This is a genomic window from Bacillus sp. RC51 (assembly GCF_044908115.1).
In the GTDB taxonomy this organism is placed as follows: Bacteria; Bacillota; Bacilli; order Bacillales; family Bacillaceae_G; genus Bacillus_A; species Bacillus_A mycoides.
The window spans coordinates 1-57,671 of sequence record NZ_JBIYCW010000018.1 but is presented as its reverse complement, the minus strand read 5'-3'; the positions used below and the strand labels follow the sequence as shown (position 1 = coordinate 57,671).

45 protein-coding genes and 6 pseudogenes (1 of these 51 running past the window's edge) are annotated in these 57,671 nt (G+C 31.8%); 31 read left to right on the top strand and 20 right to left on the bottom strand.

Annotation, left to right across the window (positions count from 1 at the left end; genetic code table 11):
- The 4 genes and pseudogenes from ABH959_RS25790 to ABH959_RS25775 all read left to right on the top strand — a co-directional run.
- Positions 1-191, top strand: partial view of a nucleotide pyrophosphohydrolase gene (locus ABH959_RS25790; protein ID WP_078205664.1) — the 3' portion only. 139 nt of this gene lie to the left of the window's left edge; 191 of the gene's 330 nt are visible here — the last part of the coding sequence; the start codon falls outside the window, past its left edge; the stop codon is at positions 189-191.
- 147 nt (positions 192-338) lie between these two features.
- Complete coding sequence (locus ABH959_RS25785) at positions 339-2,021, top strand: DUF2075 domain-containing protein (protein ID WP_404446460.1); 1,683 nt, start codon at positions 339-341, stop codon at positions 2,019-2,021.
- Between the two features lie 296 nt (positions 2,022-2,317).
- A complete protein-coding gene (locus ABH959_RS25780) occupies positions 2,318-2,596 on the top strand; it encodes a hypothetical protein (protein WP_235661800.1) in 279 nt (92 codons plus the stop codon).
- Between the two features lie 211 nt (positions 2,597-2,807).
- A pseudogene (locus tag ABH959_RS25775) lies at positions 2,808-3,202 on the top strand (IS3 family transposase); the annotation flags it as partial.
- A gap of 83 nt (positions 3,203-3,285) precedes the next feature.
- Here ABH959_RS25775 and ABH959_RS25770 read toward each other — a convergent pair.
- The gene (locus ABH959_RS25770; RefSeq protein WP_113937353.1) at positions 3,286-3,690 is read right to left on the bottom strand and encodes a DUF3221 domain-containing protein; all 405 of its coding nucleotides are present in this window, start codon (positions 3,688-3,690) and stop codon (positions 3,286-3,288) included.
- Positions 3,691-4,890: 1,200 nt separating this feature from the next.
- On the opposite strand from ABH959_RS25770, the gene ABH959_RS25765 reads away from it, so the two are divergent.
- From ABH959_RS25765 to ABH959_RS25750, 4 genes are all read left to right on the top strand, one after another.
- The gene (locus ABH959_RS25765) at positions 4,891-5,511 is read left to right on the top strand and encodes a DsbA family protein (RefSeq protein ID WP_113937352.1); all 621 of its coding nucleotides are present in this window, start codon (positions 4,891-4,893) and stop codon (positions 5,509-5,511) included.
- A gap of 285 nt (positions 5,512-5,796) precedes the next feature.
- Positions 5,797-6,618, top strand: coding sequence for an MBL fold metallo-hydrolase (locus ABH959_RS25760; protein WP_113937351.1), 822 nt, complete (start codon positions 5,797-5,799; stop codon positions 6,616-6,618).
- A 4-nt stretch (positions 6,619-6,622) separates the two neighbouring features.
- Entirely contained in the window at positions 6,623-7,015 is a 393-nt protein-coding gene (locus tag ABH959_RS25755; RefSeq protein WP_085313303.1) for a nuclear transport factor 2 family protein, read from the top strand.
- A 154-nt stretch (positions 7,016-7,169) separates the two neighbouring features.
- On the top strand, positions 7,170-7,697 hold the full coding sequence (locus ABH959_RS25750; protein WP_113937350.1) for a nuclear transport factor 2 family protein: 528 nt from the start codon (positions 7,170-7,172) through the stop codon (positions 7,695-7,697).
- A gap of 538 nt (positions 7,698-8,235) precedes the next feature.
- On the opposite strand, the pseudogene ABH959_RS25745 reads toward ABH959_RS25750, so the two are convergent.
- Together ABH959_RS25745 and ABH959_RS25740 are read right to left on the bottom strand one after the other, a co-directional pair.
- Positions 8,236-8,463, bottom strand: a pseudogene (locus tag ABH959_RS25745) (IS4 family transposase); the annotation flags it as partial.
- 55 nt (positions 8,464-8,518) lie between these two features.
- Positions 8,519-9,088 carry a TetR/AcrR family transcriptional regulator gene (locus ABH959_RS25740; protein ID WP_113937349.1) on the bottom strand — a complete coding sequence of 190 codons (570 nt, stop codon included), beginning with the start codon at positions 9,086-9,088 and terminating at the stop codon, positions 8,519-8,521.
- Positions 9,089-9,488: 400 nt separating this feature from the next.
- On the opposite strand from ABH959_RS25740, the gene asnB reads away from it, so the two are divergent.
- Positions 9,489-11,315, top strand: a complete 1,827-nt coding sequence (asnB, locus tag ABH959_RS25735; protein WP_113937348.1) for an asparagine synthase (glutamine-hydrolyzing) — start codon at positions 9,489-9,491, stop codon at positions 11,313-11,315.
- A gap of 167 nt (positions 11,316-11,482) precedes the next feature.
- On the opposite strand, the gene ABH959_RS25730 is transcribed toward asnB, so the two are convergent.
- Complete coding sequence (locus tag ABH959_RS25730) at positions 11,483-11,932, bottom strand: MarR family winged helix-turn-helix transcriptional regulator (RefSeq protein ID WP_000798525.1); 450 nt, start codon at positions 11,930-11,932, stop codon at positions 11,483-11,485.
- Between the two features lie 258 nt (positions 11,933-12,190).
- Between ABH959_RS25730 and ABH959_RS25725 the strand changes: the two genes are divergently transcribed.
- Positions 12,191-13,465, top strand: coding sequence for an alpha/beta hydrolase (locus ABH959_RS25725; RefSeq protein ID WP_404493359.1), 1,275 nt, complete (start codon positions 12,191-12,193; stop codon positions 13,463-13,465).
- A 385-nt stretch (positions 13,466-13,850) separates the two neighbouring features.
- The gene (aiiA, locus tag ABH959_RS25720) at positions 13,851-14,603 is read left to right on the top strand and encodes a quorum-quenching N-acyl homoserine lactonase AiiA (protein WP_113937346.1); all 753 of its coding nucleotides are present in this window, start codon (positions 13,851-13,853) and stop codon (positions 14,601-14,603) included.
- A gap of 886 nt (positions 14,604-15,489) precedes the next feature.
- On the opposite strand, the gene ABH959_RS25715 is transcribed toward aiiA, so the two are convergent.
- A complete protein-coding gene (locus tag ABH959_RS25715) occupies positions 15,490-15,978 on the bottom strand; it encodes a hypothetical protein (RefSeq protein ID WP_113937345.1) in 489 nt (162 codons plus the stop codon).
- 836 nt (positions 15,979-16,814) lie between these two features.
- On the opposite strand from ABH959_RS25715, the gene ABH959_RS25710 reads away from it, so the two are divergent.
- Positions 16,815-17,996, top strand: coding sequence for a DUF7018 domain-containing (lipo)protein (locus ABH959_RS25710; RefSeq protein WP_404446472.1), 1,182 nt, complete (start codon positions 16,815-16,817; stop codon positions 17,994-17,996).
- A 274-nt stretch (positions 17,997-18,270) separates the two neighbouring features.
- The gene (locus tag ABH959_RS25705; RefSeq protein ID WP_113937343.1) at positions 18,271-18,585 is read left to right on the top strand and encodes a fucose 4-O-acetylase; all 315 of its coding nucleotides are present in this window, start codon (positions 18,271-18,273) and stop codon (positions 18,583-18,585) included.
- A gap of 88 nt (positions 18,586-18,673) precedes the next feature.
- On the opposite strand, the gene ABH959_RS25700 is transcribed toward ABH959_RS25705, so the two are convergent.
- Positions 18,674-18,784, bottom strand: coding sequence for a YjcZ family sporulation protein (locus ABH959_RS25700; protein ID WP_000540371.1), 111 nt, complete (start codon positions 18,782-18,784; stop codon positions 18,674-18,676).
- Between the two features lie 247 nt (positions 18,785-19,031).
- Between ABH959_RS25700 and ABH959_RS25695 the strand changes: the two genes are divergently transcribed.
- Together ABH959_RS25695 and ABH959_RS25690 are read left to right on the top strand one after the other, a co-directional pair.
- Positions 19,032-19,166 carry a hypothetical protein gene (locus tag ABH959_RS25695; RefSeq protein WP_258550636.1) on the top strand — a complete coding sequence of 45 codons (135 nt, stop codon included), beginning with the start codon at positions 19,032-19,034 and terminating at the stop codon, positions 19,164-19,166.
- A gap of 1,144 nt (positions 19,167-20,310) precedes the next feature.
- Complete coding sequence (locus ABH959_RS25690) at positions 20,311-21,837, top strand: FAD-dependent oxidoreductase (RefSeq protein WP_002016781.1); 1,527 nt, start codon at positions 20,311-20,313, stop codon at positions 21,835-21,837.
- 297 nt (positions 21,838-22,134) lie between these two features.
- On the opposite strand, the gene ABH959_RS25685 is transcribed toward ABH959_RS25690, so the two are convergent.
- The 3 genes from ABH959_RS25685 to ABH959_RS25675 all read right to left on the bottom strand — a co-directional run bounded on the left by ABH959_RS25685 (position 22,135) and on the right by ABH959_RS25675 (position 24,911).
- On the bottom strand, positions 22,135-22,407 hold the full coding sequence (locus ABH959_RS25685; RefSeq protein ID WP_001043941.1) for an HU family DNA-binding protein: 273 nt from the start codon (positions 22,405-22,407) through the stop codon (positions 22,135-22,137).
- A 138-nt stretch (positions 22,408-22,545) separates the two neighbouring features.
- The gene (locus tag ABH959_RS25680) at positions 22,546-22,911 is read right to left on the bottom strand and encodes a hypothetical protein (RefSeq protein WP_404468006.1); all 366 of its coding nucleotides are present in this window, start codon (positions 22,909-22,911) and stop codon (positions 22,546-22,548) included.
- Positions 22,912-23,492: 581 nt separating this feature from the next.
- Positions 23,493-24,911, bottom strand: a complete 1,419-nt coding sequence (locus ABH959_RS25675; protein WP_404493358.1) for a right-handed parallel beta-helix repeat-containing protein — start codon at positions 24,909-24,911, stop codon at positions 23,493-23,495.
- A 1,076-nt stretch (positions 24,912-25,987) separates the two neighbouring features.
- Here ABH959_RS25675 and ABH959_RS25670 point away from each other — a divergent pair.
- From ABH959_RS25670 to ABH959_RS25655, 4 genes are read left to right on the top strand one after another with little or no spacing between them, the layout of a single operon-like run.
- On the top strand, positions 25,988-27,043 hold the full coding sequence (locus ABH959_RS25670; RefSeq protein ID WP_404493357.1) for a Wadjet anti-phage system protein JetD domain-containing protein: 1,056 nt from the start codon (positions 25,988-25,990) through the stop codon (positions 27,041-27,043).
- A gap of 1 nt (position 27,044) precedes the next feature.
- Entirely contained in the window at positions 27,045-28,610 is a 1,566-nt protein-coding gene (locus ABH959_RS25665; RefSeq protein WP_404493356.1) for a hypothetical protein, read from the top strand.
- The gene (locus tag ABH959_RS25660) at positions 28,591-29,331 is read left to right on the top strand and encodes a DUF6063 family protein (RefSeq protein ID WP_404493355.1); all 741 of its coding nucleotides are present in this window, start codon (positions 28,591-28,593) and stop codon (positions 29,329-29,331) included. The genes ABH959_RS25665 and ABH959_RS25660 overlap by 20 nt, the downstream gene beginning before the upstream one ends.
- Position 29,332: 1 nt before the next feature.
- Positions 29,333-33,697, top strand: a complete 4,365-nt coding sequence (locus ABH959_RS25655; protein ID WP_404493354.1) for a coiled-coil domain-containing protein — start codon at positions 29,333-29,335, stop codon at positions 33,695-33,697.
- A gap of 222 nt (positions 33,698-33,919) precedes the next feature.
- On the opposite strand, the gene ABH959_RS25650 is transcribed toward ABH959_RS25655, so the two are convergent.
- Positions 33,920-34,105 carry a hypothetical protein gene (locus ABH959_RS25650; protein ID WP_086406773.1) on the bottom strand — a complete coding sequence of 62 codons (186 nt, stop codon included), beginning with the start codon at positions 34,103-34,105 and terminating at the stop codon, positions 33,920-33,922.
- Between the two features lie 59 nt (positions 34,106-34,164).
- The gene (locus ABH959_RS25645; RefSeq protein ID WP_086406772.1) at positions 34,165-35,367 is read right to left on the bottom strand and encodes a DNA-methyltransferase; all 1,203 of its coding nucleotides are present in this window, start codon (positions 35,365-35,367) and stop codon (positions 34,165-34,167) included.
- Between the two features lie 95 nt (positions 35,368-35,462).
- On the opposite strand from ABH959_RS25645, the gene ABH959_RS25640 reads away from it, so the two are divergent.
- The 4 genes from ABH959_RS25640 to ABH959_RS25625 all read left to right on the top strand — a co-directional run bounded on the left by ABH959_RS25640 (position 35,463) and on the right by ABH959_RS25625 (position 39,755).
- Positions 35,463-35,702, top strand: a complete 240-nt coding sequence (locus ABH959_RS25640) for a helix-turn-helix domain-containing protein (RefSeq protein ID WP_086406771.1) — start codon at positions 35,463-35,465, stop codon at positions 35,700-35,702.
- A gap of 870 nt (positions 35,703-36,572) precedes the next feature.
- The gene (locus ABH959_RS25635; RefSeq protein WP_254905534.1) at positions 36,573-37,028 is read left to right on the top strand and encodes an SLATT domain-containing protein; all 456 of its coding nucleotides are present in this window, start codon (positions 36,573-36,575) and stop codon (positions 37,026-37,028) included.
- 824 nt (positions 37,029-37,852) lie between these two features.
- A complete protein-coding gene (locus ABH959_RS25630) occupies positions 37,853-38,896 on the top strand; it encodes a ParA family protein (protein WP_404493353.1) in 1,044 nt (347 codons plus the stop codon).
- Positions 38,886-39,755, top strand: a complete 870-nt coding sequence (locus tag ABH959_RS25625; RefSeq protein ID WP_046955367.1) for an SIR2 family NAD-dependent protein deacylase — start codon at positions 38,886-38,888, stop codon at positions 39,753-39,755. Before ABH959_RS25630 ends, ABH959_RS25625 begins: the two co-directional genes overlap by 11 nt.
- 1,004 nt (positions 39,756-40,759) lie before the next feature.
- Here ABH959_RS25625 and ABH959_RS25620 read toward each other — a convergent pair.
- Positions 40,760-41,992, bottom strand: coding sequence for a hypothetical protein (locus ABH959_RS25620; RefSeq protein WP_404493351.1), 1,233 nt, complete (start codon positions 41,990-41,992; stop codon positions 40,760-40,762).
- 272 nt (positions 41,993-42,264) lie between these two features.
- Positions 42,265-43,386, bottom strand: a complete 1,122-nt coding sequence (locus tag ABH959_RS25615; protein WP_109140568.1) for an SIR2 family protein — start codon at positions 43,384-43,386, stop codon at positions 42,265-42,267.
- A gap of 480 nt (positions 43,387-43,866) precedes the next feature.
- On the opposite strand from ABH959_RS25615, the gene ABH959_RS25610 reads away from it, so the two are divergent.
- Complete coding sequence (locus ABH959_RS25610; protein ID WP_404493350.1) at positions 43,867-44,865, top strand: hypothetical protein; 999 nt, start codon at positions 43,867-43,869, stop codon at positions 44,863-44,865.
- A 262-nt stretch (positions 44,866-45,127) separates the two neighbouring features.
- Here ABH959_RS25610 and ABH959_RS25605 read toward each other — a convergent pair.
- Positions 45,128-45,522, bottom strand: a pseudogene (locus ABH959_RS25605) (transposase); the annotation flags it as partial.
- 562 nt (positions 45,523-46,084) lie between these two features.
- On the opposite strand from ABH959_RS25605, the gene ABH959_RS25600 reads away from it, so the two are divergent.
- The 5 genes and pseudogenes from ABH959_RS25600 to ABH959_RS25580 all read left to right on the top strand — a co-directional run.
- A complete protein-coding gene (locus tag ABH959_RS25600; protein WP_404493349.1) occupies positions 46,085-46,927 on the top strand; it encodes an RES family NAD+ phosphorylase in 843 nt (280 codons plus the stop codon).
- Between the two features lie 253 nt (positions 46,928-47,180).
- Positions 47,181-47,969, top strand: a complete 789-nt coding sequence (locus ABH959_RS25595) for a hypothetical protein (protein ID WP_404493348.1) — start codon at positions 47,181-47,183, stop codon at positions 47,967-47,969.
- 420 nt (positions 47,970-48,389) lie between these two features.
- Entirely contained in the window at positions 48,390-48,530 is a 141-nt protein-coding gene (locus ABH959_RS25590) for a hypothetical protein (protein ID WP_404493347.1), read from the top strand.
- 112 nt (positions 48,531-48,642) lie between these two features.
- The gene (locus ABH959_RS25585) at positions 48,643-48,927 is read left to right on the top strand and encodes a hypothetical protein (protein WP_404493346.1); all 285 of its coding nucleotides are present in this window, start codon (positions 48,643-48,645) and stop codon (positions 48,925-48,927) included.
- 300 nt (positions 48,928-49,227) lie between these two features.
- A pseudogene (locus ABH959_RS25580) lies at positions 49,228-49,653 on the top strand (tyrosine-type recombinase/integrase); the annotation flags it as partial.
- 157 nt (positions 49,654-49,810) lie between these two features.
- Here ABH959_RS25580 and ABH959_RS25575 read toward each other — a convergent pair.
- A complete protein-coding gene (locus tag ABH959_RS25575) occupies positions 49,811-50,137 on the bottom strand; it encodes a helix-turn-helix domain-containing protein (protein WP_046955356.1) in 327 nt (108 codons plus the stop codon).
- A gap of 144 nt (positions 50,138-50,281) precedes the next feature.
- Between ABH959_RS25575 and ABH959_RS25570 the strand changes: the two genes are divergently transcribed.
- Positions 50,282-50,500: a helix-turn-helix transcriptional regulator gene (locus ABH959_RS25570; RefSeq protein ID WP_001105582.1), complete on the top strand. Its 219-nt coding sequence runs from the start codon at positions 50,282-50,284 to the stop codon at positions 50,498-50,500.
- A gap of 408 nt (positions 50,501-50,908) precedes the next feature.
- Here ABH959_RS25570 and ABH959_RS25565 read toward each other — a convergent pair whose 3' ends face one another.
- The 4 genes and pseudogenes from ABH959_RS25565 to ABH959_RS25550 all read right to left on the bottom strand — a co-directional run.
- Positions 50,909-51,175, bottom strand: a complete 267-nt coding sequence (locus ABH959_RS25565; protein WP_215553188.1) for a hypothetical protein — start codon at positions 51,173-51,175, stop codon at positions 50,909-50,911.
- A 701-nt stretch (positions 51,176-51,876) separates the two neighbouring features.
- A complete protein-coding gene (locus ABH959_RS25560) occupies positions 51,877-52,521 on the bottom strand; it encodes a hypothetical protein (RefSeq protein WP_404493345.1) in 645 nt (214 codons plus the stop codon).
- A 103-nt stretch (positions 52,522-52,624) separates the two neighbouring features.
- Positions 52,625-54,277, bottom strand: coding sequence for a pyridoxal phosphate-dependent decarboxylase family protein (locus ABH959_RS25555; RefSeq protein ID WP_404493344.1), 1,653 nt, complete (start codon positions 54,275-54,277; stop codon positions 52,625-52,627).
- Positions 54,278-54,763: 486 nt separating this feature from the next.
- A pseudogene (locus ABH959_RS25550) lies at positions 54,764-55,138 on the bottom strand (aldo/keto reductase); the annotation flags it as partial.
- Positions 55,139-55,560: 422 nt separating this feature from the next.
- Between ABH959_RS25550 and ABH959_RS25545 the strand changes: the two are divergent.
- A complete protein-coding gene (locus ABH959_RS25545; protein ID WP_404446540.1) occupies positions 55,561-56,793 on the top strand; it encodes a glycoside hydrolase family 5 protein in 1,233 nt (410 codons plus the stop codon).
- Between the two features lie 119 nt (positions 56,794-56,912).
- Here ABH959_RS25545 and ABH959_RS25540 read toward each other — a convergent pair.
- Positions 56,913-57,241, bottom strand: a pseudogene (locus tag ABH959_RS25540) (stress protein); the annotation flags it as partial.
- Positions 57,242-57,671 lie beyond the last annotated feature (430 nt).

Here is a 57,671-nt window from a genome sequence, read left to right as displayed (position 1 = left end):
AAGAAGCAACAGAAACTAAAATGCAGGAAATGAAAGAAGAAATGGCTGATGTAATGATTTATTTGCTTATGTTAAGTGATAAATTGAATATTGATTTAGAAGAGGCAGTATATGCTAAATTACTCAAGAATGCAGAGAAATATCCAGTAGAAAAGGCATTTGGAAGTAATAAAAAATATGACGAACTGTAAAGCGATTATCGCTTTACAGTTTTTTGAAATAAATGTGTAAAAGAAGAGGGATGGGATTTTGAGTTGTATGTGTGTATTGGATTCAAACTGTATACAATATTCACTACTCTCAAATATTCTTTAACCAAAAAAGTGGGGGTTATTTAAATGATATCATTTGCAGCAAAATTATCTTTATTTGAAATAATTAAGAAGAAGCGAAAAGCGTTTGAGCAAGGCAGTACGAGAGACTTTGAAATTGATAAAGTACCAGTAGTCTATATTCAACGAGATAAGAAGAATTTATATGTAGGTAAGTCCACAGATATATATGAGCGTTTCGTTGCACATTTAAGTGATGAAAGTAAAACATTCAATGAAGTTATTGTAATAAAAAGCGAATTATTTAATGAAAGTTCGATTAAGCATATTGAAACATTGTTAATTGAATATTTATCTGCAGATGATAAATTTAACTTACTAAATAAAGTAAGGGGCCAAAAGATTCATTCTTATAACGGGATTGAAAATGTTCAGAGTATGTTTAAAGAAATTTGGAATCAGTTAATTGAAGAAGGGGTAGCTAGTGAGAATTTAGGTGAGATACATAATAAATTTATTTATAAATATTCACCATTTAAAGAGCTATCGGCTAATCAAATTGAGGTTTGTAAAGACATTTTTAATACGATGCTTACCACATCAAATAGTCGACATTTGATTACAGGGGACCCGGGTACCGGTAAAACAATTGTATTAACAAATATCTTATATGCGCTTGCTTACGACAATAAAACTGGTAAAGCACGAGAGGGCTTGAATTATGAAGATATAGCACTTGTAGTTCCGCAAACTCACTCATTAAATTTATATAAGAGTTTAATGAACAAACTAGGTCTACAAAGTATTACAGTACTGTCACCTTCACAATTTATTAAGCAGGCAAAAAGTAGGGGTACAAAATATAAATATGTTTTTGTGGACGAAGCGCATCGTCTGAAACAATATTTTGGTAAACAAGCACGTGATTTAAAACATTTAGTCACTGATAATGGTTATACAACTGAGTTGGAGTTAATAGAAACATATGCATATCACTTAACTGTGGTTTATGATCCATACCAAACAATTCGACCTGCAGATATAGATACAGATGTATTTCAACGGTTGACAGTGAATTATAAGAGGCATCCCTTACATAAACAATTTCGTTTGAAATCTGGAGACCAATATCTAGCATGGCTGCGTAAATATCTACAAATAGCAAATAATGTTGGTGTTTATGAGGAAGGATTATTGCAGGGCTATGACTTTAAAGTAATGGACTCTATTACAGAATTAAATGATTCCATGAAATCTTTAAATAAAGACCATGAATTATGTCGCGTAGTCGCGGGTTATTCTTGGAAATGGGCTACACAAAAGGATAAGAATCTATATGATATAAAAGATCCTGTTACAGGTAATACATTTGTATGGAACTCAAAGGTAAAGGACTGGATTAATTTTAAGAATAGTGTAGAGGAAATAGGATGTATTCATACTACCCAAGGTGCTGATTTAAATTATATTGGTGCGATCTTAGGAGCTGAAATTGATTGTAATTATACAGGTGAAGAAAATGGAGACTATGATTTGAATAAAGCAAAGATCATCGTCAACCCAAAAGAGTATAAGGATCGAAACGGACTTCCGATTAAGGGAACGGATTTAAATAATGAAGAGTTAACATCCTATATTAAACGTATTTATTACGTATTATTATCTCGCGGGATAAATGGATGTTACGTCTATGCAGTAAATCAAAATATGCAGAGATATCTAAAGGAAATAGTAAAAGTAAGTCAATAAATAAAAAAGAGCTTTGATAGTAAAAAAGAGCTGGAAATTTAGATAAGTTATGTATAAGATGAGTAAAAATAAGGGGATGTCCTAGGGCGTCCCTTTTTGCTTAAATTTTATTATTGCAAATGTAAATTGTAAACGAAATCTTTATAAATGAGGGGCTAGGTGGTGATTTAGGCCTAGTGAGCTTGGATCTAATGCCGAACCATGTAAATCCTTTTCTTCTGACAAACACCTCCAAAGTTATTAATCATACCTATTGGACGATACGTGGAACAACAAAAGACAAGGGGCTGAGAAAGGTGCAAATTAAATGTAGTAATTGCGGATTTGAACAATATATGAAAGATCATAGATTCAATAGAGATTATAAAGATGATTATAATAAAGCTTTATTTGTTATGTGTGGAAGAAATGCTTGCGATACTTCCAAAATTAAAATCCCGAATGGTTATATCAGAGAAACAATGTGGCTTGGTTCGTGGTCAATTGTTAGAGATATAACTTTAGACGAATACAAAGGTCTTAAAAGAGCTAAATTTCTTAGGGACTTAGCTGAAGAACAATCTACCAAATTGTAATAGTAAAAATCAATCTACATTCTACAATGAACAAGCTTCCATTTGCTATATAAAAATGATGATATAACTCCCTTAGCTTTTCAAAGTCTTTTATACTATGCGCAAGTTTTTTATCATACATAATTCTCTAATACGATAGTCTTATGAAAATTAACTTAGAAATGATGATTTTCATAAAACTATTTTTGGAGGGTAAATAAAATTTAAGCGGTTGGCTTACCATGTTTTAGAACAGATGACATTAGGCCTCGTAACGACAATCCTTCATAAACTAAAAAGGAATCAGAGGATTCGATTGACTGAAGGTGCATATATTCATTCAGATCAAGGATCCCACTACACAAGTCCTACCAATCAAAAGCTAGTCAAAAAGCTAAATCTTGGACAATCCATGTCAAGAAGAGGAAACTGTGGGGATAACGTCCCACAAGAATCATTTTTTGGTCATCTGAAAGATGAAGCACATAAAAAATCTTTCGTGTTCTTTGTTGAGTGGAATCAAGAGATAAGAAATATATAATGTACTATAATCACTATAGATATCAATGGAATTTGAAAAAGATGACTCCTGTTGGATACAGAAATCATCTTTTTGATGTTGCCTAACTTTTTTTCAAAATGCCCTTTACAAAGGATACAGGTTAAATGACTCCTTTTATATGGGGTAGCTTTATTATCGGAAACTTTACCTACTGAAATACTTTTTCAATGGTAGGCATAACAGCAATTGGTGGTAATGATGCAGTCCAACCAACTGCATATACGTTTAATTTTTCACCTAACTTGTAGTCTTCTCCATTGGAAACTGGAACTCTTAAAATCTTATTTTGAGAAACTAGATCCCACCAATCATGTTGATAAGCGAGCGCTTCATCTTTTGTAGAAGTAGCAGCAACGACTAAATAATTGTTATCTACTGAAATGACATATCCAGTAAAAGGTTCTTGTTCTTGTTTTTGAATAGAATGAATAGGTGTAGTGCCTACGGACACCTTACTAGAATCAGCAAAGGCTGGTGTTAATCCGAAAGTAAATCCACATCCTAATGTTAAAGCTGTTACGGTTGTTACTAATGTCTGTTTTTTTGTAAACATAATATATAGCCTCCTTATATTTTATCACTACACTATCAACTTTCAAGATATATACCTATAAAGCCTTTTAATATTAAGATGCTTAACAATTTTGTAACAAAAAAACCATAAATGTTAATATTATCTATTAATAGGAATGATTATGTGTTATAATTCACTAGGTGAACTATTTTTGTTCTTTTCATCTCTTGATGAATGGATGCCCGTCCTTAATTGTAAATATGTTTGATTTTATTGGTGAAGAGGGGAGAGATCCCTCTTTTTTTTACTTTATTAATATAGGATTCTATGTAATGAACAGAAAAAGAACCCTATAGGTTCTTTTTCCAGGCATATTAACAGTAAGGAGAGTAATGAAATGCTAATTTCAAATCTTTAGTAGGGATAAAATTTGAAAAAGCTTATCATGTTATTATTTTTACATATATGTAATATAAAGTGAATTGATAATATTTAGACTTATTATTACTAATATTCAAACAAGATAGTTAATACTATATTTATGGTGTTAACTATCTTGTTTGTTATGGAATACTTTAAGAATACAATAATAAATTTAAAATTGTTTTTTCTTTTTTGAATTTATTATTAGTTGCACACGATCAAAAAATAAAAATAATGAATAAAGACCCTGAAGAAAATACAGGGCTAGGGGAACGTATAGCTTTTTATCAACATAATAGTATATATATTTTGAGGGGATTACTAAGGGTTTTAACAAACTTAAGAACAGAAAGCCACCTGTTAATACTAGAATTATAAAAGCGTTAGGGTAGAGATTTAATATTTTTGTTAAAAAAGAATTGACTTCCATCTATGTTGTAACTAAAATAGTTACATGAAGTTGTAATTAATCTAGTTACAACTTAAACCTATTTAAAGTGAAAATTAGTTGTATATATTTAATTAAGAATGGTCGTCTGCATGTTGTCGCCCAATGTAGAAAGTTACTAACGTATAAAGGCTAATGTATATACCGAACTTTCGTATCTTCTATTTTGAAGCAATAATGTGCAGCACTATCTTTTGTTAAAGATCTTATCTGATCTTTTTTGGAAGGGTTAGTTTTGAAAAATATAGTAAGGTGGCTCAAAAAAGAACAAGATACTAAAAAAGAGGTACTTTTACAAACCAAAAAGTTGGCTGAGCATTTTAAGTGATAGCTGGACTGGTTAATAAAAATAAAGGTAGGAGATTTAAATGGAAACGAAACAAGAAAACCTTATATATGTATGGGACGCATATTGTGGATGGTGCTATGGCTTTTCAGAAAGTATTAAAGGATTTTACAAAAAACACACTGAAGTGCCGTTAACGGTTTTATGTGGAGGGTTATTTTTAGATAATTTACCAATGAAAAATTTCTCATATATAGAAGAGGGAAATAAAAGAATTAATCAACTTACAGGTGCAGAATTTGGCCCTTCATACCAAAAGTTGGTGGCAGAAGGTACTTTTAAAATGAATTCGGAAGATGCTGCAATGGGCTTTTCAGCTTTACGCTCATTAGCGCCAGACCGTTTGTTAGAATTCACTTCGGCTATGCAAAAAGCGTTTTATTATGAGGGACAAAGTCTAAGTGATCCTGAAACATACCGTAAGATTGCGATTGAGCTTGGTTTGAATCCTGAACAAGTATTAGAACGTTTAAACGCTCAAGAAACAATAATAGATGTCCAAAACGACTTCAATAAAGTTCGACAGCTTGGTATTAATAGTTATCCTTCTTTGCTTTTACAAAAGGATAATCAAATTATCCCTATTGGTGGCGGGGTAATGACCCCAGATAAAATTGAAGCGCGTTTTAAAAATTTATATTAAAAAATTTTAAGTTAAAGTATATAACATTTAACGTTTTAAAGAAGAATAGAAGTAGATGGACTTAAATCTTTCTGATATCAGTTATATTTTCAATTTGTTTTTGACGAGGGTCCAATTTTAATTTTACTAAAACTTATTAGCTTACGCCAACCCGACATTCATCTCCCACTTATTTGCTGGTGCAATCAAACCTTCACGGAAATTGAGGAGGGAGGAATTCTGGTGGGAAAAGATAAAAATGTGTTTTCTATTCAATAACTTTAACAAAAAGGAGAATAACATACTATGTTTAAAACAATCGATACAAATCAAAAAGATGTGAAATTAACGGTGTTTAGTTCGGATGAAAAAAGTTTTATGGTAACTGCAACCTTGGTTGAGAAAGCAGGACATGCATTCTTAATAAATTCAAAATTCACCCAATCTGATTCGAAAGAAATTGTTGATTACCTCAAGAAAAATAACTTATCTTTAGAGAAAATCTTTATTATCCATGGAGATCCTGACTACTATTTTGGTTTAGAGGGCATTAAAGCAGTATACCCAGAGGCCATTGCTTATGCTACAGAATCTACTGTTGAACATATTGTTCATTCTGTCTTAGGTAAATTAAAAGTTTGGAAAGACGCTCTTGGAGAAAATGCACCAAGCAATGTGGTATTACCTCAAGTGTTTAGGGGTAAATCTATTGACTTTCAAGGCTTAACATTTGAACTTGTAGGCTTAGATAATTACAGAACTAGCTTATTTAATAAAGAGTTAAAACTATTAATTGGTGGTATTGATGTATTTAACGAAATCCATGTGTTCTTAGCAGATACTAGTTCAAAAGCAGCAATGGAGGCATGGATTGAGAACTTGCAAGTATTACAAGCGTTAAATGCTGACATTATTGTACCAAGCCATGGATCAATCGAAAAATCCTTAGATAATCAAGCGATTATTGCAACTATGGATTATCTAAGCACTGCAATTCAAGCTTCTGAAGAAAGTAACACTTCAAAAGATTTTGTGGCAAAGCTTGAAACAGCATATCCAGGCTATGCTAATAAAGGTGTATTAGAATTAAGTGCAAAAGTTGTAACAAAAGAAATGCCATGGGGTTAATGCTATGAATAAATATCAAAAACTATTACATGAAACGTATGTATTGACTGGTGAAGGGAAAATGGATGCTTTCAAAGCGTATTTAAATGAGAATGTATCTTGGACAGAAGCCGCTGGATTTCCATATGCAGGGACTTATATAGGTCCAGATGAAGTAGTGAAAAACGTACATGAACGTCTTGGGACAGAATGGAATGACTATAGTGCAAAGGATGAAATCTATGCATTTAATGATAAAACTGTAATCGTTTATGGAAAGTATAGTGGGACATATAAAGCAACAGGAAAATCATTTGTAGCAGATTTTTGTCATCTTTACGAATTTGATGAGAATGATAAGGTTAAAAAGTTTATTCAAATTGTGGACAGTGCAACTGTTAATGAGGTATTGAGTTAGAGTTAATCGTTTCTAACATACCTTGTATAAGGAGTAGTGTTAGGATAAACGGATTTTGCTAACATTACCCCTTATATCACATTTTGGGGAAGGTTTCTCCTTCTTCAAGTATGTTATGGAATATAACTTATATGATTAGAAGAGGTAGATGTATATGAAATTAGATAAAAATTTAATAATAATAATTATTTCTGTGTTTATTTTAGGAATTGTGTCGACTTTGATATTTCAAGCTTCCACAGGTAAAAACAAAGGTAACGCAATAAAGAGCGGGAATGTTGCATCAGTATCGAAAGATAATGTGACAGAAAAAGAAAAGAATAAAAAGATGGTAGTTGATTTCTATAATGAAGTTTTTAACAAACATAATATCGATATTATACCTAAATATGTAAGTGAAGATTATAAGCAACATAATCCTTTTGTGGCTGATGGACGAAAAGCTTTCATGGATTTCTTTAAGGAGGATTTTGTTAAAAACTCTAACTCTTCTGCAGAGATTAAACGTGTAGTAGCTGAAGGAGATACAGTTGCTCTTCATGTACATTCTCGTACTAATTCTCAAGATAAGGGAGTTGCTATAGTGGATATATTTCGTATAAAGGATGGTAAGATTGTCGAACACTGGGATGTAATTCAAGAGATTCCAAATGAAACAGCTAATAATAATACTATGTTTTAGATAGGAGATATATCTAATTATTATTTAATTGATAGAGATGTATAGAATTTAGAAATTTAGAGAAGTTATGTATATATGATTAAAATGAAGGGGTGTCCTAGTAGATATGGTACTAGGACATCTTTTTTTGCTTGAACTAGATTTGTTTAAATTAAAGGTTTGTTATTAGATTAGTGAACTACTCGCCACTTAGCAAAGCTTGAAGTGGGAGCTTCTCAGTTCCACGACGAAAGTACCCTTTCGTCTCCCTGAGCGTTACTTCGGGGTGTTCCACCCCTAGATGTCCAACGCTTGGACGCTCTTTTGGTACGGTTGATATTTTACGCAGGAACCGAATGGCTTGGTTTTCGCACTCTATTTTCTTCCTGCAACCTCATATATCAAGTTATCAAAGAACTTCATATAGCTAGTTTATCAAAAGTTTTTGGCTATGCCAAACCGAAATTCATCTCCCACCTACCGTTGGGCTACGCCCTTCACACGCTTGAGGAAGGAGAATTCTTTCGGGGAATTCGTTAAATTAAAATCATATTGGCTAACGTAAAGAATACCAATCATTTACTTCTCCTATCAGCACAAGTAAATGATTGGTATTTCTCATTAATATTGCTAAAACTGAACTACGAGCAGAATACTTTATTTCATTCTTTTTTCCCTTACAGTTTGATCTTGTAATCGCTGTTGTTCTTTTATCAGTCATTCCTACATAAGCGTTGGATATTTTGCAGGTTTGTCCAGACTGAAAAGAGCTTATTAAACCATCCATTATTCACGTTCTTCTTCATATATTTGTACCGCAATTTTTTTGTAAGTGGTTAAAACTAGTTTTTAAGAAGCATATGTTTTAGCAACTGCAGAAATTCTTTATCACTTTTATCATCTTTTATGTAATCCTGTTCGTAGTTAAAAATCATTCGTACTAACATAAAAGCTGTAAGTGGTAATGGTACCTTATGCAAAGCTCCTTGCTGATAACCTCTTTCGAGCAAATTACTTATCATTTTAATTGCTTCTTCTTCAGACTTTTTAAAACAAGCTGTAATTTCAGGTGAATGGTACTCTTTATATTCTTGAAAGAGTGTAGAAACAAACGGATCTTGATGATATTCTAGGCTGATATAATGAAGGATTTTTTGTATTCGAAGTAAAACATCTTTTTCCTCTTTATATAAATCAAATAATTGTGAACGTATAAGCTGAATATGACGCATATAGCAGTCACATAATATTTCAGTTTTATCTGTATAGTAATAATAAATAGTACCTTTACCAACTTTAGCTTTCTTTGCAATTTCATCGACCGTTGTGTTACGGACACCACCCGTAGAGAACAGTATTGTGGCAGATTGAATGATTTTCATTTTTTTATTTTCTTTTTCTAATTTGATCATTGTCTACACCCTATCCTTGAAATATTTAGCGAAGTTTTCTTTCATTACATTCTGTATCAGTCCATTTGTAATTTTTTAACTCCTAATAGAAAGTCCTCTATTTGCTTCTTATAGAATAACATACACCATTCTCATTTCTAGTATATAACTATAATAGAATGCAACTTTATAACTTAGGATAAAAATGAAAGTTTAAGGTAATAACTTTTTAATCGGACGATGAGAATTCAAGTGAAAGGGGACAGTGATTTCTTTCTTGATTGAATTATTTGATTTTTTATTCAATTCGTTTTATTATATAAACATGACTAAAAGATGTTTTTAGTCGGATTTTTTACGGAAAACCGACTGATATTTAATTTTAGTCGGTTTCTATACTATTTGAGAGAAGGTAGACACTATGTGTGGAATTGCAGGGTGGATAGACTGGTCTAAAGACCTGTCTCATGAACAAGAAACGTTAAAAAAAATGACAGATGCTATCACTCACCGAGGGCCTGATGCAGAGGGGCATTGGCTTTCAAAACGAGCAGCATTAGGTCATCGACGTCTCATCGTCATTGATCCTGAAGGTGGCCTTCAACCTATGCTGTATAAAGATGGAAATGATACGATTGGCCTTACGTTCAATGGAGAAATTTATAACTATCAAGAATTACGTAAAGAACTTGAGGGGAAAGGTCATGAATTTCAGACAAAGTCTGATACAGAGGTATTACTACATGCTTATTTAGAATGGCAAGAAGATTGTGTTCAACACTTAAATGGGATTTTTGCTTTTGGTATTTGGGATGAAAGATTTGGGAAATTGATGCTTGGTCGTGATCATCTAGGTGTGAAGCCTTTATTTTTCGCTCAAAGAGGAAGCGCAATTCTCTTTGGTTCAGAGTTAAAAGTTTTGCTTTCGCATCCGCTTGTAAATGCAGAAGTAGATAAAGAAGGACTTTCTGAGGTATTTTGTCTTGGACCAACACGTACTCCTGGTCATGCGATTTTTAAGGATATACATGAAGTACGTGCGGGTCATTATATGACGTTTACCTCTAATGGTTCAAATACGACACAGTATTGGAAACTTGAAAGTAAAAAACATATAGATGATATTGATATGACAGTGGAGACAATCCGCTCCATTTTACAAGATACGGTTAAACGTCAGTTAATTGCTGATAGGCCAGTGGTATCTATGCTTTCCGGAGGTTTAGATTCAAGTGGTCTAACAGGTTTAGCAGGAAACGAATTTGGGAATAAAGGGGAACACCTTCATACATATTCCCTGAATTTCATCAATGATGAAAAAGACTTTGAGCAAGACTTCCTTCGTTTTGATCGTGATGAACCTTGGGTGAAACGTGTGGCTGAATATGTAGGAACAAAGCATCACTCTATAGAGTTGGGATCAGATAGTTTAATAGAGCATTTATTAATTCCAATGCGAGCGCGTGATCTACCGGGAGTTGGGGAACTAGAAACGTCTCTTTATTTGCTATTTAAGGAAATGAAAAAAGACGCAACAGTTGCACTTTCAGGCGAATCCGCAGATGAAGTGTTCTCAGGATATCCATGGTTCCATCAAGAGAAGTTTTTAGATGCAGAGATATTCCCTTGGAGTGTTAATTTATGGTATAGTACAGAAATTTTATCAGAGGATTTTAAAGAAAAGATTAGCCCTGAAAAATATCAAAAACAAAAATTTGAAGATGCGGTTGCTGAGGTTCCTTTTTTAGAAGGTGAAAGTGATCTGCAAATGAAGCAACGTCAAATGTCTTACATGTTTATTACACGTTTCTTGCCATTTATGCTAGAACGAAAAGATCGTACAAGTATGATGAATGGCTTTGAAGTACGAGTTCCATTTTGCGATTACCGGCTTGTAGAATACTTATGGAATGTTCCATTCGAAATGAAAAGCATAGACAATATTGAAAAAGGTATTTTACGTCGAGCTTTTGAAAATGTACTTCCAGAGGATGTACTTTATCGCAAAAAAAGTGCATATCCAAGCACAAAGGATGCTTCTTATCTACAAGGTATTAGTGATTGGATGTTACATGTGTTGAACAATCCTCAATCACCTATTTTACCATTAATAAATGTAGAAAGAGTTCGTGCTATTGCAGAAGGAAAAGACGAAGTAATTTCAGGTAATGATGCACGAGGTATAATAGATTATTTACTTCAAGTTAATAGTTGGCTTCAGGAATATAATATTAAATTAGTATGGTAGATGTAATTTTCAAATAAAGAGAATAGCTGAAACATCAATGACCTAAGTGAACCGCACCTCCAAGTATTAGATAGTTATCTAATACTTGGAGGTGCGGTTTTATTATTTTGGGGTAACTAGTTCTTTTAGCATAATAGCGATGTGTTAGTTCTAAAAACTCAATACTATTATAGTTGGTCAAGAACATGAACTAGACATCTAATTATTTCAGAGGATTTCTCGATTTGCTCTGGATCAAAATCTGAAAGGTTCGCATTAAGAATATGTTTTAGTTTTTTCTCTCTTTCTAAGTGACAGTTTAAACCACTAGGCGTAAGTTGGACATTGACAACTCTCCGGTCGTTATTTGAACGAACACGCTCAACGTAACCAGCCTGTTGTAATCCATTGATTAATTGAGTAATACCAGCGGCGGTAGTTTCTGCTCGATCAGCTAATTCTTTGACTGACAATTCGCCTTCTTCAGCTAATACTTTAAGGGTTCGAGCATGGACCATTGAAACTGCCCCTAATGTACGAGTAGCTCGCCCTCTTAAACGTCCATCGGCTGCAGTCAGACTATATATAGCCTGACTAAGTTCGTCTATCGCAGTTAACTTATTTGAAGAATTTTTCATAACATCACCATTTTCCTGTTAACTAAGTACTTAATTATATGGTGTTAACATTAACATATGAAAAAGAGTAGAGTCAAATTAAGTAGAGACTGGCTATTCATTTTCCAAGCAATATTATATATGCTCACCTTAAATCATCAATAAAATAATAAGACGACTTGGTTTGTAGTCTTGACAAAAGTACATATTATACTTCATTATTTTAATTAAGTACTTAATTGTTAAGTACTTAATTAAAAAACGTAAAGGATGATTATTATGACTCAACGTTCACAATCTCAAGGATGGGCTTTAGATATAGCCCTTGCACTTGGTGGGTTTGATGCTTTGCATCCTGAAGCAAAGGCAACTATGGAACAGTTAGGACACGACCACACTGATTTTGATAAAGTTTTTTCTCAAGTAAAGAGTGGAGCAATGATACCAAAAGCATGGGCGACGGTTGCTTCTCAGGCTCAAGAACGTGCAAAACATTATGAACAAAAGGGATTCACTGTTACTGCTCGTGATCTATATCAGCGAGCTGCTGTTATGTGGGGACGTGCACAATACTCATATTTTAATGATGATCCACGAAAATTGGCATTTCGAGAGCGTTGTAATGAATGTGTGGCAGCTATTTCATCACTTGGAGGGGGAACAGTACAACGTATAGTACTAGAATTTGAAGGCAAACAGATATATGCACTACTTCATTTGCCCTCAGGTGAAGTTCACAATGCACCAGCAGTAATATTAGGTCCAGGTATGGATATGATTAAGGAAGACTATATACAGATTGCGCAACGTTATTATACGTCGCGTGGTATCATAGCTCTATCAATTGAAGGACCGGGTCAAGGTGAATCTGTATCTGAAGGTCTAAAAGTCGATTTGACTAATTACGAACGCGCCGTTAGTTGTTATATCGATTTTCTATTAAAACGGCCTGAGGTTGATCCAAAGCGGATTGGATTTTTTGGTATCAGTATGAGTGGGTATTGGGGGATGCGAGCTGCTGCGAGTGAAAATCGTATAAACGCTATAGCCACTTTTGAAGGTGTATATGGTGAATTTGATACCATCTTTAACAGAGCTCAGCCGAGTTTCAAAGCCAATTTTATGTACATGTCTGGTTACACTGATGAAGTTGCTTTTGAAAACGAGTTGAGTAGACAGATGAACCTGTGGAAATTGGCGCCAAAGATTACTTGTCCAGTCTTCATGGGAATAGGAGAATTTGATGAACTTACCCGTTTGGAAGAAGCATTAAGTCTTTATGAGTTTGTAGAAGCACCAAAGGAGATACGCGTCTATGAGAATGAATTTCACCCGCTTGGTGGAGTAGCTGCAGAAATTTTTCGTTTTGGTGCAGAGTGGGTGGAACTTGCACTTGAAGGAAACTTTAAAGCTAACCATGATGAGCGTTATTACATGCATCGTGATGGGGGTGTTACTGAAGGGACAGCTTTTCCAACTTATTGGCTTGGTACTCAACCGGAGGAAATTAAAGCACGCAAAAAGTGTAATAAATTAAACGCTTGTAATAATTAACAAATTTATACTGATTAAAAAAGAAAACAACAAAAATAGTATGTAGCTTTTTTACACTATTTTTGTTGTTTTCTTCAAATTTTTAGACTCCTCATAATTATGGACATTGATGAGGATATTCAAAGTGCGGAAGACTTCGAATTGCTGAAAAATACGGAGGAAAGTTACAGGAAATGTTAAGGGATTTATAATTTTATCCTATTCCTAAAGGCGGATTGAATTCCTGCATAGGCTTTCCAGTATCACTGAATTTGTAATGAAAAGTTGTGAACAATTGAAAAAATAATGGTTGAAATAATGAAAGGTGAGAAGGAGTTTATTTCTAATAAGCGAAATATTATATTGTAATGTTTTATCCTAAATTATTTGTAAAGGTGGATACATAATGACAGTAAAGAAGCTTTATTTCCTCCCAGCAGGTCGTTGTATGTTGGATCATTCTTCAGTTAATAGTACACTTACACCGGGTAAACTACTAAACTTACCTGTTTGGTGTTATCTTTTGGACACAGAAGAGGGACTTATTTTAGTAGATACAGGTATGCCAGAAAGTGCTCTTAATAATGAGAATCTTTTTAAAGGTACATTTGTTGAAGGACAAGTTTTACCTAAAATGAATGAGAACGATAGGATCATAAATATTTTAAAGCGTGCCGGATATGAGCCAGAAGATCTTCTTTATATCATTAGTTCTCACTTGCATTTTGATCATGCAGGAGGAAATGGCGTTTTTACAAATACACCAATTATTGTGCAGCGTGCTGAATATGAGGTAGCACTCCACAGAGAGGAATATTTGAAAGAATGTATATTGCCGAATTTAAACTATAAAATCATTGAAGGGGATTATGAAGTAGTGCCAGGTGTGCAATTAATATATACACCGGGACATACGCCAGGGCATCAGTCATTATTAATTGAGACGGAAAAATCAGGTCCAGTGTTGCTAACTATTGATGCATCATATACGAAAGAAAACTTTGAAGATGAAGTACCGTTTGCTGGATTTGATTCGGATTTAGCTTTATCTTCAATAAAACGTTTAAAAGATGTTGTTAAGAAAGAAAATCCGATTATTTTCTTTGGACATGATATGGAGCAAGAAAAGGGCTGTAAAGTGTTCCCAGATTATTTGTGATATAGCATATAAAAAGTCATAGGCTCGTTTGAGGTGACCCCCGAAAGTTAGCTCATGACTTTTTGTTTTGAGGTGTTATAAAATTCGTAAGTTGATGGGCATGGGGTAATAATATGAATTGGAGGTTCCTTTCTAAGAGTAGGGAGTCTCTTTGATCTTGCTACCGATAATCAAATGATATGTTAATTAGATTTGATTATTGTATGCATCGTTTTTTCTTCAATAAATATTAAGTGATAAACTTCATATGTAGTATATAAGGAGATTATCTCATGGGTTATTTGCAAATATTAGATGGAGAGTATAGGAATATTAAATAATTGTTCAGCTTTTGAGATGCTTTGAGGGAATTTAGCACCTTACGCTAGCTTTGCTGCTTTTCTAGCCTCTTTAGCCTCCAGTAGACCTAATCCAGTTATGTATTGGGGAAACGGTGAAGAAATAGAAACTTTAGTTGATAGTGAATTTTTATCTTAATGTGGAAGAAAAACAGTTTTGGAAGGTGCTCAATTATATACCATATTCATTGGCAAGAGGGAGAAAAAAAGTAAAGAATCATGAATGAAAAGGGGGGAATATACTATATTACGACAAATGAAGCCTTTGTATATGTGAAGTAGAAAAAGTAAAAGATCACCTGTAAAGGGTGGTTGAAAATTGGTCTTACTATTTATTTTTTTAAGCTCTTTTTAAGAGTTCAACTATTTGTACTAGCTATTCTATAGGAGTGAGGTTTAAAGCAGGAAAATAAATTTCGGTATTATATGTAATGAATTCTTCTTTTTCATGAACAGATAAACCACTTTGTAGGATAGCTGTAATAATAAAACTACTATTTTATAGGAATACATTTCCGAATAATCTATTACCATCAATTTAATATTTTTCAAGTTTCCCAAAAACTGAAGTAATTACTAAAGTCTTTATAAGGAAATAGAAAGCTTTTTAATTCTTGACTAATATCCTCTAGATTCCCATATATATTATCTGCGGCTAAATTAATTTCCTCATTAAAATTATATAGCTGTTCATCTACATAACTGAATCCCTCACAGCAATTATTATGTATCAAATTAGATATAAATGGTTTTATTTTCAATACATTTTCTTCATTTAGGATAAATTTATCCCATAACAGCCCCAGTATTATTTTTACTGGTAATTTTTTATCATACGTTCCTTTTACGTTTTTTAATTTCGGTACGATGTCAACCAACTTATCATTACTAGATAGAGAAACTTCTATAATTTCAATAGAAGGGCTATCTAATGCTTCAATTGTCTGATCAGCCCAATCAATTATTTCAGTTTTTGAAAATAAACCAATTTGTAACCCTATACTCAGAACCTCAGCTATTATTTTTATATTAGCCATATATATAACTCCTTAGATTTTTTGATAATTATACATCGGAGTAACCTGAATTTCAAAAGGTTGTTGCTAGTATGTAGTAACTAAAGGGATTTTTAAACCTAGGATATCTCCACATTGTTATCAAGCTAAAAAACAAAATCTCTCCTAAAACGAAAAAAATGAACAAAATAATAAAAAAGGCTCATTTCTATTTCTTTTTTAGATTCCATTTCTTAGTAAGAAAACTTAGTAGATGAAAAGGTTAGAATGCACAATTAATTGGGAGATAAGTACGAGTAACTTTGAATCTCTTGAACAAATAGTTCTAATTTATTTTAGGGTGTATTTTGTTTTGTTAGGTTGATAGCGATGTGGCGGTAACCCATGCACATCAATTTAAGAATTCAGAATTTCCCCGAAACGAAAAAATGAGGTTTTTTGTCACAAGTTAGCACAAAATTATGTTTGGTTATTTGCTTTCTTAGGTTGATGAAGACATGTTGCTACTCCTGTAAAGATAGTAGAGGGTACTACAATGAGAAATTCTCTAGTATCTTATTGTGGTACCAAGCATAACTTGACAAGTAACTAATAAATTATGCCTGTTTTGTATAATTTTCGCAAAATCACTTTGACTCATTAATTATTATCATTATAAAATAATATAAGGATATATCTTACTAGCAGTTATATGTTTAGGTATATCCTTTTTGTAATTATAAGGAAGAAATTCAAGTTAAGACTGAAACAATAAGTTAGGAAAGCTAAACTGACGCAGCAGACAATGTAAAAACTCATGAAGGCCTGTCTATTGTTGAAGAAAAGAATTACTAAAAGAAAAAGGGGATAAGTTTAAAATGAGTATTAATAAATCATTTAAGGGTATCGCAATAGCAGGGTTAAGTGTTAGTTTCATGCTAGTAGGTTGTACATTAAATACATATGGACTTACACAGTCAGAGTATAGAAAAGTAGATAAGTATTATGATGCAGATAAAATGGTATCTGACCTAAAGAAATTGCACTATAGTGATGAGCACATTGAAAACCAACTAAGAAACGCATTGTCTAGAATTGAGTATGAAAAGGGAAGTAAGGAAGAGGAATCAAGTAGTAAAGAAAGTAAATCAAATGTATTAGACACGGAAGGTGAAAAGAAGGTAAAGGTATCTGAAAATGATTACCCTTATCGTTTGACTGAACTGCACTTAGAATTCCAGTATCATTTGAAAAAACTAGAAAAGAAAACTGATGAATTATTTACAGAAAAGAGTGTCTACATAGGTGAGATAGATTCTTTAATTAGTCACATTAGTTTGGATATAAACCGTTTTGAAAAAATCAAGCCACCTACAAAGTATGAAGACTACCAATTCTTAATACAAGAAGGGGTAGAAGAGATTAGAAAACACCTAATAAAAGTAGAAGATGCAGTTAGACAGTATGATGACCGTAAGTATGATAGTGAATATAATAAGGATAAAGCAAAAGAAATCATACAAACCGGTATGTTTGGGATAGATGATGGTGTTTCTAAATGGGAGACAGTATTTAAGGGGATAAACGAGAAATACCCTGATATAGAGCAAGAGGTAAAGGAAGAGAACCAGAAACATGCGAAAGAGGGTCATCGTGAGGATGATTTAAATGAAAAAGTTAGTGGTTCAGAAGTTGATAAATACAAAGCAGCCATCATAGGAAATACAAATAAGATGGATGAAGTTATCAGACTGATACAAGATATAGGACATTCAGATGTAAAGGATTATGAGTCAAAGAAAAGTGAAATCCAACTGAGTTTGGATATGGCAAAAACACACGTAAGAGACATGAAATACCTTGAGGCACCTAAAGAGTTAGAAGTTGAACAAGAAAAGATAAAACAGGCAATGGATAATTACTGGGATGCTCTGCGATTACTTTCAGAAGCATTAGAAGAACAAAATGATAGTAAGTTGGAACAGGCAAATAATAAAGCAGAACAGGCAATGAAACTATTTAAAAAAGCAACTGAGAGTATTAAAAGTAAAACGAACTAATCATGAGAATGGGTGTATGGCGGTAGCCCTATTGCAAATTAACAAATAAAAAAAGGTAAGATCGGAGCTAGGATCTTATCTTTTCACAAAAAAGAAAAAAACTTAAGGGGTCTTCGGGCGACTTGAATTATTTTATAGTAAAGTATATTAATTAATAAAATAAACTATACAAATAATTTATTATACTTCTGTGTACTCTTGCTGATATAATGTTTAAGGTAATTATTGGCTAATTAGTAATACATATATGTTATATTAGGGGGATACATAAGTAATGTTAGATGCTATTTTTGCAGTTGTAGAAATACTCTTAGGTTTTTTCGCATTTATAATAGCTTTATTTGCTTATCTCTTTTCAACAGGAGAAGAAAAGCGACAAGCAAAAGAGGATTTAAAGGAGCTTTCTAAAACTGCTCTCATCCCATTTGTTGTGTTTGTAATCGTAATATTATTTTTTGTTATTAAGGTGATTGATCATGATAATAAAGTTGAACAAGAACAACAAAGGCTACATGAAGAGAACTACCAACGCTACCATAATGATAGTAATTCTAATCTTGATAAAAATCTGGAACAAGATATTAAATAATATAGGTAAGAACCTCGTCATTTCCATAAGATGGCGAGGTTCTTACGCATAAAGAAAAGACACCCTAAGGTGCTTTTCTAATAGTTTTTTAGCAGAAGCAACTGCATCCAATAATGATTAAAAGTATAAAGAGTACAACGAGTAAAGCAAAGCCTCCAGCAAAACCGCAGCCTTCGCCGCAACTACCACCATATCCCATAATAATAGTTCCTCCTTTAGATAAGAGAAAAAGACTAGGGGTCATTCCATGTGTTTTAATGGGTTCACTTTACCTTATGTTTTTACGTATGAATTGAGCAGGTCCTTTTGAAAATAAGGGAGAGATCATTTAATGTGCTTCCCCGGAATATTGATTACCCATTTTCTAAAAAACAAAAAATTTAATTATATTAATAATAAGATTATTTAATATAATGTATTAATCCTAACAGAAGGGAGGATTAGCCATGCAATTAGTTTGTTTTAAATTAGTAAATGGTCAATACTTTTTAGTTGTAGAAGGTATCGAGATTCCTGCGCCAATTCCAGCGTTTGCTGCAGCTTTATTAATTGGTTTAAGAGTAATCCCGCTTTGTTCTTAATTTAAGGAATTCCAAACGGCACTAACTTTCAATCGATAAACCCTTAAGCATATGAATGCTTAAGGGTTTTCTATTAATAAAAAAAGACGCCATAAGGCGTCCCCACAATTAGGTAGATAAAACTTTAGTTTTCCAATTTAAAGAAATTTTGTATCAGCTCTTTGAAAGTATATCATAATATCTGATTGGCTTATTATGCATTATTACATACTTTTATCAAATCCTCTATTTTCTATTTGATAAAATAGAATTCTAATATTACTAAAAATCAAATAAATATTTCTAAAAACCCAAAATATTTAAAAGGATAACAAAAGTGATACATTTAAGGTGCAAATTATAAAAAATATTAAAGGGGGAAAAAGCAGTATTAAAAAAGCAATTATAAGCGGTGGGCAGTTATACAAGTTATATGAACCTGAATTTTGTTGAAAAAGGATACTCATTTAAGTGTACTTTTTCTGACTTGGACCAACTTAATTTTAATAATATGAATGTTGGATACAGATCTAATATGGGTATATTGAAAGGAATTACCAAGATTGCTTTAGGTATCCTAGCATACAGTATAATCTTATTATTTAAATGAATTGTATTACCTAAGCCAAAGGGTTGAAAAACGTATTTAAAATTGTAATACCTTTGCAGAGATAAAAAAGTTATTTAATTGAAGCACCTGTTAGTTAAAGTAAGTTTTTTGAAAGCTTACTATTTTATGATGAATTCTGTAATGTAATGATATGGCGGCATTTGTCTATTGAGTTTTCAGAAGGATTTAAAATCGTATATCTAAAAAAATGTAAACATATATATTTAAGAGAGAATTGAACTTCAAAGTATAACTATAAAATGTGCTGGGTGTACTGACACATTTATTACTGGAAAAACAAACTATTTAAGAACAGTGCTATCAGATACTACAATTGTACTGGTCACGTTAATTATTTCTCACTTGTAATAGCTTATAATAACAGGGGGAATTTTAGTGCTTTGATATGTATCTGTTTCACTATATTAACTATTATTTCATCGGGCTCCTTACTGAAATAATGAAGAATCATCATTTGTTTATTCTGATTTCTGGAAAAGTTTTAATAGATTCATGCTGAACAAATATACTTTTTAGGAAGAGGAGAGATTATTGATGGATAATCAATTACTATATCAACAGCAAAAAAGAGAAAAGGCACTCGTGATTGGAGCTGGTATTGCAGGTTTGCTTACTGCACGCGTGCTTTCCAGTTATTTTGAGACAGTGATAGTTGTTGAAAAAGATGAGTTACCTCAAAAACCATCTGAACGTCCAGGTACACCCCAAGACTTTCATCCTCATCGTGTATTACCACGCGGAGAAATAATTATGAACCGTTTCTTTCCTGGATATGTTGATGATTTATTAAATCTAGGGGCCCATAATGTCAAGAATGATAAAATGATTCGATTTTCTCCTTATGGGGCACTTGAACTAGTTATAGAACGAAAAGGTGCAGCGAGCAGTCGAGCGTTGTTAGAATGGACAATCCGCCAACGTGTACAAGAAATTCCTAATGTACATTTTCATTCAAAGCAAGCGGTGACAGGTCTTCTAACTTCGTCTGATCACAAGCGCGTTATTGGGATCAATATTCAAGAACGAGATGAATTAAAAACAAAGCGAACTGTGTTAACTGATTTGGTAATTGACACATGTGGTCGTCAATCTAAACTCAATAAATGGCTTACATCTATGGGATATGATGTTCCAGAACCAGAACGTTTAAAGGTGAATTTTGGATATAGCACGAGATATTATAAAGTACCTCCACATATCAAAGAGAAATTGAGTGCAATTTCTGAAGGAGATCCTGCTAAAAACGTTGGAGCTGTAGGGCTATTATATATTGAAGATAACATAGCTCAAGCGCTACTATTTGTTGCTGGAGGTACGCACTATCCGCCAACCAATTCAAAAGAATATGAAAAAGAACTGGATTCATTAGTTACCCCTATGATGAGGGAGTTAATCAAAGAGTTAGATCCAATTAGTGTCCCAAGAGGATTTAGAGCGCAGGAGTCAACTCGTCAACATTTTGAACAAATGGAAAATTGGCCATCTGGATTATTAGTGTTAGGTGATGCTTTTTGTAACTTTGATCCCATTTATGGACAGGGGATGACCGTAGCCGCCATTGAAGCTGAAATGTTAGATACTTGTTTAAAAGAACATTCTACTCATAAACCTGGATTCGAACGTAAGGTGCTGCAACGTATGCAACAAGCTATTGAGCCGGCATGGTGGCTGAGTTCAATTGCGGATTTACGTTGGAAAGGTGTTGAACATGTAGGAGCTGTTCCACTAAAAGGTGTGAAATTTACACAGAAATATTTTGATTTATATCTTAAACAAGCTTTAAAGCAAGCAAGGGATGGTAATTCTATCATGCTCCAAAAATATATAATGATGAATGGGCTAGTTTATTCGCCTCATGAAATCATTAACTCAGATATGTTAAGCATGTTAATCACTGAGGATGAGACTTCGGAAGGGAATGAACTTTTGAACGAACTTGGAGAAGTAAATAAGAGATCACTGCAAGAAAGAATACATGAACTAATCCCTTCCTTTACATTAGCTTTTGAGAATAGCATTCCAAATCTATTCTCTTCCATTTCAATTTCTAATGCCAAATGAGGAAAAGGTAGTACAAATCAATGAATATTTGTATTAGATATACTCTAATTTTGTATATCTTACACACTATATCAAAAAAGAAACATAACCTCTTATTTTCTGCAGGTATATGTTTCTTTTTATCATTTTTGCCAAGAAGACTCCTTCCTCAAGGAGCGTGAAGGGTCACAGCCCAGTGAGTAGGTGGGAAAGGAGGTATCATCTAATATATGTCGGATGATACTTTTTTGATTTATGAACAAAAAGGATATTGAAAGGGTCTTGATATGAATATCAAACCCTTTTCAATATGTATAATTATTTCACTGCCTCTTTTAATTCTTTTCCAGCCTTAAAAGCAGGTGCTTTTGAAGCCGCGATTTGCATTTCTTCACCTGTTTGTGGGTTACGTCCTGTACGTGCAGATCTTTCACGTACTTCAAATGTACCAAAACCAAGAATCTGTACTTTCTCTCCATTTGCTAACGCATTTGTTATTGTATCTAATAACGCTTGTGTTGCTGCAGCAGCATCTTTTTGTGTAAGTTCAGCTTTTTCTGCTACTACTTTTGTTAATTCTGTTTTATTCATTTTCTGCACCTCTTCATATGTAATTAGGTGACTATTATAACGTGTGATTACTCATGATGCAATTATACTGTACATAGGAAAAGCCATAGCAAGAGATAGAGGACAATTTCTGTGTAAAAGGCATAAGAAGGATATTAATTATCGTGCTAAACTCTGTTCATATTTCTTTACATCTTCCATGGTTTTAAATATTAATACATCAAAAACTCCTTTTTCATTCCCACATACAACAACAAAACCATCCGTTGCTTCCAAAACTCTACCGACGCCACCATCTGTAAGTGTAATACTGGTGAGATGTTTTACGCTCAGTTTTTCTTCTTTTCGAATGTAAGTAGTTATGGGTGTTCCTACAGGAAATGTGTCTGTGAGCTCTTTTGTTGTATATGTGCCATCATCTACTGATTGAGTTTTAGTTGTAATGGAATCAGTTTGAGTGGCACATCCTGTTGAACATATTAAAAGAATGCCAGTAATCATACTTACACATGCTGTTTTTACCATTCACAAAATCCTCCTATAACTGTTCGTATTGTCAACCCATTTAGGGTAACAAATTATATATACGAAGTTTGTTGGTTTATGTGAGTCGTAAATCAACAAAGATACAGGAATTTTGCCAGAATGTGTTTCAAACAAAAGAAAAGACACCCAAAGGTGCCTTACTGGGACTGGAACCATCGTAATATGGTATTGGGTGCCAACCCGAGTATTATTTTGCCACATTAAGTAATTTTGGTTGTTGAGAAATATAATTCAAATCTATATGTTGTTTATTTTTGCTTCGTTAGCTTTTTTGTAGTGGATTATTCAACCTGTTCAGATTTAATTTTAATTTCAGGGGTTATTGCTATCTTGATACTTCCTTGAGCCTTTTTTTCATTTTAGCCAACAAGACTTCTTCTTCAAGGGGCGTGAACCCTTCATATTAAGAGAAATTAATCGCGGCTTACTAAATTTTATAGATTACCTCTTTACTTATAGAATCATCAATACAGAGTCTTTACGACTTATCATTTTTCTTTCACTTTTATAGGAGAGGGAAGGGGAATGAGCTAAGATAAAGCTGGTTTAGTTGATTTGTTTTATTTTAAAATTTGTTTGAACGAAGAGGATAATTTACTAAATACACTATGTTGTTCATTTCCTTCTTGGTTCATACCTGCTTGATAAGAAGAAAATCCTTTATACGTTTTTCGTTTCCATTGCCACAAGCCATTACTTTGATCGAATTCACCATAGTATTGATTGTAATCCAGTTTGTTTCCAGTGTTTTTATTAAAATTATTGCTGATAAAAATACGGCTATTACTTGCATAGATTTGGTTATTGGTAATTACATTGTTTCGGGTATCGTAATTTAATTCGATTTGGCCACTCTCTTGATCTTTTGTATCATTTTTATAAATCACATTGTTCGTAATCGTGTTATTTTCAGCATATCCTTGCTGACTATCATATCCACCAATTGCAATGCCACTCATGATATTATTGGATATTGTATTGTCTCTAACAGTAATTTGGCTTGCGCTTTTTCCTGCATGTTCGCTGGCTACTTCAATACCAAGGTCGTTTTCATAGCTTTGATTTTGCTCAATGATAATTTCCTTCCCACCATCCACGTAAATACCATCAGCTGAATATTCATTATAACTAGTATTATTGATGGATGAATTGTGATGGACAATGTTATTACGAACAACTCCATTTCGTGCTTGATCTAAAGCAGCTACTGGAGATACGCCCTCATGTCCAATCAGAACAATTCCAATATTGTTGTTATCATGTACTTTGTTATTGGTAACTTCAAAAGAATCAACATTTCCATTCACAGCAATTGCTTCACTCAATCCTAATTTCAAATTTGCTACTTCGTTATTATCAATCACAATATGATTTAGATTATTTTGTGCACTAGATGAAGTACCATATACAGCAATGCCATGTGCATTTCCATTCTTTACATTTGCTTCAATGTGGTGAATATAATTATTTCTAATATCAATATAACTTCCTGTTCCAGTGATATAAATACCAATAGGGGTTTCGCTAACTTTCGTTGATTTTAAATTGCGAAATTCTAATCCGTTTACTTGAATATAGTTTTTATCTTCTATTGTAAATAACCCATCATCTTCTAACTTGACTTTAGAACCATCTAGAATGACTTTTTCATCTTGGTAATTTTGAAATGTAATGGGTGCTCCTGAGGCACCAGAATGAGTGACACGAACTTTTTGGTTATAAACTCCGCCTCTTATGTAGATTGTACTTCCTTCTTTAGCGACGTTAGCAGCTTTTTGAATGGTAGCGAAAGGTTGATCTAATGTACCGGGATTGAGGTCGTTTCCTGTTGGAGATACATAGTAATTTGTAACAGAAATTACATTGTTATTGGATTGTGCAAAGGTAGAGGTAGGGAGTGTGAAAATTAACAAACTGAAAGAAAGGATAAAGATAAAAAGCGATTTTTTTAATGAGCGAAATATTGTTTGATATTTCATCATGATCCTCCTTCTTTTTATAAGCATTCCTTCTCAACTATATAGTTAAAACTGACGATTTATATCTTGTATCAATAAAATATTTACTTGGAATTCTGGGGGGCGCATTAACGACTAGTTAAACCGCTAAACATCTTTAATAGGAGATAATATTGAGTTTTTATCTTTTTATGAAAACCAACTATTGGGAGATATTACTTGGTTCATGTATTGAATGTAATAGATGCAAATGATTTTTAAAGTTTACATAAATATAAAATCTATTCTACGTTTGTTAGATGAATTGAAGATTCTTATCGAGCAAGGTGATTTAGTAAGTTTTCAATTTATTGAGGTGTGAAAGTCCGCAAAGTTTGTGTAAAGTAATTCTGGAATAATTTAATGAAATTATTGAAGTAGACTAATATACCTAAGAAACTTATGTATTTGCATGAGCTTTTATTGTGGAAAAGGTAAGAAAGACATAAATCAGTAATCAATATGAGTTTTGCTGTCACCAAGTAAATAAGAGTAAAGAATTTTTTTGGATAAATTAGAAACTGATTTCATCTGCCATCACATGTTTAAGCCTCTACATAATATGTGTAACTCGCTTGGGTAACCTTAAAAAGAAATAGTTTTATTGATTAATAGAATGAAGTTAACTATAAGCAGTAAGTTTTAATATTCAAATTATATTTTATCAATTATTTTTATCTTGCAACAAATAATTCAGTGCAATATATTAGAATAAACTTACAATATAGGATTAAAATTGATAACTTGTATAAAAATAGATGTATATAATGGGAAACTTGGGTGATTGGTTGAAAAAGAAAGTGTTTTTTGATCTATGTCTATGTTGGTTTTGATAATAATTTTGCATTAAGTTTTTGGGAGAATACAGGTTTTAAAAAGAAATTTTCTTTTTATCGAATAATTAATCCCTATATAGTAGTTTAAATACAAGTTTAGAGTAATTTGTTAGAGTGAAAAATAAGAAAATTTACTGGGCTATTAGTAATAAAAAGTCTTTCATTAAGTTCTAAATGATTTTATTTTTATTTATTAATATAAATGATAGAAAGGTGATTATTTTGAAAGAGTACATACTTACATTTTTACGAACAGCAAAACCAAAACGGGTAAAAACCGAGGCCATTGAAAAGTATCTATACAAGGAATATAAAGATTTTTATGAAGAGCGAGGTTACTATAATGAATTTGCACGTACTATGTTGAAGTTGGTAGAAGAAGGTCTTATAAAACCAGTTAAATCTTGGGGAGAAAATAGTTTGTTTCCACCATTATATAATGGATATCAATTTATGCCGCAAGAAAATACTAACGAAATACAGGTACAAAGACTATTAACAATGTTTCACCCCACATTATCTTTTTCCTACTACATGACAAACTACAACCAATATCAAATCGATGAACCTTTCATTTATGCAATAAGTGATTTTCTATATGAAAATGGAAAACAAGAAGTAGAAATAATTTCGGTAAATGAGCGCTCATTTGAATTATTTCATGATGAAAAATTATTAAAAAGGCCCCAAGGAAAAACATTATTAAAACATTTAGGTATTACATATAAAGATCTAGTTTGTTACGAGACACACGAACCATTTTTTTATATTAAAAGTAAGAAGCAGCAGAAAAAAAGACCACAGGTACTCATCATCGAAAATAAAGATACTTTTTTTAGTTTGAAGCGTTTATTTCAAAGCGGTATGAACATTTGGTCAGGTATTTCATTTGACTTCTTAGTATACGCGGAAGGTAAGAAAATCATCCATAGCATTTCTTTCATGCAGGAGATTTTAGAAAATGATCAGGATTGTCATATTTATTATTACGGGGATATGGATCCGTCTGGCATCCGTATTTGGTATTCGATGAGTAAAAATACACCTTACACCTGTGAACCATTTGTTCCATTCTATCTTGACTTATTAAAAAAACATGAAAATCATACTATACAGCAACGTACGGAGCAACTTGTAAGTGAAGAGGAATTAACTGCTTTTTATTCTTATTTTCGTGCAGAAGAGGCAGTAAGAATGAAAGAGATATTTGCGAAACGACATTATTTGCCACAAGAAGGACTAACTAAAGTAGATTATCGTCGGTTAGGGAGTGTATAGGATGGAAAATTGGAATGAATTGTTTCATGGTTTCGATGAAAGGATGAAAAATCTTAGCGTGTTTCATCCTCTCTTACAATTGCAATCCAAAAATAGATTCAAAGAATATCCTTTAATACCGCTTGGGATGGCAGTTTTGCTCTATATATTAGAAAATATGCTAAGCGAAAATAAACCTACAACAAATGAAGAACTCACCTATTTTCTCCAAAAAATATTAGAAGAATCTTATAAGGAAGGAATTACGTTTCAGGAAGCGGACGAGCTAAGGAGCGTCCTTGTGGACGGTTTTTTACGTAATAATGGTGCACCCCATACTTTTTCCTATTATGATTTTGTAAATCGAAAGGAACAGAATTTTCAATTCCATTATATTGAATACGATACGTATGATATTCGTGAATTGCGAGAAAAACGTGTGCAGCTAAAGCTAACTACTGTTGGGATTGAAGTGTTATTTAAAACAAAAGAAATGTTTAATGAATTACAAATCTCTATTTCACAATTATACTTCAAACAACAAATGGAGAAAGGTTTGTTTGATGGGGCGCTTCGGACAGTACGTGAGTTATCCTTACAGATTCGAAATGAAAAGCAAAAAATGATCGAACTGCAAGGAAAAATTATTAAAGATGCAATTGAAGTATCGAAGAAAAAAGAGTTGGAACTGCAAATGAAGCGTGTAAACGAACAAACTGTTCGTGAAAGAACTACGTTTTTAGAATTGAAACATCTCGTAGAGGATGCACTGCATCGATACTACAAGGGAGAGTTGACAAAAAAAGAAGAAAAAGGAATAGATACTATCTTGCAAATCGATTACCGTTTAACAGATGTAATTTCCCTACATGAATCGTTATTTATTGAAAAGCAAAGGCTGGAAAAGGTTATGAGCGAATCCGTAGAATACTTAATTTTAAACGCATTCTCCGTGAAGCTTAATTTTGAAAAAGAAGTCCTAGGAGAAATTGTACGAAATCATGTAGGAGTTGAATCTCTTGGTGAAGTAGTACGACCATTTATATCGCTACGCGTCCCTCGTTTTTTTCACCCTGCGCGCATGTTTGAAAAACAAAGGCGAAAAAAAGAGAAGGAAGAGCAAGAAATGTTTATCCCTGTGATTGATGAAGAAATTCTCATGGAGCAAGAAAGAAAGGAACGGTATGAAGCCGAGCAGTTGCAAAGAGAACAAAGGTATCTGTTAAAGCTACTCTTACAACCACTTTTAACAAAAGAATCCTACACGATAAAAGAGATATTGGATACTTTACGGGAAGATGATAGTAATGCATATACAAGAATTACAAAAGGGCTAATGCTTTATTCCTTTTTGGTTACTCTACATACATCAGAAACAAAATTTGAAATTATACCGACAGAATTGCTTCCATTTGTGGAACCGATAGCCAGACTATTTCATGAATTGACCATAGAAAATCCAGAATTTGCAGAAATCGGGTACGTGTCAATTGATCCAAACGGAGAATCAATGACTTTAGAGAGTGGATATATCCTTGCAAACTTTACTATTCAGAGGGGGAACTCATATGTATTGGGAAGTAACTGAGGCAGAGGCCGCATTTGAATTATTTCTTGTGTTTTTACGAAAAGGAAAAATCGAAAAGAATGAAAGGGATTTGTACCAATTATATGACAAAGAACAAGTTCAAGATATCTTACACCATTTGATCGAGAAAAAAGCTAATATGAAAATATTTGAAGCAAAAGATGGCTTATATATTGTACCAAACATGGATAATGAGATTTTTAGCTATTCAAATGAGGAGCTTCGTATAAAAATGAAACTGAAAAATAATCGGGAGTTGTATTTAGCATATTTTGCTATGCTTACGGTGGTTTCTAAATTTTACAACAGTGAGGATCAAACGTTATCAACTCGAGTGTATGTGACGATTGAAGATGTGGAGTCTACGATTAACTATCATATAGAACAGTTTGAGAAATCGATAAAAGAGTTTGACGATACAGAAGACCTTGCCGACTTTTATGACTTAGATATTGACGGGATTGTAAAAGCATGGGACGGACTTAAAGTATATGATGAAAAAGCAAAAAACATTGAATTGACAGAAAATAATCGTATTGGTTTTTTACTAAAGGTATTTCGATTTATGCAAGAAGAACATCTGTTTATCGTGCGAGAATACAAAGAGATTGAGTTAACTGAAAAGTTGAAAAGGATAGTTACTTCCTACTATTTTAATAGTTTTCGCAAAGAACAACTAATGAATCTATTACAAAAATCGGATGGAAGGGTTGGAAACTAGCATGCCACGATTATTACAAGTTCGTATGAGTAATATCATTTTGGATGAGGGAAAAAAAGTGATCCCAGATTTGACGTGGTCACCAGATGGAAGAGATATGTTATTTATTTTGGAAAATGGAGGTGGGAAAACAAGTGTTATTCAGTTGATGATGCAAACAATTTTGCCGAATGTCACACTAACTGGACGAAAAATGAAAGAAACAGTTGCAAAACGATCAAACGGGCATATTGCAACATCTTGGCGACTTGACGGTGATCAACCAAAATATGCGGTCTTCGGATTCTCTTATGTAAATGCAAATTCAGAATCTGAAGATTTGCAATATTTTAATTATTATTTTACGCATTCAGATGATTCGCCGCTCACAATTGAAACCTTGCCGATGGTGGTAAATGGAAAGTTAACAAACTATACCGAATATAAAAGAACATTGCAGCGTGCGGAAGGAGTTCGCGTACGAATTCCTGAAACAAATGAGCAGTATAAAATGGAACTTCAGCAGTTTCAAATTCTTGTTGAAGAATGGAAGAACATGCAAAAGATTAATGGGGATGAGGGAGGGGTTGCTGAGTTTTTCGCTAAGGCAAAAACGGTAGAAGACCTCATAAAAAAACTGCTCATTCCATCAATTGAAGATACGATATTCCAAAGAAAAGAGGATAAAGAAGGTATCTTTGAATCTTTCAAGGGATTTAAGGATAATCTGTTGCGGATTCCGGAGCTGAAACAAGATATTCGTGACTTTGGAATGATTCAAGATAATGCAGACAGTGTAATTACATCTGTGGAAACTTATCAAAATATGAAGAAAGCTTTTTTTGAAACACAAAATCGACTGGTTCGATTGAAAAAAACATTTCATGTATACAAAGAAGAATTGCAAGAAGTAAATGCGTCTGTAGAACAGGAAATTCAGGAATTGAATGCAAGACAAAATGATTGGCTTTGGATTAAAGACAGCTATCTGCCACAGCAAACTATGAAAGAGATTATATCACTTCAAAATAAATTACAAAGTACGCAGGAAAAAGTCGCACAACAAACAGATCGGCTGCAAACTGAAAAACAACATCATAAAGAAGCTAGAGCACTGTATCATTATGGTGAATATAAAATGTTTCAGCGCGAAAGACAAACCTATCAAACAGAATTGGATGCGTTTGAGTTATCTCATGCAGAATTAATGAAACAATTGGAAGAAGCAAAACGCGTGTTTCAAAATGCATGGTATGCCGAACTTCAAGAAAGAAAAGAAAAAGAGGAAGAGGTAAAAGAAAAACTCTGTGTATGTGAAGTAGAAATGGTAGAGGCAAAACAAATCATTAAAGAAATACGACAAAATGGGAATGTACTTACAAAAGAGAATGCAGAAATTCAAGCAGAACTTGCACAATACAAAAATTATCATAAAGTATTACAGCAGGAAGTAGGAGATGTGGCTGTAGCCGATAAGTCACAGTTTATACTACAGTGTATAAAAGAAATTACTCAGATTAAAGAAGACAACATAGAATTAGAAACGAAGATTAAAATAGAAGAGATACAGAAAAAGAAACAAGAAGAAAGTGTGCAAGAGAAAACGTTATTGATTGCTCAGTGGAGTAATGAGAAACAAAATAAGGAAAAGGAGTCGGAGAAGTATATAACACATAAAGAGCGCGTACAAAACATGTTACTTCGAATAGGAAAATCCATCTCTCATATGTGGGAAGAACGTGAGGAATGTGTTTTAACCCTTCAAAAGCAGTTGGACCAGCTTATTCAAGATAAAGAAAAACTAGCCCTTATTGTACAGCGACAAAGAGAACGCGTTGAGGATTTGCAAACTTATGATTATTTCATTCCGCACAAAACACTACTACGCATTAAAGAAGAATTAGAGAAGAACCAAATTTACGTTGTACTCGGAAGTGAATGGCTTTCACAGCAGGCGTTAGAAGAAGAAGACAAAGAGAACGTGTTAGAGAACAATAGATTATTACCCTATTCCATACTAGTAGAAGAAGGACAAATTAAACAAGTAGAGCGTGTGCTTCGTACATTAAAAGGAGAACGTTTTGAAATTCCGATTATATTCCAAGTAAAAGAAAAACTTATTACTTCTTTCAAAACAGATATGCCGATACTTATGAGTATGCAGCGAGGGGTTATGGTATTTCAACCGCTAGAAAAGAAATTATTTGCATCTCGTGCTGAAATGCAGCGTATTCTACAAGAAGAAGAACATCAATTGCATACAAATATCCAAAATTTAAACCAATATAGAGAATTAGAAGCATTGCTTCAAACAGTTTTTCGAGAGATTACATCTTTTTTTGAAACTTACGACAACAGGTTTGAAGAGAGGGTAAAACAGCAGATAAATTTATTACGAGTAAAAGGAGAGAAAGCGGAGCAGCAGATTGAAGAAATTCGTGCAGATATATCTCTTTGTGAGCAGCAAATCGTAGATATGAAAGAAAAATGTAGACAACTGGAAAAACAGAAATATACGATGAGAACCAAATTAGAAAAGGTGGAAGCGTTCTGTAAACGATACTGTGATATTCAGTCTGTGAAAGATAGACATATAAAAGCACAAGCCGATCTCATTAGCATAGAAAAAGAGCTGACTATGGCTGAGAGTAGGCAGGAAGAAATCAGAATGCGACAAATGCAAATGCAACGTCTTGTAGATGATCACCAACATCAACGGAAACAACACGAGGACGTTCGCAACTTGTATGGTTTTTTATATGAGCTTGTAGAAGGAGAAGTTACGACGGGTGATTACGAAACAGCTCGAATTACATTTGAGCAGCTAAATAAACGTATGGAGCAGGAGAACGGTAGTTATGAACATATTCGAAAATTACTAACAGCCGCTCAGCGAAATGAAATTAAGGAGCAAGAAGTAATTCAGGCACTTGCAGTATGCTGGGAGTGGTTAAAATATCAGCAGCGAAGTATTACTGCAACAGAGGTAGAAGAGGCTAAAAACTCAGAAGAAAAGGCAGAAGAGACCCTTCGTACTATGGAAAAAGAAATGACTGAGATTGAAAAAGAAGTGTACGGGAAAGAAGAAAAATGGAAAACAGAATGTGATGCAGTGAAACGGGTATATAAAAAAGAACCACATGTTTTCGGTGAGGATGCAAAAGAGGAACAGGAATATGCGATACGTGAGTTGACATCTTCTTATGAAGAACAAGAACAGTTAGAATGTAAATATAAACAAAAGGAAGAAGAATGGAGAGCGGTTTGTCAGGTCTTAGAAACTTTTCAAGATATTGCGGATCTCCCTGTGTGCACAGAACTTACGATGGTTTTACCAACAGAGGAGTGGAAAAGTATTTATAGTAATCCAATGGAAACATTTCGCAAGCTGAAACGGGAAACAGAGACGGAAAAATCAAATTTTGAACAGCAAAGAATACGCGTACGACGAGCATTTCAGTATTATATTGAATGTTTAGAGATGACGAATAACCATAAAGTAAAAATATTTGCAGATCAATTCACACGTTTGCTAGAAGGTGAGAAGTTGTTTGATTACGAGTATATTCATAGTAAATTCTTACGAGTTTTTGAAAGTCTTGCAGCAATGAAACAGCAACATGAACATATGCTTGTACAATCTGAAAGAGATAAACAAGAACTAGTAAACTTAATGTATCAGCGAATTGTAGCAGTATATGAAAATATTAAAGAAATACCTCGTCATTCAAAAATTCAGTTATACAGTATGCCTTTTGAGATGATTAAAATGGATTGGAAAAGGGAAGAAGAAGAAACCGCTCTTCAAAATCTGCTTCAGTGGGTGGATACACTGTTACACCATGTACAAAAAATGCATCAAAGCGGTAAAAATGAGGAAGAAATTGATTTATTTATGAAACAGCAGCTGCGTACAGAAAAGATGTTGGATAGTCTGGCTCCAATTCCTACGTGTCAAATTAAAGTGTTCAAACCCCGAAAACAGACTTTAATGGAAAGTGGTATAGATTATATGCCATGGCATATTGCAGCAAAATGGTCGGGTGGGGAACAATATACGTCATATATGACCATGTTTATGGTCTTAATTACGCATATTCGTAAAAAGAGATTTACGAAAGAAAATTCATGGAAATTTATTATTGCAGATAATCCGTTTGGAAAGGCATCTAGTGAGCATGTAGTGAGTCCTATTATTGAACTTGCACAAAAATGTAATATTCAGCTTATGTGTTTAACTGCAATCAAAGAAGAAGGGCTGCGAAGACATTTTGATGTGGTTACGAGCAATCGCTATTATCACGTGGGTGGGAAAGAGATTCTCTCAAAACAAGAACAAGTGACAAGTTTAAAGAGTTTATATTATAAAAAACCTGTAGTAATTTAATCAAAAGAAGGATTTTATGATCCTTCTTTTGTTAATATTATTGGAGTTTATTATATGTTTAATGTCCATTATTTTAACCGAATTCCTTTGAGAAGGAACAAATATATGTTTATGTATTAGTGTTGCTAGAGCAAATTACATACTCTTTTACTATCACATCTTTACACAAATTTTGGAGGGAGGCTTCTAACAGAAAAAAATGATGACTTCCATAAAGGGAGTCTAAGATTTATTGTTTATGTGATTTTGCCATTCTTGTAAATCAAAAATTACTTCACTGAAATCTTTTTCAAAAGGATATTTTTCTGAAAGGAAGTCAGAATGAGTGGCCTCAATTTTTTCCCATTCTTCACTTAATTTATGCCATGCTGAAATAGCGTTTTCTAATGCTTTGTTGAATTCGTCCATTTTAAGTTTGCTCCTTTACCTGGATAAACAATAATATATTATTGTTTATCCTAATTATTTTATCTAAAATCTTCATCAATCCATAATCCATTTTTTTTGCGTAATTCCTTGACTTTATCAGGGAAGAGCTTGTTTTTTTCTTCATAGACTTTATCAAATAGTTTTTGATCTTGCTCTTTATTTTCAAGCCTGTCTTTTATAATTTCACAATTTCCTAACTCAAATCCTATCCATTTACGCCCTAATAATTCGCAAGCAGCAAATGTTGTGCCGCTGCCTCCAAATGGGTCTAAAACAACATCACCTTGATTTGTGCTCATGCTAATTACACGATCAAGTAATTTGATGGATAGTTCGTTAAATTTTCTATTTTTAGAGTTTTTATGTCTAACGGGATAAATATCTGACCAAACATCAGATAGAGTCGTACCATTAGGATTCATTTTATTTTTGTATCCACCGTAATCTTTAATCTCTTTCCCGCATTGTGGGCAAGTTTGTAATGGAATCCTTTGCATGTTAAAAGTCTTAGGTCGTTCTCCTTTTATGTAATATAGGAGGCTATAGTTAGATGGATACAATTTATTTTGAATAGGAAGCCCCAACTTCATATCAACCGTTATCCAATTTCTAAAGTTCATTTTTCCATTTAGATACTCTGAAAGATAGGTGTTCCATTTTGGAATATTATATACGAATAAAGAGCCTCCGGGTTTTAAAACTCTAATACACTCATCTATCCATTTATAATACCAATTCAAATATCTGCTAAAAGAATTATTATCATTTATACCCTCGTCATACTCTTTATCAAGGTTAAAAGGAGGATCAGCAAAAATCGTATCAATACTATCATCTTTAATTAGTTTAAATGCCTCTAAGCAATCCATATTATATAGCTTTCCAAGATCTGTAGAAAAATAGGAATGAAATGTCGGGGTATCAATAATTTTCTCTTGTTTAATAACATTTCTTTTCTCAAGGAGTTTTGCAATTTCCTTGCTATTAGTTAAAAAAGTTTCCTCAAAACCAGCAGGTATTCTACCTAATTTTAATTCCAATTCCATTTTTGTTATTTCAAGATAACTAAGTATTCCGTTTAAAAGCTTTTTATTTGTTGGAATAATACCATTTTCCTTAAAAGCATTTAAGTCCTTTTTATATATCTTTTCTTTTTTGAATAAAGCAAACATTTCATCTTCTGTATGTCCTAATTGATTAGCTTTATCTATAATTATGTCAAAAATAGTAAAAAAACGCAATGTTATACACCTCATGTAACTTATAGTCTGTAGACCTATAGTATACATAATTTTATCATTTTCTTTAAACTATAGTCAATTATGTAGGAGGAATTATGGGGAGAAATATTAGGGTGTTGTTTGGACAAAAAGTACGTCAAATAAGATTGTTACAAAATAATATGTCACAAGAAAAATTAGCTTTTAAGTGTGATCTGCATAGAACTTACATATCGGACATTGAAAGAGGTAATAGGAACGTTTCACTTGATAATATTGAAAAAATTGCTAAGGCACTAGATGTACAACCAAAAGATTTACTTAATTTTGATTCACAGATAAATTTAAATAAATAGAGAAAGGTAATAGGAATTGCTTGCGAATAGAACTTTAAATGAATAAATTAGGAAGTGAAAATCCCTTTTTTTATTTTTTTGCAAAATGAATTCAAAAATTTTTCCCGAAAAACAATTATGATGATGGAAACTTATAAATAAACATTGTAGTCCAAACTTAAATACGCTGATATATGGTATAGATAAATTTGAATTGATGTGCTGAATTTAGAAATATTTGTTTAGTGCCAAATGTCATGGATAAACTTCTGCAAGGTTTAAAATGCGGGAAAATCAATCTAACCATCATTCTACTGATTATTAAAAAATTACTTTATTTGCAGGTATAGTTCAAATTTAATGAATTAAAACTATATTTTGAATCTATTGTGGAAACCATTTATGTTTATCAAATTTAATGTTGAGATTTATGATGCCCATATCCTTTTTAAGACTACAAAATTATATTAATATATTAAAGATTCAATGCAAAATGGAAAGATAAAGTGAAAATTATATAAAAATTTACGTATGAGGGGTTCTTGTTTTAATCATTGTTTCCTCTTTTTCAATTATATATAAATCACCTTATATAATTTGTTTTGGTGTAGCTTTAGATAGTCATTCATGTTTTTTATACGAGTTAAGAAAAAATTGAATTATTAGGAGTACAAATTCTCTGGTAAACAGAATGCATTATATCCAAAATATAGAGTTGTATGAATGGTTAAATTCGGAAATGTATATTATTAAATACATATTTGTCTGAATATAATGTGATACTGACCTGTATAAAAGGTAAACTATTAATTTTATTACAAAGATTAATAGTTTAATTATCTTGGAAATAGATATATGAATGAGAGGAATGAAGTTGTTGTGAAGGCGCAAATGAAGGCAAGTATTTTATTTAAAAATGTTAATGAAGGTATAAAGTATTTTGATAAAAGAAGAAATCAAAATAAAAAGAGAGCTTTTATACTTAAAATGGCATCTCTTTTTTCAACAGCTCTTATTACATTTTTATTAGGAGCAAAGAGTATAAATAATAACATATTATCTGATATTGCTTTGTTATTAGCAGCTGGTGTCACTGTGTTTAATGGAATTGATGCTTTTTATAATCATAGAGATTTATGGGAAAAGGATGTAAAAACGTTAAGTAGTTTGAGAGAGTTGAAGCGTAATATAGAGTACTATATTACTGGAGAACCAGAGAGTGAATTGTCTTTAGAGGTACTTAACGATTTTCAAAAAAAATTGCAAAGTATACTTAGTGCAGACATAAATATATGGTCGGGGGTAAGGGATGAAATTAAAATAGTTGAAAATGATGAAAAAAATTAGGTGTTATTGGATAGTAATGCGTATTTAATTAGGATATATACAATGCATGTACAAATTGATTTGTGCTTAAATCATGAGGGGCAATAAATTGAAAGTCAATTTAAAGGATATGAAGAGCTAAAGGTAGATTTATGAGGAATTTACTGGGCTTTCGTATCCAGAACTTTATAGGGATAATTATAGCTACGAATCTCCTATAGGAGATTGTAGGTGAATAACTTGTAATCGTTAAATCTCAATATATTAAAAAGTATTCTTATCAATGGTTGGAATTTATATTTTAGATTTTTAATACATATATAACTTATGATAAACAAACAAAAAGTTGTTTAAGAATAGATTAACATATTGATTTACTACTATTAATTTTTACAATCTTATAGTAACTCCAAAATATGAGCAGCTCCGTATGTTTTTTTAGTAATGATAGAAATAACACGGTTGGCAGGATAAATTTCTGCACATTTAATTCATAACTTGTATTGTCCAAAGAGCTTAGCAAGCGGGGAACAGTTAGATCTGCAAATATTTGAAGTTTAAGAGGATAATAGATCTTATTCCTTGTAAATAATTTGTTTAGTGGCTAAGTTTTAATACTAACCGATACAATTGATATAAAATTTAACTTAGCATTAAATAGTAGAAATACCATTCAAATTTGTTATGCAGGTTCTTATCAAAAATACTACTATTCGTATTATTAACAATTAGTGAAATAAGAGTAAGTAGAATAATGCTAAAGTAATTTATTTGTGTTGGTATATATTTTACAATAAGCAGGATTTTATTTTTAACATTTAATAATAATTTTAAGGGGTGGAAAAATGAAGATATTAACTTTTTTTAATAATAAAGGCGGCGTGGGAAAAACAACTACTGTTGTAAATTTAGCTAGTTATTTAAAAAAACATTTTAACAAAAATGTTTTATTAGTTGATTTAGACCCACAATCCAATTCAACTCAATTAATTGTACCAGAAGAAGACTGGGAAGATTTTTATTCGGAGACCGCAACTAGAGCTACTATCATGAGTTATTTTGGAGATATGGATGAGGGGAATATTTCCTTAGAAAATATTGAAATACCAATTAAATCTCAGGAAAATAAATATAATCTTGATATGATCCCTGGACATCCTAATTTATCTATTATTGATGATAAATTAAGTAGAAGTTGGAATAATATGTTTGCGAAAGAAAAAGGGGACTTAAGGATTGTTAATTGGTTAAATCAATTGAGAGGAATGTTTTCAGATTACGACTATATTTTTATTGATGTAGGCCCATCATTGGGAGCTTTGAATAGAAGTATATTATTAAATACCGATTACTTTTTAGCACCAATGGGCTCTGATATTTTTAGTGTAATAGGTGTAGGGAATATTGAGAGTTGGATTAAGCGCTGGAGATCAGATTATGAGACCGCAATATCTACATTTATGAGCGGATATGGTGCAGATTCAATAAAAGAATTCGCGCAAAAATACGCGGTTAATTTAAGTATTAATGATACTACAAAATTTATTGGCTACTCTGTTCAACAGTATTCTAAAAGGAAGTTTAAAGGAAAAGTACGACCAGTACAGGCATACGAAAATGTAATTAGCAAAATGGATGATAAAATTTATAATAGCCTAGGAAACTTACTTCCTGAGTCTGTTAAGAGAGAAAATATGAAAATTGGAGATGTACCATACGTCTATAGTATAGTGCCACTATCTCAAACTGCGAATTGTCCGATTTTTGATTTAGATTATCAGTCAGGATTAAGAGGAAATCAAAGTAGTAGTGTAGAGGAATACACAAAATATTTAGATGAAATTGCTACAAATTTATTAAAGAATTTAGGTGATTTAAATGGCGACTAAAACGGATATTATGTGGCCAGAAAAATTAATTGAGGAAATTGCATATCGCAGATGTATTATTTTCTTGGGTTCAGGTGTATCTGCAACAGCTGTTAATGAAGACGGTGAGTCTCCTAAAACATGGGGGGAATTTATAGAGGCGATACAGACTTTAATGAGAAATCCTAGTAGGAAGGATAGAAAGTTTGTTAAGGATATGTTAACCCAGGAGAATTATTTGTTAGCATTACAAGCAATCTATGATTTAAGTGACCCTGGTGAATATGCAAATTTTTTGAAAAGGAATTTTGGAAGAGGTAATTATATGGCTTCACAAGTACATAGCCATATTAAAGAAATAGATAGCAAGATAGTCATTACTACAAATTTTGATAAGATATATGATAATTTATGTAATGAAAATCATTATGTAAAGTATGATTATCAAAAAACAAGATCTATAATTACAAATATTAAGTCACCAGAGAATTTAATTGTTAAAGCGCATGGAACTATTGATGATACAGATGAAATAATTTTTACCTCTAAGCAGTATTATGATAGTCAAGAAAAATTTCCGGAATTTTATGAATTGTTAGGGTCCCTTTTTAAAACCAATACAGTATTGTTCTTAGGATATAGTTTAAGTGATCCGGATATTAATTTAATACTACATTCTTGTCGTAATACATCGAGTCCGGCTGCCCCTCATTACATAGTATTAAAAGAAGGAACTTCTGAGCATAAAATTAAACATTGGGAAGAAACATATAATGTTAAATGCCTGGAATTTGGACCAGATTATAATGCTTTTGAACCTAACATTGAAGAATTGAAAAATCAAGTTATTAGTTTGAGGGAGGATAGACAACTTCCTTAGAAAAATCTCACTTTGCAGAAAAATAGTGTAAAGTGAGATTTTTTTTAGAATTTTTAGTATTCAATTTTTTATCCTATTCGTCATTTGTTTAATAAAAGTATTTTAAGTTTTATAAAAAAAGAGTGTTGTCTAGAAAAAATTAGTGGGGAATTTAAGGAAGCGGTGAAGATTAAGGTAATTTAAATGGATATAATTATGTTTAAAATTTTGAGTCCATAATACTTAGATTAGAAAATATGATAAAGATATAGAATTTAATAGTCTGTAAAATTAAGGATTGTAATGAGATTCTTAGCAAAGAGGAGTAGCATCAAAAAATAGAAGGATAAATAATGTTACTGTGGATCGTATGTAGAACCAATTCCCCCTTTTTATAGGTATTACTATAAGAGCGCTAATTCGATACCTATAAATACAGTTAAGGGGTTGAGAGGGTATTTACCTACCATCCCTTTTCAAATAATATCCAACTAGCAAGGTTTAATATTGTTACGTATGCAATACTATGTTAAATTACTCCGAGATAAAGGTCTAAAGTAGTAAAAATGGAGAAGATAATCAAAATTATTTAGAATCCACTTAAACATGCAATGGACCTAGACTTTACTAGTAAAAGGTGCTGCCAAAAGCAAGTCATCTAAAGGTGATAAAGAAGGGCTAAATCTTTGGAATAAGAGGTACAGGTGTGTTTATAAGGTTTACTACAGGATAGTAGATATTCTATTAAATTTTATTTGGCCCTAATATATAGAATACATCAAGGTGAGTTGCTAGAGCTGTAATGGAAAGAAGTGAATTTAGAAAAAGGACATTTGATTATTAATTGAATTCTTAGGCTTTAGTAAGATTAGATTCAAATAAGACGCTTACTCACATGTAATGTAAAGGATACAAGAGACAGTATGTATCTAACTAAATAGTCATAGTATTTAAAGACAGGATTAATACAAACCTGAGGAAATAAGATCTGTATTAATCTATCAAAAGTGTTTTAGGAAAATAAATTATTTAGATATGTCCTCTTGTATTTCAAGTTGTTTGAAAAATTCTTTATCTCTCTTTTCCATGTTATCTTCTAGTCCTAAATAAGATGCTACAGAAAGTATTATTAGAACTATGCTCACAATAACTTGCCATACATGTAATAAATTCCAAATCCAAAGGTTATAGTTTGTATATGAGAAGTTAAAAAAAGACATAGAAACACCATAAAGAAAATAATTATAGAAATTAGAACTAAAATTAATTAGATTTTTCATAGTATCATAGTGCATTAGGTTTGAATAGGAAATTAAGTTAACTATAGAAGGTGATTGCAACATTTGTTCGTAGAATACTTTGGTAACTAAAAAGTATAATAATGAAAAAGTTAAAGCCATTTCTATCAAACTATGTACTGCAAGTGATATTCTAGCTGGTTTTCTTAAATTAGAATATCTCCACTTATGCATATATATAATTCTCTCTGCTTTGTTTTTTTGCGATAAATCTTCAAATAGTGCAAAATCTACTCTAACAACGTCTTTATAAAATGCAAATATGATTTCAGTAGAACGGGATAATGTCCTAAAAAGTAGGTAGAAAAGAAAAATAAGATTTGCTATATCGTTTTGAATAAATATAAAAGTAAATGCTAAAAGAACTAATAGGAAAGTATATATTAAATTTATCCAATTAGAAAATTCAATAAAAAACTTATTAGCATTTTTTATTGAATCCCAACAATGTATACAAAGTTTGTCCTTTTTACTAATGTAAGTATGCTCTTCACACTTATGGAACTTACTGGATTGGTTTTTATGGAACTCCTTTATTCTACTTTTAAAATATGATGCAAAATGATAATCAGGAGAGTATACAAAATGTTTGTGATAGAAAGTGAAAAGCAATCTATCAGCTAAAATAAGTAACAATTTTTTTTGCTCTAACTTAGGATTTTGAATGAATTTATAACTTCTATTTACCAAGAGAAATGCAAAAAAGTGGTTAAAAAAAGAACTTAATACGCTAAGTATCCATCCGAAAAACAGTGATACTATTAAATAATCTGTAATAACAAAGTTTGTTTGATGAAATGAGATGTTCACATTGTATGAATATGTGACAAGTAATAATGTAATAAAAGCGAGTACCCATTTTATCTTACTGACATTATTAGCAATTTTATTTAGATAATAAAATCTCTTTACCTCCTTTTCTTCAATAGGTATTTGATAAATTAATGTAGTTTTATCCATATAATGTCCTCCTTTTTAGTATCATTTTGATTTTACATTATGTTGGAAGAAAATAGGTAAAATATTAGAAAATTAAATGGAAATCTAACTTATATAAGAGTAGTGATAACCGATATTGTAATGACTCTATAAAGTCGATTGGTCGTTGTATTAGGCATTTTTAATTCGTTTGTCATTATAATAGTGAAATTTAATTGCAATAAAAACGCCACCCATTCACATGAAATTAAATTGGTGGCGTTTTTATTATAATTTGAATGGAATTACAGATATTATAAAGTTCGTATTTTATTCAAGTAGTCAGCAATTTCATCAAAATCATTTATCCAAATAATTTTAATACCGAATGAATCTGCATCTATTTCTTCAAACTCTTCCATCTTTTCTAAAAGATGTTTAGCTGTTTCATCGAGTCTCATATTAGCTCTTGCTTTTTCATCTAATAAGGGTTCATTATTGTTTAATATTAATTCTAGACCTCTTCCTAAGGTATTTACATCGTACCTTTTCTTGAATAAGTAGTGATATTTTGGTTGATTTCCTTTTTGTAACATTGCAATATCTAATAATCTCCTAATATTAGGATCTGTCAATGAGAGACCAATAAGAAGACAGGTTTTTTCCCTGAATTTATTAATTTGCACCATGTTATTCCAACTATAAATGTCATTATACTGTTTGTGATATAAATTCTCACTTAAAGTTACTGAATAATTTTGCTCTATCTTTTGTTTCTCTGGTAAATAACCATGAACATGGTATATTGGCAATTCACCATTATTTGGATTCATTCCTAGGGTATAAACCGATTTAAAGGGTATATCTACATTACTGTTGGTTAAAACGACTTCAAGAATATCATCATAATTATAGGTAATAATACTATCTAAATTAGGGCTTTTTCCCGGAGCTATACAATATTGAAGTATTTCTTTTAGTATTGGTGAGTCTTCGTTTCTTTTTATGTTTTCATATAATGCATCTTTGATCATTTCTTCAAATGTTTTCCCATTTTTATGCTTCTTAAAATAATTCTCAAGAAACCTTGCAGAAATGATAGGGCTACTTGGAAATAACTTTGGGAATAATTTGGATAAAATAGAAGAAGTATCTTCATTGTTGTTAGAAGCATTGAAAGTTTCAAATAATAATTTTTGTAATAAGTTTTCCCAACTTGGAAGGTTATAAGGTACAGAAACACCTGCCCCAAGAACTAAGACTAAGTCTTCTTCTTTAAAAGCTTTATTTAAATTGGGAATATGGGTATTTTGTGACTCTCTTTCTTTAGAGATCCCATTTAATGAAATAGTATTTAAGAATTTATATACTTCTTCAGTTTTTAAATTTTTTAGCTCGTTGTTTAACTCTTTTATTTCATCTAAGCTTACAGTCAAAAAGAAACTCCCCTTTTTATTAATTGTATTTTATAATTATAGCATGGTAATTTATGCATTGGTATCGTCCAAAAATATGAGCATTCTTTATAAACAAGGGGAATAAGTATACGCTTATTCGCCTATCTCAAGCATTAGAAGAAATAGGTTTAATACTTGTTAGTAAATTGTATAAAGAAGGTAGTAAAGAGAAAAGCGTAAATGGTTACTATCTTAATATTAACAAGTTAGAGGTTTATTTTACAATTGATGTAAAAGAGACATCTAAAGCTAAGATAATAGTGAAGCCAAAAACAGATACAAGGAAAATACCTAAATAGTTAAAACAAACGGTGTTCATTGCTAAAACTGTTGTTGAAAAATGATAAAACTAATGTAATTTCTTTGTAAGTGTCACATTTATTTTATTAGTTGCTTATGTTTAAAAGTATGAAATAATTAAAAATAGCTAGAATAGTAAAAAACAAGGGGATATTGAAAATGAATTCACAGTCTGAAAAGTCGAATTTATATGAAGTTTGGGAAAGATACGATTCGCCTAAAACTTTAAATCAACCAGAACTAATTTTAAAATTCTTAGAGGACATTATTATAGCTACTGAAGGAAGGCTAAACACAGATTATTATAGTGGTGGATATGCAGATAACCTCCATTCTGTAAAAAAAGTAGGAAAATACTTTTATCTGTATTGGAAGAACTTTGAAGAGTATGTAAAACAGGGTGTAGATTTAGATGAGAATAAAGCAATGGACATTGCTATCTTCGGTAATAATATTTTTATTTATCAAGCTTTAGATATAAAATCATTAATATTTTTAGAAGATGAGAACAATTTATATGTCGTAATTAACTGCCGCTATTTTTCAAAGAAAGAACTAATTAAAGAAATAACAAAAAATTATAGAATTAATAAATGTAATATCATAGAAGTTGAAGATTCTCATTACATAGAATACATATTTAAAGACTCAAATAATTATAATCATAGTTGTCAGCTAATACCCTTTCCGATAAGCGCTCTGTTAATTCAAGAGAAAAACAATCCACTACATGAATCTACAACACAGAGAATTATGCACTTAGTAACATTAGATGAATTTAGATTGCTTTTATCGAATTGGTATAAAGAAATTAATACTTTAGTTGATTATCAAGATGAAAGAAAAATAAAAAATCTTGGTAATGAAATTCGTACGGAAACTGAAAGGATTTTAAAATATTTTATATTAAAGAATACCCATTATGGAAATGAAAATTTTGATAATCTAGAACCAATATATAAAGATTTATTAAATAATTATGGTCACGTACAACTAGGCGATTTAACAAAAAAATTAGCTAAGGTTAACTTTGTAGTTCCTAAAGATTTTGTAATTACATTAAATACACTATCACACGATAGTGGTAAAACACCCTATAAAAAAGATATAGAATTGGCATTAAACAATTTCAATAGAATACTTGAGAAATATTTCTAAAGTACAGGTATATTAAATATAATTTTAAATAATATGGTGTATATTTATGATATTCAGTTATTAAATTAAATAAATTTAAACCTGATCCAACACATTTACATGTTCGAATTATTTTGCATTTGTGTTTGTATGATTAGCAACTTTATTATTTCTATATGGAGTTTATCATCTTTAAACAAGCTGTTTAAAGATGATAAGCTTATTTAATAAGAGATGTCGTGATGGCTATTTCTTTGTCAAGTAGACAGGTAAAAAAAGAGTATTATGCTACGGCTTTTTCTCGGTATTCTATCGGGGGAGGCCGTGAAGTTTTTCTTGGAACCTTTCAGTATTATAGAATTGAAAATATTACTGAATTGTTTGATAGGCCTTTTCATATCTTTTGGGGTGCACTAAATACATCTTCTCTGTTTTTAAATGTGAGAAGAATGATTCAATACAGGCAATATTAAAACAGCTTCAACTTCTACAATAACTACTGACAAATACTAATGTTTTTAACTGTTTTGCGTAGGGTTTTGATGTGTACTGAAACCCTTGGCCTGAATGTAAGAGGGGCTTAGTGGTTAAGGACCTTTCCTCTAATTATTGTAGTGTCGTTAGAATCAAATCTAAATCGTTTCTTGGATATGCTTTACAAGAAACAATTTCATTTTGAAAAAATACAGTAAATTGAATGACATAGCTTTAGAGGATAAGTATAATGATTGAAGATTCAGCAGACACATACAGGGAAATAGGGAAGTGAAGAAAGTAAAGAGGCTGAAAAGCTAAGACATAAAACTATTAACAACTTGTATAAAGAAAGTCCTTTTGAACAGTTTGTTAAATAATGGATTTATTTTGTTTTACAGAAACGCAAAGATATTATAGAGGATTTATCTTATTTGTTGTATGACTATGACTGTATAAATAAATTATTTTCTTACAGAGAAATTCATGAGGAAGTAGAGCAGCAATTCTTTCCTGACCTTTATTATGATATGGGCTGCTCATATGAGATAGCTCTATTTCCAACAAAGGGATTATTTAGGAAGCAAGAAAAAGTTTTTAGTACCATTATTGATACAAGGGATATTATTTCAATCAAAGGTGATAAATGATTTTACAATTGATATGAAAAATAAGTCCTTATACTTTGGAAAGACAATCACAGTAATTTAGTTTTATGGAATAAGAAAACTAAATTGTTAGTTACATATAAAGTGAGGTTAGATAAGTGGCTAAAAAAGATTTTGAAAGTAATGTTCAGCTAATAACTGAGCAATGGGTCAGTTTAAAAGAGGACTTGCATAATGGTGTAGTTGAATATGATGATTTAGGTAAGTTAATAAGTAAATATATATTTTTTAATAGATTTGACAATGTTTTTAAGGATACCTGTAAATTTTTTGAGGTCAATCTTTCTGACATAAAACATATGTATAGAGGAGTGTCAGAGGAGATTGAACTTAATTATTATGAAAGAATGGTTCCTAAGATTGAGTTTGCTAGAGGTAATAACAGAATGAACCCTCCAGGGAAAGCATTTCTTTATGCAGGTATTCTAGGTAAAGACAAAGGCAAGGATGATAATATTATTAAAAAACATGTAGTAAAAACTGTTTTGAAAGAGGTTAGAGCAAATGAAAATTCTGTAGCTACAATATGTAAGTTTAAAATAAATGACTCAGTAAAACACAAGAATGTAATAAATATTTGTGGTGACAATAGTATTCCTCAATCAGAAACAGAGTTAAAAGCCTACATCTATAAACATGCATTGAAAAATTTATCTTTTGATAGAGAAAAGATAAGCTACATCATGGCTAATGTTTATTTTAATATGTTTTCATCTGACCAGATTTTCAAGCCAATTCATACTAATGAGCAAGAAGTAAAAAAATATGAGTATGCTCCTTTCCATGCCCTTGCAAATTATATAAGTGAACAAGGGTATGCAGGTATAATATTTAGAAGTACTGTTCATCAGAATGGTACAAACTTAGTTTTGTTTGATTCAAATGATGCTTCTGTAGTGTCTAACTCAATGGAGCATATAAATACTTCTGAATACATTTGATAACACTATTTAGTTAAATACTGATGAGGTTAGTTAAAATGGGAAAGCATATCACTTAAGCTAATTTATCCTTTACCAACACAGTTAATCTTAATGAGTTGAGGTAATTACATAACAATGACAAGCAAAATGTAAATTTAAAAGAGAGGTAGGTGCCTCTCTTTTTTGTTTAAGATGTTACAGATAACATGGGCTCTCTAATTAATTTATATAGCAAGGTTCTAAATAATTTGGTTAGAGAGAAATAGTAACAATGAATAAAATAAACAAATATTTAAAGAAAAAAGAGTTGTTATTTGTGGTAGATGGAAATGGAGATTATATAGAGAATATTAGTAAGATTATTACTACTGAACAAGCTGAAAGAATAAGAAAAAATAAAGAAAAAGAGATTTTGTTCAAAAAATCAGTAAAGCCTTTCACATTTACTGAAATGCTGAACATTAAACAGGTAATGCCAATGCTCAATTCCAAAGAATTAGGATGCTTTTTACTAATGCAAGTCTACATTGACTATGATAATATTCTCAATCTTTCTAATGTAGCAAAAAAGCCTATGACAGAGTCTGATTTAGGACAGATATTGCAGATCAAATCTAAAAGAACTTTAGATGCTTTGTTATCTAAGCTTGAAAATCTGAGCCTTATCTTTAGGGACAGTGTTACAAAGTATGGAAAAAAACATGAAGCTATTTATATCAATGATACTTACTGTTTTAGAAAAGATGTTCATAGCAAGTATAACAATAAGAAAACTGACCAAGCAGTAAAATTATTTATGGACAGTCTACAAGAAGTTTTTGTAGAGGGGAATATTAAACCTGCTGATATTGGATTTATGTATAAAATCATTCCTTATATCCACTATGACAATAACTTACTGCCCCTTGATCCTTTTAAAAGAGATATCACAAAAGTAACAGGTCTACCTATCAATGAATTGGCTGTTATGTTGGATATATCTAGGGAGGAAATTTCTAAAAAGTTAGGCTCTATGAAATGGAATGGAATGGGTGGTATGTCTTTGCAAAGATTAAAGTAGGAAATGAGGTCAATATCAGAGTTAATCCTTATGTGTTGTATAGAAAAGCAGGAGACCCTCCTGTAGAATTGGCAGATGTATTTATTATTAAAAGAGCTAAAGAGAATAGTAAAAGATAGTGTGATAGGAGCATAAAGCTCCTTTTTGTTTGATATCACAGTTATCTCCCAAAAAACTATGTGAGGTTTTTTGTGGGTTTTAAGTCATCTATGTGAGGCATTTTACTATTTATAATACTGCTTCATCCCTTACAGCCTCTAGGAGTCAACAAACTTTTATGAAATATAAACCCCTCTTATCCTCTACAGAATAGCTAACAATAACTTGAGGCTGAAGCCTGAGTCTCATATGTCCATCCATACAGCTCATATCCTGTATTTATCTCCTTTTGCCTACCTGATTTACAAGGATGTCTGACATGTGGGGGGAAACATGCAAGAGGGTATTGAGATGGATAATGATGCTATCCCAGTACCAAGCAAAGCAAAGGCTATTGAGCTATCTGAGGGAGCAAGTCTTGTGCTGATTCAAGTGAATACAGATTTAGACAGAGAGGAGTAGATAACTCCTTTTTGTTTGGTTAATTAGTGTGAATTTTTAGGTTTAATGAAATAGAACATCAATTCAAAAATATGCTACAATTTAGTCTATTAAAAAATAGGGAGGTGAAAGTATGTCACCAATTGATGGAAAGCCAATAGATGAAAATTATTTCAATGGACTAAAAGTAGAGGCTTTAATGAAAGCATTGAAATTAGACACTCCTGAATTAGCATTGAAATATAGTCAAGCTGAGTTGTTGTCTGCTGAAATAATATTAGAAACAAAGAAGAACAAAAAAGGTCAACTACTCAATGAGGAACAATTATCAGGGATGGAATACATAGTCAAGGTACAGAAAGAGAACATTGAAAATCTTCAAAAGTACATTGAGGTTAGAGGTTCAGACTCTAACTAACTGACAAAGGCAGGAGATGAAAATCCTGTCTTTTTTGTTTTGTTAAGTTTTAGGAGTCATGTTGGATTTTTTCTAAGTTTGTTTGTAAAGTCAAAGATTTTAAAAAAACCATTGATATCAAGGGTTAGAGATTTTTGATGCAATTTGAGGAATGTCTAAAATGTCCAATAAGTACCAAGAAAACCAGAGAGAATAAAAACTTTTTTCAACGAATAAACAGGGGTAAAGATGCTCTCTAATATGAATTCTGAGGCATCTAGTAGGCAGAGCAGAGCCTTTGTTAGATAGATTTAATATGTCCATGATGGGAAGACGTTCTTGCTTGGAAGAAAGAAAAAATCAAGTTTAAGAAAAATACTATTACCTGTATCAACAGTAGCAAAGCTAAAGAACCAGAGAGCAGTCGTATTAAAAGAGAAGCTGAGGCAAGGTGAAGAATACAAAGACAATGACTTGGTAATGTGTACTCCTTCTGGAACGCCAATCAATCCTGCTAATGTTAGAAGAAGTTTAAACGCTTTGATTAAGAAAGCAGCTGTGCCAAAGATTCGTTTTCATGATTTACGTCATACACATGCAACTTTGTTATTGGCTAAAGGTGTAAATGTGAAAGTGATTTCTGAACGGTTAGGACACAGTAACATCAAAATTACATTAGACACTTATTCGCATGTATTGCCAACGATGCAAGAAGATGCAGTGAATAAAATAGAAGAGATTTTGTAGGTAATGTGACCAAACTTGTGACCACGACCCCTTTTGAATACAAGTTTACAAAAGAAAAAACCGCATCAAACATTAATTTGACACGGTTTCTACAACTATGACCCCGGAGAGGCTCGAACTCAAGACCTCCACCCTGTCAAGGTGGAGGTTTATTTGATTACTTTTCTTCTTGCATTAAAAATTTCCAAAAACGTTTTAGTTCATCACGCTTTTGGGAAGGTGCAAATTTTATATCTTTTAGCCATTGATCTAGTTCTATTTTGTTTCCGTCCTCTGTAACATTAAAATCTCGCCCTAGAAGAAAATCGGTAGATACATTAAAGTAATCTGCTATACGTATCAAGGTATTGTAATCAGGTTGACGTTCATTCCGTTCGTACATACCAATTGTACTTTCACTTAACTGAAGCGAGTGAGCAAGTTCTTTTTGCGTAATTCCTCTTTGTTTTCTTAAATCACGAATTATATTTCCAAACGTTTTCATTCTATCACCTGATAATATATTAACACAATATGTGTTAAATAATTAAAATTTTTAAAAGTTGATAATTAGAATCTATTGACAACACAAAGTGTGCAGTTTATATTTTAAATAACAACACGAAATGTGGTTTTAGGGGGAGAAGACATGAATTATGAAAGAGTCGCCAAAAATCTAATTAATTTAAGAAATGAAAAATCTAGAGAAGAAGTGGCAAGGGCTGTGGGAATCAGTGTTAGTACATTGCAAATGTATGAAAATGGTCAGAGAATTCCACGGGATAATATAAAAATAAAATTAGCGAATTTTTATGGTGTTACAGTCCAAACAATTTTTTTTGATTCAGAACAACACGAAGTGTGTTGAATACTATTAGATTTTTAAGATTATGTAGTTATTTTTAGAAATGTAAGTTTGGAAAGTGTTTTAGGAAATTTTACATAAAAAATATATTTATCATTATATATAAATAATAGGAGTGTATTTGCATGAACATGAAAACATTTGAAATGCGTGAAAAACGATTAGCAGAACTACTAGGTGCAAAAGTACTATGGGAATTTATAAGTGCTGTCACAGAGGAAATTGAAAAACAAGAATTAGAGTCTACACCAGGTTTATTAGAAGATCTATTCGTACATGTGAAAGAAACCATTCAAATTCAAAATATGAACAAGAGCATAACAAAAGCCCCTGTAAAAACAGAGGCTGATGGTATAGATAAAGATACATTATTTATGGAAGCATATGTAGAATTAATAAATCATAAGTTTCTTATTTCTGAATTAGTTGTAGAGCTTTCATCTGTTCTAAAAGAATTAAATTGTTTTGTTCAATCATCTTTGCCACTGCTTCAAAATAAGCTTGATTCTCAAGAATCTCAATCTGCTTCTCTTTAGGGAACGCTTGAAGTATTTCTTTCATTTCTTTACACTCGTATATGTTATTATCTGAGTCTTCGATTAATCTATTGCGACGATTTGTGTATTCAAGTGCACCTAAAGTCGCTAATGCGCGCGTATCTAGTCCTAGGATTTCCATGCATTCATCTCCTTTCCCTCTACAATAATTCGATAGGGGAAAGGAGATTCCTTTAATGATCTGGTATAATTTTTAAAAATCCATATAATATGATGTTGATTAGTGTAATGTTATGTAGCAGGAATGTAATAGAATTAGACTTTAAAGAGCTTCTAAAAAGGATCAAAAGAAAGGGGAATCCAGTAATTCTCAATCTTTTTCCTTAAATAATCTACATATGATACGGTTGTTTCCTTTTATCATGAATTTTACATTGGATTCTTTGGGGAAGATTAGGTAGATATAGGACATGGGGGATGAATGAATAGATAAACAAAATGAAAGAGAATTGTAAGAATTACAGGGATTGTTAAGGGGTTATTAGATAATAAATTTTAAAGTATTTAAGAGTGGGAAGATGTGTATCAATTATTACTTAAAAAATAAAAGATTAGACATTAAAATAGGTAAAAGTATTTAAGTTACTTGTATAGATTAAATAATGGAGCGAATGAAATTAAAACATGATGAAACATGTTGAAATAAATAGAAGGGGATCTTTAGGTAGGTTAAGCAGAGAAATAAGGCATGCTGAGAAAGTGGCTATTGAATTCGAAGAAGTTAAAGTATGAAAGGTGTCACTTATGTAAGAATATCTATTGCTAATTTACTCTATATAAAAAAGTAGCTGCACAAAAGTACAGCTAGTCTTCTTCACAAATTTATATGGCCTTGATGACGAATTGGGATTGAGGTATATATAGTAATTGAGCTGCTAAGGAAGTTGTTGTGTTAGCAAATGGGTATGCTTCCTTATAAGGAAAATTACTATACACTATTTCATTCATTTCAAAGGTCGTAAACATTTTTTTAAGGATTTTTTGAGAGATTTTATTTGTACAAGCAGCAATAAAATCAAAATCTTTTTTACTTATTTCTTGAATGGCATGTGAAATAAGGCTGGTGACTATCCCACTTCCCATCCAATCTGGATGACAAGCGCCCATATCTAGATAGACCAATTTTTCTGTATCTAAATGAGAAAACTCAATAGATTCTGTCTCTAATGTATCTAAAAGTTGAAAAATAGGTTCCATTTGTGGGCATAGTTCAGTCGCTTTATCTGTATCTATTAGTGGCTGGGTTACTTTTTTTGTTAAAAGAACTCCAACAATTTGAAAATTTTCTATTGCTACAAATGACATAGCTTGAGATACAGCTTGTTTCATCATTTCTTCGCACATTTTGTGAAAAGGAGCAAAAGGAATTTGTAAACTGCTTACAAGAGGTTCATTATTCACAAAAGAATGTGCAAGTAAATGTGCTGCATCTTTCACGTGGTGTGTATCAAGTAGTTCTATATTCATATGTTTTTCCTCTTTCCTGATATAGTGAATAGTAATTAAAAGGATTAAAAATTTTATTTAATTTAGTTAAGTTTAACTATTAAAGCGCTAACAAAAATGGTTATTAAACATATGAATAAATTTGTTTAGTGGCAATCGAAATATGTTTATAAAGAAATGATACGATATCATCTAAACATTCAACTGTTGTATATGGAGAGATAGAAAAGAATTTTAATGTGGAAATCGGATTTCTATCACTACTGTTTAATACATCTACTACACAAGAACGAGTTGTATCACCAAAAAATACTTGATCGCGATTTTTTCCTAGATAATTGAATAGTTCTATATTTAATCGGTTTGTATCCTCAATCTCTTCTTTTGTTGCAAGACCTATTCGTTCTTTTTCCCAATTTTCTTGGCCATCTCCATTCATATAGAAACGGAAGGTTGTAATTGGTCCATATGTAAAATCATTTGTGATTGCGAATTGAGGTAGAGCCTCACGCAACTTCTCTCTAAATAATAGATTTACACGAACATAATTTGCTAATAATTTTTGATATCCTTCAATTCCAAAGGCTAATAGATTGATATACATCGGAATAGCACTACCAGCTCGTGAACATTCTAAAGTATAGCCTGTATGATAACTCCCATATGATCTATTACCAAGATAAGGTGTATCATCTTGTTCAATGTCCATCAGTTGTAAATCAGTATGATTTTTTACGATTAAAATACTTGAAGCATAAGGTGTTTGTCCTAATTTATGAAAATCAAAACATACACTATCAGCAAGTGCCATGTATTGCATTTTATCTTGTACGTATTGTAAAGCATTTTTTAAGCTAGGTTCAAATGAAAGTGGATTTTCTTCGAAACTATAATTATTAAAGAAACTATAGAATCCGCCCATTGCAGAATCAGCATGGATATAAATAGGTTTTAATTTATATTTTTTCTGTATTGTTTCAGCGCTCTCTTTAATTTTTCTTATATCATCAATAGTAAATGTATCTGTTGAACCCATAGTAGCTAGAATATAAAGAGGGATACCGCCATTTTTAATAACTTGTATCATTTTAGCCTCTAAATCTTCTATATCCATAGAATTTGTATAAGGATCAGTCTTCACTTTTATTAAGTGATTTGACCCAATGCCAGTTGCTTCAGCTGACTTTAATAAACTATAATGTGCATTTTCAGAAGCAAAGCAATATACATTTTGTGGAGCGCCATGTTCTTTTGCTAATGGGAATTGTTTTGAAATTGCTAAACGTAAGCTCGAAAATACACAACCTTGTCCACCCCATGTTGTATAACCACCGCTATTATGTGGATTATAACCAATCAGTTTTGAAAGCATGGATACAACTTTTACCTCTGCTTCAGCTGCCCCTGGGCCATAGACATCCCAAACGCCATTACCATTTAAAAGTGCCATGGTTAGTATACCCAATAGTGATGGAATACTTGGTAGTGGTACAGCGTTAGACAAGTAGTATTTATTTGGATAAGGATGGCCATTCATAAATTGGTTTAGCTCTTCTATAACCTCAGACATAGTGATTCCAGCTAGTGGTATATGACTTTGGTGAATTAAGCCATTGTAGTATCCTTCTGATTTTTCCTCACATTTACCTAAAGTAGCTCGCTCTTCATTTTTTAATTGGTCAAGATTTTTAATTATTTTCTGCATAGATTCTAATAAAAGTTGTTGTTTTTCTTCATTTCCGTCAACGCTCGGAAATAGTTTTAAAATATCTTGCATGCAGTCACTTCTCCTTGTAAAAAACTGGATTTTTATTTTACTTGGTTAAACATAAGGGTATAATAATTTGTAATTGCCCTTTTGAATCCTTAGAAATGAGGAGCTATTTAGAAAAAAATGTAATTCCATAGAAAATTATATGAACTATGGAATTTAAAGTAAAGAAAAATTTTTTGATTTATTTTTAAAAAAGTAATTGTGAGATAATGAAGTTTCTAAAAATATATCTGAATTAATTGTTTATTTAATTTATATGTTGTCCTAACATGTATTGAACTAGTGTAGTAGATATTTTAATATAATGTAGAACGTATTATAAGGTAGTTGAATAAAAGTGTTCAACTACCTTATAGACTGTAGATATTGTTAGGAAAAGATAAAAAAATAAGGTGGAAGTGTTAAAGATATGTTCTAGTGGAGAAGAAGTAGTGGTATGGATTTGATAGTAAAATTAGCTTGAATTTTTATGGAAGAATAATTATTGGATCAAAGTTTTTTAATGAATTCAATTTCATTATTTAATAATAATGGACGAGTTAAGTGTAAAGAATTTTCTTCAACCTGAGTAGAATTTTTTGCACCAGGAATCGCAACTGAAACGGCTGGGTGGCTTAAAACATAACGTAAGGCGATTTGCGCTAGACTTCGATTTGATCGTACAAGTGAACCTAATTTCTCTACTTTGTTTAAGCTATCTTTAAACCAATTTTCTTTTGGCCAATCTTTTCTTAAATCGTCGTCTGGAAATTGAGTTTCATGATTAAATTTCCCAGTTAAAATCCCCATCTTAAGTGGACCTCTAATCACAGCACCTAAATTATGTTTTTCAATATAAGGAAGGATGTCTTTTTCAGGTTCTTTATAATACTCTATTCTATCTGTAGAATCCTAAGAAAGTATGACGTTTTATTACTTGTGAAAGAACATAAATTTTTCGCAAGTGAACTTACTTGTATTAGTTTTCTGACTCGAATCCTTTTATGAAAATATAGTAGCAAATTTCGTTTAATCTTATTTATTTTATAGGAATTATAAGGTATACTAAAAATAGGTGCAAAAATGCACTATTTGAAAAAGAGTGCAAGGCAAAAAGGAATCCGTAAAGGGTTCCTTTTTTATTTTTTAGAAAACGAAGCAACATTCTAAATATCTCTGTCTTTTTTATATGTGAATGAACTTTCACTTTATAAACTTAAAAGGTATTTTTGGGAAATTGCCATATTCCTGTAACAAAACAAAGGTATGTTATGTGTGTAAAATATATATAGAAAGAAGGAAAAACTGTGAAAAAAGTTTTGCCAATCGTTGCACTATTAGGCATCATAAGTTTTGGAGTACAGGAAATGAATGTGAAAGCTGATACTTATCAAAAGAGCGATTCCAAAATTCATTTTTGGGATTCAAAAAGAAAAGGTACTAATTTTATGAATAGCACTTCATTACCTGAAAACTATAAAAGTGCAAAGGAAGCTAATATTGAATATGTTCGTTTAGCACCTGATAAATGGGCAAAAGATAAAGATTTTTTATTTGAGGATAAACCAGATACTTCTGGAAAGGATTTTCTGATAGGTAATGCAGATAACTATCAGGGATTAGTAAAGGAGGATCTAGAAAAATTAAAAGCGGATTTAGATGCCGCACAATCGCAAGGAATGAAAGTTGTTCTTACAATGTTATCTTTACCTGGTGATCGATGGCGTCAATTTAATAATAACAAGAATGACGACAGAATATGGGAAGAAGAGAAGTATCAAGAACAAGCAAGTGAGTTTTGGAAGGACCTTGCTCTTGAACTAAAAGATCACCCTGCAGTGGTTGGTTACAATATTATAAATGAACCGCATCCAGAAACAGCTAAAAATAATAGATATAATGATTTTTGGACGGAAGATTACGAGAAATGGTATGAAAAAGTGAAAGGAACGACAGCGGATTTAAATAGATTTAATCAAAAGGTCATTAATTCCATTCGTGAAGTGGACCAAGAAACACCGATTATTTTAGATGCAGGTTTATATGCTACTCCATGGGCCTTTAAATATTTAAAACCAGTAAAGGATAAAAAAACACTTTATGCATTTCATATGTATGAGCCGTATGAATTAACGAGCCAAGGTGAAAAACAAAACAAGGAACTTCAATATCCGGGATTTGTAAAAGTAGGAGATTTAGAGAAACCTGTAATGTGGAATAAGCAGGGATTAGAGAAATTTTTAAAGCCAATTCAACAATGGTCTAAGAAAAATCATGTACCATCTAATCGAATTATTGCAGAGGAATTTGGAATTAACCGTACTGTCCCAGGTGCAACCCAATACATGCAAGATCTTATTTCTATCTTCAACCAAAAAGGTTGGCATAAATCATTCTATGCATTCCGTGAAGACACATGGACGGGAATGAATTATGAATTAGGAACAGGAAAAATAAAATGGGACGAAGAGGGTAAACCGATACGTCAAGATAATTCACTTTGGGATGTAATAAAAAAAGATTTACAGGCGCATAAATAGTTTAAAATGTTAGGATTAAGGACTAAATGTAAGCATCTAATTCAAATAGAATTAGATGTTTTTTATCATTTTAGCCAAGAAGACTCCTTCCTCAAGGAACATGAAGTGCCACAGTCCAGTGAGTAGGTATGAGAGAAGATCATTTGATTTCCATTTCCTAAATCGTCATAGTACTTTTTAGCCTGTTCAAGATCTTCTTTGTTTTTAAATTCGAATAATCTACCGCCGCTATCTTCTCCTAAAGCAGGTACCAGAATACGTTTCGCATCTTTTCTAGTATTACCAAACTCTTTTTGTGGTAGATCAGTAGGCTCTTCTGCTTCTAATCCTGCACCTTTAAATTTTTACTAACTGTAACATTACTTGCCATTGATTTAATGCTATCACAAGCTGTTCAACTGAATAATAGTAGAGTGCCAATAAGAAATACTGATAATTTTTTAAACATATTAGTTCTATACGCCTAATGTAAATAAATACCTAAACGTCATAACAAACTATTGATCAATGAACATTGCCCCTCTATCAAAACGTAACCGGAAGAACGAGCGTGGGCGGTAAGAATCCGCGATAAGACGAAATTAGTTTTTAGACGTGATATATTGCCTTATTCTCCAAAATATATATTGGTTCCTGTAGTTAGATACTCTAATGCTAGTGCTAGTGCTAGTGCATTTTCTGTATAGACGGTAGCAAATTAAAATTCATACTAAATAATTTGTAATATATGAAGATACGTATAATGAAAAATTTATATATTTTTTGATTTTAATATTTAAAACTTAGGAGCTTCTTTATTATTAGGTGGAATTATAATTTTCTTCATTCTTAGATCTATTATTAATCCACTAAGACAATTAGTTATTTCAGCTCAAAGA

Excerpts from the sequence above, each read along its gene's own strand:
- ABH959_RS25785 (WP_404446460.1), top strand. The coding sequence starts at position 339 with ATGATATCATTTGCAGCAAAATTATCTTTATTTGAAATAATTAAGAAG.
- ABH959_RS25770 (WP_113937353.1), bottom strand. The coding sequence starts at position 3,690 with ATGTTTACAAAAAAACAGACATTAGTAACAACCGTAACAGCTTTAACA.
- ABH959_RS25765 (WP_113937352.1), top strand. The coding sequence starts at position 4,891 with ATGGAAACGAAACAAGAAAACCTTATATATGTATGGGACGCATATTGT.
- ABH959_RS25760 (WP_113937351.1), top strand. The coding sequence starts at position 5,797 with ATGTTTAAAACAATCGATACAAATCAAAAAGATGTGAAATTAACGGTG.
- ABH959_RS25755 (WP_085313303.1), top strand. The coding sequence starts at position 6,623 with ATGAATAAATATCAAAAACTATTACATGAAACGTATGTATTGACTGGT.
- ABH959_RS25750 (WP_113937350.1), top strand. The coding sequence starts at position 7,170 with ATGAAATTAGATAAAAATTTAATAATAATAATTATTTCTGTGTTTATT.
- ABH959_RS25740 (WP_113937349.1), bottom strand. The coding sequence starts at position 9,088 with ATGATCAAATTAGAAAAAGAAAATAAAAAAATGAAAATCATTCAATCT.
- asnB (WP_113937348.1), top strand. The coding sequence starts at position 9,489 with ATGTGTGGAATTGCAGGGTGGATAGACTGGTCTAAAGACCTGTCTCAT.
- ABH959_RS25730 (WP_000798525.1), bottom strand. The coding sequence starts at position 11,932 with ATGAAAAATTCTTCAAATAAGTTAACTGCGATAGACGAACTTAGTCAG.
- ABH959_RS25725 (WP_404493359.1), top strand. The coding sequence starts at position 12,191 with ATGACTCAACGTTCACAATCTCAAGGATGGGCTTTAGATATAGCCCTT.
- aiiA (WP_113937346.1), top strand. The coding sequence starts at position 13,851 with ATGACAGTAAAGAAGCTTTATTTCCTCCCAGCAGGTCGTTGTATGTTG.
- ABH959_RS25715 (WP_113937345.1), bottom strand. The coding sequence starts at position 15,978 with ATGGCTAATATAAAAATAATAGCTGAGGTTCTGAGTATAGGGTTACAA.
- ABH959_RS25710 (WP_404446472.1), top strand. The coding sequence starts at position 16,815 with ATGAGTATTAATAAATCATTTAAGGGTATCGCAATAGCAGGGTTAAGT.
- ABH959_RS25705 (WP_113937343.1), top strand. The coding sequence starts at position 18,271 with ATGTTAGATGCTATTTTTGCAGTTGTAGAAATACTCTTAGGTTTTTTC.
- ABH959_RS25700 (WP_000540371.1), bottom strand. The coding sequence starts at position 18,784 with ATGGGATATGGTGGTAGTTGCGGCGAAGGCTGCGGTTTTGCTGGAGGC.
- ABH959_RS25695 (WP_258550636.1), top strand. The coding sequence starts at position 19,032 with ATGCAATTAGTTTGTTTTAAATTAGTAAATGGTCAATACTTTTTAGTT.
- ABH959_RS25690 (WP_002016781.1), top strand. The coding sequence starts at position 20,311 with ATGGATAATCAATTACTATATCAACAGCAAAAAAGAGAAAAGGCACTC.
- ABH959_RS25685 (WP_001043941.1), bottom strand. The coding sequence starts at position 22,407 with ATGAATAAAACAGAATTAACAAAAGTAGTAGCAGAAAAAGCTGAACTT.
- ABH959_RS25680 (WP_404468006.1), bottom strand. The coding sequence starts at position 22,911 with ATGGTAAAAACAGCATGTGTAAGTATGATTACTGGCATTCTTTTAATA.
- ABH959_RS25675 (WP_404493358.1), bottom strand. The coding sequence starts at position 24,911 with ATGAAATATCAAACAATATTTCGCTCATTAAAAAAATCGCTTTTTATC.
- ABH959_RS25665 (WP_404493356.1), top strand. The coding sequence starts at position 27,045 with ATGGAAAATTGGAATGAATTGTTTCATGGTTTCGATGAAAGGATGAAA.
- ABH959_RS25660 (WP_404493355.1), top strand. The coding sequence starts at position 28,591 with ATGTATTGGGAAGTAACTGAGGCAGAGGCCGCATTTGAATTATTTCTT.
- ABH959_RS25655 (WP_404493354.1), top strand. The coding sequence starts at position 29,333 with ATGCCACGATTATTACAAGTTCGTATGAGTAATATCATTTTGGATGAG.
- ABH959_RS25650 (WP_086406773.1), bottom strand. The coding sequence starts at position 34,105 with ATGGACGAATTCAACAAAGCATTAGAAAACGCTATTTCAGCATGGCAT.
- ABH959_RS25640 (WP_086406771.1), top strand. The coding sequence starts at position 35,463 with ATGGGGAGAAATATTAGGGTGTTGTTTGGACAAAAAGTACGTCAAATA.
- ABH959_RS25635 (WP_254905534.1), top strand. The coding sequence starts at position 36,573 with ATGAAGGCAAGTATTTTATTTAAAAATGTTAATGAAGGTATAAAGTAT.
- ABH959_RS25630 (WP_404493353.1), top strand. The coding sequence starts at position 37,853 with ATGAAGATATTAACTTTTTTTAATAATAAAGGCGGCGTGGGAAAAACA.
- ABH959_RS25625 (WP_046955367.1), top strand. The coding sequence starts at position 38,886 with ATGGCGACTAAAACGGATATTATGTGGCCAGAAAAATTAATTGAGGAA.
- ABH959_RS25620 (WP_404493351.1), bottom strand. The coding sequence starts at position 41,992 with ATGGATAAAACTACATTAATTTATCAAATACCTATTGAAGAAAAGGAG.
- ABH959_RS25610 (WP_404493350.1), top strand. The coding sequence starts at position 43,867 with ATGAATTCACAGTCTGAAAAGTCGAATTTATATGAAGTTTGGGAAAGA.
- ABH959_RS25595 (WP_404493348.1), top strand. The coding sequence starts at position 47,181 with ATGAATAAAATAAACAAATATTTAAAGAAAAAAGAGTTGTTATTTGTG.
- ABH959_RS25585 (WP_404493346.1), top strand. The coding sequence starts at position 48,643 with ATGTCACCAATTGATGGAAAGCCAATAGATGAAAATTATTTCAATGGA.
- ABH959_RS25575 (WP_046955356.1), bottom strand. The coding sequence starts at position 50,137 with ATGAAAACGTTTGGAAATATAATTCGTGATTTAAGAAAACAAAGAGGA.
- ABH959_RS25570 (WP_001105582.1), top strand. The coding sequence starts at position 50,282 with ATGAATTATGAAAGAGTCGCCAAAAATCTAATTAATTTAAGAAATGAA.
- ABH959_RS25565 (WP_215553188.1), bottom strand. The coding sequence starts at position 51,175 with ATGGAAATCCTAGGACTAGATACGCGCGCATTAGCGACTTTAGGTGCA.
- ABH959_RS25560 (WP_404493345.1), bottom strand. The coding sequence starts at position 52,521 with ATGAATATAGAACTACTTGATACACACCACGTGAAAGATGCAGCACAT.
- ABH959_RS25555 (WP_404493344.1), bottom strand. The coding sequence starts at position 54,277 with ATGCAAGATATTTTAAAACTATTTCCGAGCGTTGACGGAAATGAAGAA.